Origin of the sequence: Flavobacterium sp. (genome assembly GCF_025352015.1) — a bacterium.
GTDB lineage: Bacteria > Bacteroidota > Bacteroidia > Flavobacteriales > Flavobacteriaceae > Flavobacterium.
Genome location: NZ_JANXUG010000038.1, coordinates 1 through 43,764 on the forward strand (window position 1 = coordinate 1; position 43,764 = coordinate 43,764).

Annotated in this window: 43 protein-coding genes; 14 read left to right on the forward strand and 29 right to left on the reverse strand. The window is 33.0% G+C overall.

Annotated features, from left to right (window positions below):
- Positions 1–252: 252 nt before the first annotated feature.
- Positions 253–1,200: a TerC/Alx family metal homeostasis membrane protein gene (locus tag Q0Q96_RS03815; RefSeq protein ID WP_293871903.1), complete on the reverse strand. Its 948-nt coding sequence runs from the start codon at positions 1,198–1,200 to the stop codon at positions 253–255.
- Between the two features lie 197 nt (positions 1,201–1,397).
- Here Q0Q96_RS03815 and Q0Q96_RS03820 point away from each other — a divergent pair, with 197 nt between their 5' ends.
- Positions 1,398–3,587 (forward strand): glutamine synthetase III, encoded by a 2,190-nt coding sequence (locus tag Q0Q96_RS03820; protein WP_293871904.1) that lies wholly within the window; start codon positions 1,398–1,400, stop codon positions 3,585–3,587.
- Positions 3,588–3,656: 69 nt separating this feature from the next.
- Here the strand turns inward: Q0Q96_RS03820 and Q0Q96_RS03825 are convergent, their stop codons facing one another.
- The 5 genes from Q0Q96_RS03825 to Q0Q96_RS03840 form a co-directional block, all read right to left on the reverse strand.
- A complete protein-coding gene (locus Q0Q96_RS03825) occupies positions 3,657–3,992 on the reverse strand; it encodes a hypothetical protein (protein ID WP_293871905.1) in 336 nt (111 codons plus the stop codon).
- A gap of 157 nt (positions 3,993–4,149) precedes the next feature.
- Positions 4,150–4,614 (reverse strand): hypothetical protein, encoded by a 465-nt coding sequence (locus Q0Q96_RS03830; RefSeq protein WP_293871906.1) that lies wholly within the window; start codon positions 4,612–4,614, stop codon positions 4,150–4,152.
- Entirely contained in the window at positions 4,580–4,765 is a 186-nt protein-coding gene (locus Q0Q96_RS03835) for a hypothetical protein (RefSeq protein ID WP_293871907.1), read from the reverse strand. Before Q0Q96_RS03835 ends, Q0Q96_RS03830 begins: the two co-directional genes overlap by 35 nt.
- Before the next feature lie 2 nt (positions 4,766–4,767).
- The gene (locus Q0Q96_RS12220; RefSeq protein WP_366068919.1) at positions 4,768–4,854 is read right to left on the reverse strand and encodes a hypothetical protein; all 87 of its coding nucleotides are present in this window, start codon (positions 4,852–4,854) and stop codon (positions 4,768–4,770) included.
- Positions 4,855–4,886: 32 nt separating this feature from the next.
- On the reverse strand, positions 4,887–5,138 hold the full coding sequence (locus tag Q0Q96_RS03840) for a hypothetical protein (protein ID WP_293871908.1): 252 nt from the start codon (positions 5,136–5,138) through the stop codon (positions 4,887–4,889).
- 186 nt (positions 5,139–5,324) lie between these two features.
- On the opposite strand from Q0Q96_RS03840, the gene Q0Q96_RS03845 reads away from it, so the two are divergent.
- From Q0Q96_RS03845 to Q0Q96_RS03860, 4 genes are all read left to right on the forward strand, one after another.
- Entirely contained in the window at positions 5,325–6,212 is an 888-nt protein-coding gene (locus tag Q0Q96_RS03845) for an OmpA family protein (RefSeq protein WP_293871909.1), read from the forward strand.
- 2 nt (positions 6,213–6,214) lie between these two features.
- Entirely contained in the window at positions 6,215–7,108 is an 894-nt protein-coding gene (locus tag Q0Q96_RS03850) for an OmpA family protein (protein ID WP_293871910.1), read from the forward strand.
- Positions 7,105–7,875, forward strand: coding sequence for an OmpA family protein (locus tag Q0Q96_RS03855; RefSeq protein WP_293871911.1), 771 nt, complete (start codon positions 7,105–7,107; stop codon positions 7,873–7,875). Before Q0Q96_RS03850 ends, Q0Q96_RS03855 begins: the two co-directional genes overlap by 4 nt.
- A 78-nt stretch (positions 7,876–7,953) precedes the next feature.
- The gene (locus Q0Q96_RS03860; RefSeq protein WP_293871912.1) at positions 7,954–9,132 is read left to right on the forward strand and encodes an AIR synthase related protein; all 1,179 of its coding nucleotides are present in this window, start codon (positions 7,954–7,956) and stop codon (positions 9,130–9,132) included.
- 30 nt (positions 9,133–9,162) lie between these two features.
- Here the strand turns inward: Q0Q96_RS03860 and Q0Q96_RS03865 are convergent, their stop codons facing one another.
- Positions 9,163–9,756, reverse strand: a complete 594-nt coding sequence (locus Q0Q96_RS03865; protein ID WP_293871913.1) for a hypothetical protein — start codon at positions 9,754–9,756, stop codon at positions 9,163–9,165.
- Positions 9,757–10,003: 247 nt separating this feature from the next.
- On the opposite strand from Q0Q96_RS03865, the gene Q0Q96_RS03870 reads away from it, so the two are divergent.
- Positions 10,004–10,426, forward strand: coding sequence for a hypothetical protein (locus tag Q0Q96_RS03870; protein WP_293871914.1), 423 nt, complete (start codon positions 10,004–10,006; stop codon positions 10,424–10,426).
- Between the two features lie 84 nt (positions 10,427–10,510).
- Here Q0Q96_RS03870 and Q0Q96_RS03875 read toward each other — a convergent pair whose 3' ends face one another.
- From Q0Q96_RS03875 to Q0Q96_RS03905, 7 genes are all read right to left on the reverse strand, one after another.
- Complete coding sequence (locus Q0Q96_RS03875) at positions 10,511–10,786, reverse strand: ATP-dependent Clp protease adaptor ClpS (RefSeq protein ID WP_293871915.1); 276 nt, start codon at positions 10,784–10,786, stop codon at positions 10,511–10,513.
- A gap of 36 nt (positions 10,787–10,822) precedes the next feature.
- The gene (prmA, locus tag Q0Q96_RS03880; RefSeq protein WP_293871916.1) at positions 10,823–11,656 is read right to left on the reverse strand and encodes a 50S ribosomal protein L11 methyltransferase; all 834 of its coding nucleotides are present in this window, start codon (positions 11,654–11,656) and stop codon (positions 10,823–10,825) included.
- A 64-nt stretch (positions 11,657–11,720) separates the two neighbouring features.
- A complete protein-coding gene (locus Q0Q96_RS03885) occupies positions 11,721–12,191 on the reverse strand; it encodes a hypothetical protein (protein ID WP_293871917.1) in 471 nt (156 codons plus the stop codon).
- Between the two features lie 142 nt (positions 12,192–12,333).
- Positions 12,334–13,086, reverse strand: a complete 753-nt coding sequence (gene tpiA / locus Q0Q96_RS03890; RefSeq protein ID WP_293871918.1) for a triose-phosphate isomerase — start codon at positions 13,084–13,086, stop codon at positions 12,334–12,336.
- Positions 13,086–13,583: a TlpA disulfide reductase family protein gene (locus Q0Q96_RS03895; RefSeq protein ID WP_293871919.1), complete on the reverse strand. Its 498-nt coding sequence runs from the start codon at positions 13,581–13,583 to the stop codon at positions 13,086–13,088. Before Q0Q96_RS03895 ends, tpiA begins: the two co-directional genes overlap by 1 nt.
- 399 nt (positions 13,584–13,982) lie before the next feature.
- Positions 13,983–15,092 carry a MauE/DoxX family redox-associated membrane protein gene (locus tag Q0Q96_RS03900; RefSeq protein WP_293871920.1) on the reverse strand — a complete coding sequence of 370 codons (1,110 nt, stop codon included), beginning with the start codon at positions 15,090–15,092 and terminating at the stop codon, positions 13,983–13,985.
- 13 nt (positions 15,093–15,105) lie between these two features.
- Positions 15,106–15,651 carry a DUF1599 domain-containing protein gene (locus tag Q0Q96_RS03905; RefSeq protein WP_293871921.1) on the reverse strand — a complete coding sequence of 182 codons (546 nt, stop codon included), beginning with the start codon at positions 15,649–15,651 and terminating at the stop codon, positions 15,106–15,108.
- Positions 15,652–15,789: 138 nt separating this feature from the next.
- On the opposite strand from Q0Q96_RS03905, the gene folP reads away from it, so the two are divergent.
- Entirely contained in the window at positions 15,790–16,608 is an 819-nt protein-coding gene (gene folP, locus Q0Q96_RS03910) for a dihydropteroate synthase (RefSeq protein ID WP_293871922.1), read from the forward strand.
- A 3-nt stretch (positions 16,609–16,611) separates the two neighbouring features.
- On the opposite strand, the gene rlmH is transcribed toward folP, so the two are convergent.
- The 9 genes from rlmH to Q0Q96_RS03955 form a co-directional block, all read right to left on the reverse strand.
- On the reverse strand, positions 16,612–17,085 hold the full coding sequence (rlmH, locus tag Q0Q96_RS03915; protein WP_293871923.1) for a 23S rRNA (pseudouridine(1915)-N(3))-methyltransferase RlmH: 474 nt from the start codon (positions 17,083–17,085) through the stop codon (positions 16,612–16,614).
- Between the two features lie 6 nt (positions 17,086–17,091).
- Positions 17,092–17,286: a hypothetical protein gene (locus Q0Q96_RS03920; RefSeq protein ID WP_293871924.1), complete on the reverse strand. Its 195-nt coding sequence runs from the start codon at positions 17,284–17,286 to the stop codon at positions 17,092–17,094.
- 16 nt (positions 17,287–17,302) lie between these two features.
- Positions 17,303–18,043: a shikimate dehydrogenase gene (locus Q0Q96_RS03925; RefSeq protein ID WP_293871925.1), complete on the reverse strand. Its 741-nt coding sequence runs from the start codon at positions 18,041–18,043 to the stop codon at positions 17,303–17,305.
- The gene (locus tag Q0Q96_RS03930; RefSeq protein WP_293871926.1) at positions 18,044–19,444 is read right to left on the reverse strand and encodes a tetratricopeptide repeat protein; all 1,401 of its coding nucleotides are present in this window, start codon (positions 19,442–19,444) and stop codon (positions 18,044–18,046) included.
- 166 nt (positions 19,445–19,610) lie between these two features.
- The gene (locus tag Q0Q96_RS03935; RefSeq protein ID WP_293871927.1) at positions 19,611–20,798 is read right to left on the reverse strand and encodes an aspartate aminotransferase family protein; all 1,188 of its coding nucleotides are present in this window, start codon (positions 20,796–20,798) and stop codon (positions 19,611–19,613) included.
- Between the two features lie 7 nt (positions 20,799–20,805).
- Positions 20,806–22,434, reverse strand: coding sequence for an OstA-like protein (locus Q0Q96_RS03940; protein ID WP_293871943.1), 1,629 nt, complete (start codon positions 22,432–22,434; stop codon positions 20,806–20,808).
- A 178-nt stretch (positions 22,435–22,612) separates the two neighbouring features.
- Positions 22,613–26,212 carry a T9SS type A sorting domain-containing protein gene (locus tag Q0Q96_RS03945; RefSeq protein ID WP_293871928.1) on the reverse strand — a complete coding sequence of 1,200 codons (3,600 nt, stop codon included), beginning with the start codon at positions 26,210–26,212 and terminating at the stop codon, positions 22,613–22,615.
- A gap of 12 nt (positions 26,213–26,224) precedes the next feature.
- A complete protein-coding gene (locus tag Q0Q96_RS03950; RefSeq protein ID WP_293871929.1) occupies positions 26,225–26,986 on the reverse strand; it encodes a LytTR family DNA-binding domain-containing protein in 762 nt (253 codons plus the stop codon).
- Between the two features lie 3 nt (positions 26,987–26,989).
- Entirely contained in the window at positions 26,990–28,924 is a 1,935-nt protein-coding gene (locus tag Q0Q96_RS03955; protein WP_293871930.1) for a DUF2225 domain-containing protein, read from the reverse strand.
- 292 nt (positions 28,925–29,216) lie between these two features.
- Between Q0Q96_RS03955 and Q0Q96_RS03960 the strand changes: the two genes are divergently transcribed.
- The 3 genes from Q0Q96_RS03960 (at position 29,217) to Q0Q96_RS03970 (ending at position 32,245) form a co-directional block, all read left to right on the forward strand.
- A complete protein-coding gene (locus Q0Q96_RS03960; protein WP_293871944.1) occupies positions 29,217–31,013 on the forward strand; it encodes an alpha-amylase family glycosyl hydrolase in 1,797 nt (598 codons plus the stop codon).
- 1 nt (position 31,014) lies between these two features.
- Complete coding sequence (locus Q0Q96_RS03965) at positions 31,015–31,596, forward strand: hypothetical protein (protein WP_293871931.1); 582 nt, start codon at positions 31,015–31,017, stop codon at positions 31,594–31,596.
- A 427-nt stretch (positions 31,597–32,023) separates the two neighbouring features.
- A complete protein-coding gene (locus Q0Q96_RS03970; RefSeq protein WP_293871932.1) occupies positions 32,024–32,245 on the forward strand; it encodes a hypothetical protein in 222 nt (73 codons plus the stop codon).
- 62 nt (positions 32,246–32,307) lie between these two features.
- On the opposite strand, the gene Q0Q96_RS03975 is transcribed toward Q0Q96_RS03970, so the two are convergent.
- From Q0Q96_RS03975 to Q0Q96_RS04000, 6 genes are all read right to left on the reverse strand, one after another.
- The gene (locus tag Q0Q96_RS03975) at positions 32,308–33,579 is read right to left on the reverse strand and encodes an adenylosuccinate synthase (protein ID WP_293871933.1); all 1,272 of its coding nucleotides are present in this window, start codon (positions 33,577–33,579) and stop codon (positions 32,308–32,310) included.
- Positions 33,580–33,647: 68 nt separating this feature from the next.
- A complete protein-coding gene (locus tag Q0Q96_RS03980; protein WP_293871934.1) occupies positions 33,648–33,821 on the reverse strand; it encodes a hypothetical protein in 174 nt (57 codons plus the stop codon).
- Positions 33,818–34,276 (reverse strand): transcriptional repressor, encoded by a 459-nt coding sequence (locus Q0Q96_RS03985; RefSeq protein ID WP_293871935.1) that lies wholly within the window; start codon positions 34,274–34,276, stop codon positions 33,818–33,820. Before Q0Q96_RS03985 ends, Q0Q96_RS03980 begins: the two co-directional genes overlap by 4 nt.
- A gap of 65 nt (positions 34,277–34,341) precedes the next feature.
- Positions 34,342–36,561 carry a RelA/SpoT family protein gene (locus Q0Q96_RS03990; RefSeq protein WP_293871936.1) on the reverse strand — a complete coding sequence of 740 codons (2,220 nt, stop codon included), beginning with the start codon at positions 36,559–36,561 and terminating at the stop codon, positions 34,342–34,344.
- 159 nt (positions 36,562–36,720) lie between these two features.
- Positions 36,721–37,518 carry an RNA methyltransferase gene (locus Q0Q96_RS03995; RefSeq protein ID WP_293871937.1) on the reverse strand — a complete coding sequence of 266 codons (798 nt, stop codon included), beginning with the start codon at positions 37,516–37,518 and terminating at the stop codon, positions 36,721–36,723.
- 36 nt (positions 37,519–37,554) lie between these two features.
- Positions 37,555–39,351, reverse strand: coding sequence for a gliding motility-associated C-terminal domain-containing protein (locus Q0Q96_RS04000; RefSeq protein ID WP_293871938.1), 1,797 nt, complete (start codon positions 39,349–39,351; stop codon positions 37,555–37,557).
- A 111-nt stretch (positions 39,352–39,462) separates the two neighbouring features.
- On the opposite strand from Q0Q96_RS04000, the gene Q0Q96_RS04005 reads away from it, so the two are divergent.
- From Q0Q96_RS04005 to Q0Q96_RS04020, 4 genes are read left to right on the forward strand one after another with little or no spacing between them, the layout of a single operon-like run.
- Positions 39,463–40,440 (forward strand): GNAT family N-acetyltransferase, encoded by a 978-nt coding sequence (locus Q0Q96_RS04005; protein WP_293871939.1) that lies wholly within the window; start codon positions 39,463–39,465, stop codon positions 40,438–40,440.
- Positions 40,441–40,451: 11 nt separating this feature from the next.
- Complete coding sequence (locus Q0Q96_RS04010; RefSeq protein WP_293871940.1) at positions 40,452–41,027, forward strand: acyltransferase; 576 nt, start codon at positions 40,452–40,454, stop codon at positions 41,025–41,027.
- Complete coding sequence (locus tag Q0Q96_RS04015; RefSeq protein WP_293871941.1) at positions 41,027–42,046, forward strand: hypothetical protein; 1,020 nt, start codon at positions 41,027–41,029, stop codon at positions 42,044–42,046. Before Q0Q96_RS04010 ends, Q0Q96_RS04015 begins: the two co-directional genes overlap by 1 nt.
- A 7-nt stretch (positions 42,047–42,053) precedes the next feature.
- Positions 42,054–43,544: an oligosaccharide flippase family protein gene (locus Q0Q96_RS04020; protein WP_293871942.1), complete on the forward strand. Its 1,491-nt coding sequence runs from the start codon at positions 42,054–42,056 to the stop codon at positions 43,542–43,544.
- Positions 43,545–43,764: the final 220 nt, after the last annotated feature.

The window sequence follows — 43,764 nt, forward strand, 5'->3', positions numbered from 1 at the left end:
CTAATTAACAGATGAAAAAAAGTAGTTTTTAATGAAAAATGGAGGTGGTCATTTTGCTCCGGAATTAGGTGGTCATTTTGAATTGGAATCAGGTGGTCACTTTAAATTGGAATTGGGTGGTCAATATGACTGGAATTTGCAATAGCGTTGCACAAAAAGTATTATTGTTTTTAAAAATCAAATGGTTAATGAAATTGTATTGAATTAAGCAAACTCAATTGCGGATTAGATTTTTATCTTAACAGTAATCGTTTATTTAATATCACTATTTTTTCTTACGATAGAAACGATTATTCCAATTATAAGTGTAAAAGCAATGAAACTTAACGAAAGCCATTCTGGAAATTTATAATAATCAACGATTAGCATTTTGACACCTACAAAGGTTAAAATAGCAATCAAGCTATATTCAAGATGACTAAATTTCCCCAACATATTAGCCAAAAAGAAATACATCGAACGTAAACCTAAGATTGCAAAAATATTAGAACTAAAAACTAAAAAAGGATCAGAAGTTATTGCCAAAATGGCTGGAACACTATCTAAAGCAAAAAGCATATCCATCACTTCTATAACAAGTAAAGCCACAAAAAGCGGTGTTGCGTGTGTGATATTATTAATTTTAATAAAAAAATGCTTTTTTTCTGTATGACTTGAAATCGGGATAACTTTACCAATAATTCTATAAACTAGTGATTCTTTTGGCTCAAAATCTGATTCCTCTTTTTTGAATAACATTTTAAATGCAGTTAAAAGTAAAAACCCCCCAAATAAATACGTCATCCAACTAAATTTATTTATCAATATAACCCCAAAAAAAATCATCAATCCCCTGAAAATAATAGCACCTAATATTCCCCAAAATAAAACACGGTGCTGGTATTTTTGCGATATTTTGAAAGCAGCAAAAATTACAGCAATAATAAAAATATTATCAATACTTAATGATAGTTCTATAAGATAACCAGTAATGTATTTTAAGGTTGCTACTGATGGCTGTATACCCGTAGGATTTGCAATGTAATGATTACTGTACAGCCAATTTACAACACCAGAAAAAGCAAAAGAAAGTGTTACCCAAACTGCTGTCCAAATCCCAGCTTCTTTTGAAGTAATAATATGAGGGGTTTTATTAAAAATACCCAAATCCAAAGCTAAAAAAAGTATAATGGTGGCTAAAAATATAATCCAAACTATCATAAGCTCTTTTTTACAAAGATAATCGTTTCAAAAAGTAAATTACATCAGCAAAATTTAAAATTCATTTTCAAAAAATTATTTTTTATAGTGCTTTTTATAACTATACCCTAAAAAAATTAGGGTATAGTTATTTTTAAGCTAAAATATTTTTATATTTGTACCAAATTTACAGGGTATAATATTAAAAAATAAAATATATGTCAACTTTACGTTTCCAAGCATTAAAAGATGCATCAGGCAGAAAGCCAGTAAAATTTGAAGAATCTGGACGAAAATCAGATCTCTTCGGTTCAAATGTGTTTAATGATAAAGCAATGAAGCAGTTCTTAACTTCGGATGCTCACAAAGGTGTAAAAGACGCTGTCCAACACGGAACTAAAATTGACAGAAAGCTTGCAGATTACATAGCGATGGGAATGAAAGAATGGGCTTTGTCAAAAGGGGTAACTCATTATACACATTGGTTTCAGCCCTTAACTGGATCAACTGCTGAAAAGCATGATGCTTTTTTTGAAACATCTTATGATGGATCTGATCCTGTTGAGAAATTTGGTGGAGGACAATTAGTACAACAAGAACCTGATGCATCCTCTTTCCCTAACGGTGGAATTAGAAATACATTCGAAGCGCGTGGATATACAGCTTGGGATCCAACTTCACCGGCATTTATCTTCGGAACTACTTTATGTATTCCAACGGTTTTCATCTCTTATACAGGCGAAGCATTAGATTATAAAACACCACTTTTACGAGCATTAAATGCTGTTGATGAAGCAGCAACGGATGTCTGTAAATACTTTGATAAAAATGTAAAAAAAGTAACCGCCACTTTAGGCTGGGAGCAGGAATACTTTTTGGTTGATGCTTCTTTAGCCAATTCTCGACCAGATATCGTTATGACCGGAAGAACCTTGTTGGGACATACCTCTGCAAAAGGCCAACAATTAGACGATCATTATTTTGGTTCCATTCCGTCAAGAGCGCTGAATTATATGCGTGAATTGGAGGAAGAATGTATGCTGCTTGGTATCCCAGTAAAAACACGTCATAATGAAGTAGCGCCAAACCAATTTGAATTGGCTCCAATTTTTGAAGAAACCAATTTAGCAGTTGACCATAATTCATTATTAATGGATGTCATGTCAAAAGTTGGAGAACGCCACGACTTCAAAGTACTTTTCCACGAAAAACCTTTTCAAGGTGTAAATGGTTCAGGAAAACATAATAACTGGTCAATGGCTACAGATACCGGAGTAAACTTATTATCTCCCGGGAAAACACCAATGAGCAATTTACAGTTCTTATCATTTTTTATCAATACAATTAAAGCAGTTCAAGAATATGAGGAATTACTTCGTGCAGCCATTGCAACTGCAAGTAACGATCACAGATTAGGCGCAAACGAAGCGCCACCGGCAATTATATCCGTTTTTATTGGACAGCAACTCACGAAAGTTTTAGCTGAATTAGAAGGCGTTACCAAAGGGAAATTGTCTCCAGAAGAAAAAACAGATTTAAAATTGAATGTTGTTGGAAAGATTCCTGAAGTAATTTTGGATAATACCGACAGAAATAGAACATCACCATTTGCTTTCACCGGAAATAAATTTGAATTCCGTGCTGTAGGTTCTTCTGCTAATTGTGCCAATGCCATGACAACCTTGAATTCTATTGTTGCCAAACAATTAAAAGCGTTTAAAAAAGAAGTCGATGCCTTAATCGAGAAAAAAGATTTAAAGAAAGACGAAGCGATTTTTAATGTATTAAGAGAATATATTAAGGAAACAAAAAATATTCTTTTTGAAGGTGATGGTTATAGCGATGCTTGGGAAAAAGAAGCAAAAAAACGTGGGTTGAGTAATCATAAAACTACACCAACTGCTCTGAAAGCTAAAGTTTCTAAAAAAGCATTAGACTTATTCAAAGATTTGAATGTAATGAATCATGTTGAAGTGGAAGCTCGTTACGAAATTGAACTGGAAGAATACACAAAGAAAATCCAGATTGAAGGAAGGGTTCTTGGGGATATTGCCCGTAACCATGTTATTCCAACTGCAATTCGGTATCAAAACACCTTAATTGAAAACGTACGTGGTTTGAAAGATATCTTCGGAAAAGATTTTGAGAAAGTAGCTAAAGAACAAATTTCAATTATCAAAGAAATTTCCGCTCATATCGAAGGAATCAATACCAATGTTGAGGCCATGACGGAAGCTCGTAAAACCGCTAATGCTTTAACGGATGCTCAAAAAATGGCAGAAATGTATTGTGACAAAGTAAAACCCTATTTTGATGTAATCAGAGAACATTGCGATAAATTAGAACTTGTGGTTGATGACGAAATATGGACTTTAACTAAATACAGAGAGTTGTTGTTTACACGTTAACTAATATAACAACATGCAATAAAAAATCCCGCACATTGTGCGGGATTTTTTTGTTTTTAATAAAGATAATTAAACAAGCTGCGTAATGGTATAAGTCCCGAAACCGTTAAAGTTTATAACCAAATCAACTCTGAAATTTTTTGGTGTTGTTGTAGTGCCGGGAAAAGTTATTGCAGTTCCTCCGAAATCAATAGACCCATCTCTAAGAAAATCACCAACATTTCCAATGCCAACACCACTACCATTTGGATTTGTTATGGAAAATTGAAAGGTATTGTTAGTATTGGTAATTCCATTTACAGTAAAAGAGAACGTATTTGTTGAGGAATTGTAGGTTGGGGCAAAAGGTGCTCCTGTCGTTTGAATGTATAAGGTTAGCGAAAATTTGCCTATATCCGATAACATCGGGTTTCCAGTAGAATGGTAAACGTTTACATAATAAAAACCATTTGATGTGATATTATAAGCACTACCGCTGATAACTAATTGTTGTGATGCATTTAAACCTACACAACCGAGCTAGCGTAGTTATCAGCTAAAAATTTCAACGGACTACCGGCAGTTAAATATTTGTCTCCGAAAAATGTTTGATTGATATTATTAAATTATTAAGCAGTCGCTGCATTGAAACTATTAAATGTTCCATACAAATACAATTGGTTTGGTATAGTACCGTTGAACCAGAAGTGGGTAACGATAAATTTCCACTATTGCCAACCGTCAATTGGTATGGCGTTCCATTTGGTGAACCCAAGGTAATTCCCTCTCTGGGACAGGTTACTAAACTATCGGTTGCTAAAGAATAAGGAACAGAAAGTAATTGGGTAGTACCAACAGTCGCATAAGTTGTTCCGCCTGTAGCATCCATTTCTACTTTTAAAAATTTAGAGTTTGTTCCCCAGTTGATAGTATTGAATGCTCCCGAAACTAATGTTCTTTGCCCAATAGCCAAATTGAATAACCCTTGTGCATTGGTTGTTTTTAATTGCGTTTCAGAATATAAAACAGTTCCTGATGCTGAAACCATCCAATATAGAAAGTTTCACTCTGACATTAGAACTCACAATCGGAGTTCCAGAACTGTTTAATGCAATTGCCTGATTCGATATTCCTTGAGGAACTTGGGCAAATGTCAAGAACGAAATAAAAAGTGCTGATAATAGTAATAGTTTCTTCACAATTAATGTTTAATAATTTTAAATGTATAGATGTTTTTGTGTGTAAATTGAATTAAGTAAACGCCAGTTGAAAGCTCTGATAAATCCAAGGCATTATCGGCTGTATTTTTCTTTTCAGAGATTAATTGCCCCTATAAATTAAAAAGCGAAACTTTCTCATCAACAAGATTGGTTTCTGTTTTAAAATAAACCGTTGCTGTGTAGGATTTGGGAAAACCGTAATAGTGCTGCTTAGTTCCAATTGCGGAACTTCGAGCGTTTGCACTAAAACACCAATAATTCCTGAACTAGATTGCGATTGGTTTTGAGGTACAATCACAATTTCGCCAATAGAAACAGACGAACGTGAAGTAATCAAACTGCCTAAATTCACTTATTGTATCAAAGATTGTGAACTTGATGAAATGGTTGTAATTAGAAAACAGAATAGTAAAAAGTGTTTCATTTGCTAAAGTTTTTATTTATAAAAATAAATAAATCATTGATTTGAACGTACTATTTTTTTGCAAATTATATATATACTATTTTTGTTTAACTTTCATTATTATTAAAACAACTCATGAAAACTATTTTTGTTTTTCTTTTTTTACTTCTTTTTACAACTTTTTTTTATGCTCAAGAAAAGTTTATTCTTCATTTTGACAGCAATAAACATGAATTAATTACCGCAGAAAAAGAGAAGCTAACTAACTGGATTGCAGAAAATAAAAACAATAAAATAGTAGCCATCGATGGTTATACAGATGAAGATGGCACAACAGGTTTCAACGATACATTAGCTCAAAAACGTGTAGATTATGTCTTTCAGATTGTAAAAAATAATGTCAAAATTAGAGAAGATTTTAAAACAAGAAGTTTTGGCGAAAGTTTTAATCAATCAAAAAATAAAGCAGAAAATAGAAAAGTAACTATTTATTATATTCTCGAAAAAGATATCATTCGTGAAGAGGAAATTCTTGGTATTAAAATGCAAATCGTAGCCGAAAAACCAAAAATAGAAATAGAATATCCTGAAAAATTAGCTTTTGAAAATCCAAACGGAACAAAATCTGAATTCAAATTGGATAGACAATTCATGAAAAAAATTGAACATGCCAAAATTGGCGAAAAACTAAAAATTGATAATCTTAATTTTATCATTAATACCTATGCCGTTGTACCTGAATCACGCGGAAAATTATATGAACTGCTTTTGGTACTGCAAAGAAATCCAGCTTTAAAAATCGAAATTCAAGGGCATTTGTGTTGTATGAATGTAGATCGAACCGATTTATCTACGCAACGTGCCAAAGCGATTTACAATTTTTTAATTGCCAATGATGTGTACAGAGCACGATTATCCTACAAAGGTTTTGGTAGTTCAGCGCCAATTTATCCTTTGCCCGAAAAAGATGAAAGAGAACGTGCCGCTAATCGAAGAGTAGAAATTTTAATTTTAGAAAATTAATAATGCAAAAGCGTTTTTTACTCTGTTATTTATTGTTTTCAATAACTGGTTTTTGCCAAAATAAACTTGATGTTTTTTTTGATTTTAATAAAGATATTCCCAACAATGAATCTCAAATAAAGATAAATCAATGGGTTATAGACAACAAAAATATAGAAATTGTTAGTATTTTAGGGTTTTGCGATAGTGTAGATGATAGCAAATACAACAAAGATTTAGCCTTGCGAAGAGTCAATACGATGCTTGCTTTTTTTAATAAAAATAAGGTTAAGATTGCGGATAAAGTGGAACTAAAATCATTTGGAAAGGATTTCAACTATTCTAAAAATCAAAGTGAGAACAGAAAAGTGGAAGTGCATTTTAATAGGATAAATAATTCTACAACAATACCTGAAGGAGTTTTTGGCAGAAAGCCAAATAGAGAACTTTCTGGAGAGGAGACAACGCTCATTCATGAAGATTATGTATCAGACATTGCAAATTTAGAAGCCCTTGTAGAAAAGGAACGGTCTACATTAGAATCAAAATTTCAAAAAGCAAAAATGGGCGATTTAATTAGAATTAGCAACATCAACTTTTATTTTAATTCAGAAAGAGTGATGGATCAATCTATTTCTTTGCTGGATGAATTGCTTGATATTATGCTGAATAATCCCAAACTTATAATTGAAATACACGGGCATATTTGCTGCAATCAAAATCCAAACGACACTAAATTATCCTACAGAAGAGCTCTAGTCATTCTTAAATATTTAACAAAAAACGGAGTCGAAGTAAAAAGATTGGCATTCAGAGGATACGGAAGCAATGATCCAATTTATAAGTTACCCGAAAAAAATGAAAAAGAACGCGCCGCTAATCGCCGTGTTGAAATATTAATTGTAGCGAAACCATGAAGTTAAAATTTATATTATTTTTTCTCCTAATTTCCATCAAATTATTGGGACAAAAGCAAGTAGAAGTATTCTTCGATTTTAATAAAGATTTCCCAAACACAAATTCAATTTTACAAATCAACGAATGGATTGCCAAAAATAAAAATTTAGAAATCACAAAATTATTAGGGTATTGCGATAGTATTGACAGTAAAAACTATAACAAAAAGTTAGCGGAAAGACGCATTGAAAACACCCAAATGTTGTTGGAAAAAAGTGGATTGAAGTTCACTAAAAATATAGAAAAAATTGCTTTTGGAAAGGATTTTAAACAATCTAAAGTACAATCAGAAAATAGAAAAGTAACCGTTTTTTATGTAGAACTTGAAATAGCACCTTTAGAAAGTGAACTGACTAGAAAAATAAAAAATTCCAAAGTTGGCGAGCATATTACCTTACCTAATATTTATTTCTTCAACAATTCGGCGCGAATTGTTCCTAAATCAGAGCCCACTTTAATAGAGCTGCGGTGTGCCATGGAAGAAAATCCCAAGTTGAAAATTGAAATTCAAGGTCACATATGTTGTCAGTTGGTCAACGATGTAAATAATGTTTCTACGGCTCGTGCCAGAGCGATTTATAATTTTTTACTTCGTAATAGAATTGATAGAAAACGAATGACTTTCAAAGGATTTGGAATTTCAAAACCCATTCATCCTATCCCTGAAAAAAACACCGAAGAAGAAGATGAAAACCGGAGAGTTGAAATTTTAATTATAGCAAAATAATTTGAAAATAATATCATCTTCAAATCTTCAAATTGACACATTTTCAAATTATATTTGCTACATAACTAACCACAACGCATGAGCTCTGATAACAGTCAACGATACAATCTTCGCGGCGTTTCGGCTTCTAAAGAAGAAGTACACAGCGCCATAAAAAACATTGACAAAGGATTATTCCCTAAAGCCTTCTGTAAAATTGTCCCTGATTATCTAACTAATGATGAAGAATATTGCCTTATTATGCATGCAGATGGAGCTGGCACAAAATCCTCATTGGCGTATTTGTATTGGAAAGAAACAGGCGATATTTCGGTTTGGAAAGGTATTGCGCAAGATGCGTTGATTATGAATATTGACGATTTGCTTTGTGTAGGTGTTACTGACACTATTATGCTTTCGTCCACTATTGGGAGAAACAAAAATCGTATTCCTGCCGAAGTTATTTCAGCCATTATTAACGGAACCGAAGAATTGATTGCTGAATTAAAAACCTTTGGAGTTACCATTCATTCAACTGGTGGAGAAACTGCCGATGTTGGAGATTTGGTTCAAACAATTATTGTAGATTCAACCGTAACAGCCCGAATGAAACGCAGCGATGTAATTGACAACGCAAATATTGAACCTGGAGATGTGATTGTAGGTTTGGCTTCTTTTGGTCAATCCAAATATGAAAAAAGTTATAATGGCGGCATGGGAAGCAACGGATTAACATCAGCGCGGCACGATGTTTTTGCTAATTATTTAGCTACCAAATATCCTGAAAGTTATGACAGTTTACTGCCGACAGATTTAGTCTACTCGGGGAAAAAGAAGCTGACGGATGTTATTGCAAATTCACCATTAGATGCCGGAAAATTAGTGTTGTCACCCACTAGAACTTATGCCCCGATAATAAAAACCATTTTAAACAAATACACTCCAAAAGACATACACGGAATGATACATTGCTCTGGAGGAGCACAAACTAAAGTGTTGCATTTTGTGGATAAAGTACATGTGATAAAAGATAATTTATTTGAGGTGCCACCACTTTTTAGATTGATACAAGAACAATCAAAAACAAATTGGAAAGAAATGTATCAGGTTTTTAATTGTGGTCACCGAATGGAACTTTACGTTTCACAAAATATCGCCAAAGACATTATAGAAATCTCTGAATCATTTGGGGTTGATGCTCAAATTGTTGGAAGGGTAGAATCAAGTGACAATAAAAAACTCACTATTATAAATAAGTTCGGGAAATTTGAGTATTAGAATTTTATAATTTTAAAATAAAAAGTTTCTTTATTTAAATATTTTAAAGTTCAGTTTAAATTCTTTTTTTTCTAATAGTGATAGCCAATCGATAAATAATAAGGAACAAATTAGCAATAAACCAAATACCAAACTAGCGATAGATTTCCAAGATAAAGCGGCACTCATCATATCGTGAACATTATCGGAAGCAAATTTACCCAAATTAACAGCAAGGGCATCACTTATAAATTTCCCTATAAAGAAGGCAGGAATAATTTGAATTGGTTTGATCCGTGCCATTCCCCCAGCTAAAAAAAGTGGCGTAGTGGGCAACGGCAACAATGAATAAGCCACTATAATCAACTGACTTTTCCAACCTTTTTCACTTATTTTTTTTCCGAGAAACTGAACTTCCTTATTTTTTTCAGGTTTAAATATTTTATCGGCTAAAAAAGGAATATATAAAGTAAGTACATATCTTCCCAATATTGAACCAGCAACCCCAACGATAGTTACCATCCACGTATTCAACTTGAACATGATTTGTAAGGGAATCATAATGGAAAAAGCTGGAGGAAAAGGAATAGGAACTACATCAAACAAAAAGGCTCCCGCAAAAACTAATAAATACTGCCACCACATAATTAATTTGATTATTATTGCAATTTTTATATCACTTTACAAATTTGCAATATTTTTTAATGTAAATTTTATACAAATTTAAAAATATGTTGCACAATATTACAATTGTTTTGATTTTAATACTTTATTAATGTCTGTAATAAATGTTGACAATTAAGTAGTAAACTGATAATATAAAAATTCGATTACTAACTTTTTAAAAAACTTCCCGACCTTTAACCTTTATAATTCACAATTAATACTTCTTATGATAATCAATCTAAAAAATGGTATTGACCAATTGCTTTTTGGCATGAAACAAAACGATGTTGAGGCATTGTACGGTAAACCAAATAAACAATATAAAGACGAAGATGGTAATGTAATTTGCTTGTATAATAGTCATAAATTGAGCCTCATTTTTTATGAGGAAGAAGATTTTCGATTAGGTTACATCATTTGTTCAAATCATGAAACTACGATTTTAGATAAAAAAATTATTGGTAGAAATATAGATGAAATTAAATCAGTATTACCATTTAAGTCTTGGACTAAAGAAGATTTTGATACCCTAGAAAATCATTTCAACGAAAGCAATTGGCTCATTCTTCAATCGGAATTTAATGAGGTAATTAGGGTTGAAATGGGAGCTATTATAAATGACAAGGATGAGTTTGATTGGAAGTTTTAAATTTTATAATAACGATTTAGGATTGCAGATTCCTTTTTGGGAATTTATTTTCATTTCAAAAAATCAAAAATCGTTAAACAAAAATCAAATGATTTCTGCACTCAAACCAGCTTCTAAAAGTTTTGTGCATTGTGGTTTTAATTCATCAAATGACCCTGTTTTTACTGTACATTTTCCTTTGTAGTGTACTAAAATAGCGCATTGTTCTGCTTGTTCAGCTGCATGTTGGCAAACACGTATCAATGTTTCAATCACATGGTCAAAAGTGTTAACATCGTCATTAAACAATACAATTTCGTTGTTAACTTCAACCTGGTCTTGAACTAAAACTTCTTCTTGAATTTTTTCTATAGTGCTCATTTTCATTTCGGTTTACTTTCGTAAAATTTTCAATTGCTAATTTACATATTTAAGTGCAGTCCAATTGTTTCTTTCTAATTTTTTAATAAGTGTTAATCCTTTTTCAATGCATGATGCATCAATAAAAGGAATGTCTTCTGTATAAAATCCGCTCAACAATAGAATACCTTTTTGATTCAAACTATCTACATATTGTTGCATATCGTTCAACAAAATATTACGATTTATGTTAGCAATAATCAAGTCGTATTTTTTGTTTTTCAACAAAGCTACATCACCTTCATAAACAGCAATATGACTGCAGTTATTACGCTCTGCATTTTCTATAGAGTTTAGGTAACACCAATTGTCAATGTCAATAGCATCTATAGGTTTTGCTCCTTTCATCTCGGCAAGAATAGCCAAAATAGCAGTTCCACAACCCATATCGAGCGTTTTGAAATTAGTAATATCGGTTTCTAACAAGTGTTGAATCATCATGTGTGTGGTTTCGTGATGACCCGTACCAAAGCTCATTTTTGGTTCGATAATAATATCAAAATTAGCATTTGATTTTGGATGAAATGGCGCACGAACATGACATTTGCCATCTACATCTATAGGTTCAAAGTTTTTTTCCCATTCTACGTTCCAATTGACCTGTTCAATTTCTTCGATAGAGTGAGAAATAACGAATTCTGGGGATTGTAACAAATAAATATCATCTAACAAATTTGTAGTCCAGAGGTCTTTTTGGATAAAAGCGCTAAATCCATTTTCAGTTTCTATAAAACTTTCAAAGGGTTTTTCTCCTAATTCTGCAATTAAAATTTCAGAACCTAATTCTTTTGGTTCAACCGAAAAATGATAAGCTAAATAAATAGATGACATTGATTTTTTGTTGCAAAGGTAACAATAGATGCTAGGATTTAAAAATCATTTCTGTTTGAAATTGTTAGTCATCAGTTCTGACAACTGTTTTTAAACTTGCATTAGGAAGTTCATCTGGTCTTACAGCAAAAATCATGAGTTTATTATACCTTTTTTTTTCAGCATCATAAAGATAGGTAATGGTATTTTCTTTGGGGTTGTAAACCAATTTTGCTCGCATAAACTTTGAGCGAATTTGCCAAGTGCCTTCGGTTTCACTCGTTTGTGCAAATTCTATTATAGAACCATGATGTAATCTTACTTGACCATTATCCAACATAGTAATGACAATATAGCCATTGGTTTTTGATCCAATTTCACGAATATCGATGACCGAATTTTCATATTCGGTTTCTTTTAATTCGTATTTTTCAAATTCTGAATTCCAAATATAATATTTTCTAGAATCTGACTGAAAGCGTTTTTGACTGTCAATTTGAGCATAGCTATTCAAAGAAAAAAGCATCAAAAGGAAAAAGACCATTTTTGTTTTCATATTATTTTGACTTAATGACGACGTAAAAATAGCTATATATTCGATTAAATGCTAAAATATTCGACGAAATGCAAAATAAAGTTAAAAATGAGGATAAAAACTTTCAAAAAAATAAAAAACTTTGAAAAAAATATTTATTTCCTTAAATTGACTTCACTATTGTAGCAAAATCTGAAGCATTTAGTGCAGCACCACCAATTAAACCACCATCGACGTCTGGTTTTGAGAAAATTTCTTTGGCATTTTCTGGTTTTACGCTGCCTCCGTATAGTATTGAAACTTCTTCAGCAATAGTACTTTGATAACGATTTCGTACTGTTTCTCTAATAAATCGATGCATTTCTTGCGCTTGTTCTGGAGTTGCTGTTTCTCCCGTACCAATGGCCCAAACGGGTTCGTAAGCTAATATAATCTGTTCCCAATCGTTATCTTTTATATGAAATAAACCATCACGTAATTGATTTTCTACGATATTAAAATGTTGATTTTTTTGTCGATCTTTTAGTTCTTCACCAAAACAAAAAATAACTAACATGTTGTGTTGTAATGCTGTGCTCACTTTATCGGCTAAGACAAAATCGGTTTCATTAAAATATGCTCGACGTTCAGAATGACCAATTATTACCATTTTTACGCCAATGCTTGTGAGCATACTCGCCGAAATTTCTCCCGTATAGGCACCACTTTCAAACTGACTCATGTTTTGGGCTGCTATACCAATATTTGTAAATTCTAAATGATTTACAGCCGATGCGAGATTCGTAAATGTAGGGGCTACAATAATTTTTGTTTTGGTATCGTGAGGTAATTTATCAATCAGTTCATTTAATAAGTCTTCGGTTTCCTTGACATTTTTATTCATTTTCCAATTGCCAGCAACTATATTTTGTCTCATTATTGTAATTTTTTTAATGTCTCGTTTATTTTTTCAAAATCGGTTTCTATGGCTCTATAAATTACAACAGTTCCTTTTTTATCTATAATTATATATCTTGGAATCCAATCTAAATCAATCGATTTTCCAAATTCGCCTTTCATACCATCGGTTGCCCAAAAATGGTCGCCTTTAAGTTCATGTTTTTCAATACCTGACTGCCATTTGTCAAAAGTTTTATCCATTGATATAAAAACATAATTTACATTTGGATTGTCGACCTGCATTTCTTTAAGTTTTGGCATTGCTTTTACGCAATCGCCGCACCATGATGCCCAAACTTCAATAACGGTAACTTTACCTAAATGACTTTTTAAAATTTTCTCAAAAGTGATTTCGATATTGCTGGTTGTGAATAATTTTTTGGACAAACTTTCTTTTGAAAATCCCTTCTTTTGACTATTACAAGATGTAAAAGCGACCGTAATAGTTAAAATTATTACTAATATTTTTTTCATATTTTTTTGATAATGGGTATTACTTTTTTATTTATTTAGTGAATCACTATTTCCCTTTTTTTTAACATCTCTCAAATAAAATAGTTTGTGACTTTTTCTTTTTCGATGCTGTTTTTCTTTTTTCTTTTTATAATAATATAGATATCTTAGAATTAAAACAAAAACTACAATGGAGGTAAACATAAAAGTGCTGCCTATAAGTATGTAAATAGTGTCTCCAAATGGCGGATTTGCTTCAGTAGAAATATATCCTAGAATATAGTAACCAACCAAAAAAATTAAGAAACAAAAACCAATACCAATAAGACTTCTTAAGTGTACTTTTTGTGACAATATGTATTTAATCATAATATAAATTTTGAGTATCTAAATATAATAAAAAGTTAAACAAAAATTGAATTATTTTTTTAACTCGGAAAAAGGTTTGTTAATTAATTTTTCAAAATCTGTTGGGTTAAATTTATTATTGGTGATACCCCAATAGTATTTGATTTCATTGCCATTCCAAAGGTATTTTACACCAGGAGTATCTTTCCCATTGCCCAAAACTTTCCAAAAAGGAATGATTTCGATTATTTTATAAGGATATTCAGCGCCTGCTTCTTTAAAAAAATCAGGAATTAAATCTACTTCCTCATTCATAAATACTATAAAAATTTCAGGAAAATCTTTATTGGTTTTTCTCATTTCGGTGAGTTCCTTGGCTGCCTGACGACAATGGTCACAACCTGGAACAAAGAAACAAAGTGTTTTTCTGCCTTTGTCAATTGTCGAAAAATACTGTGCATAACCTGATTTGTGTTTTTCGGGCTCATTGATCACTTTTTTATCTATCCTGGTAGGTTCAACTTCATTTAACGTATCTTTTGAAATTTTAGGGAGTTTTTTTGTTGTTTCAATCGGTGTGATTTGATTTGAATCACTTGGTTTTTCGACGGTATTTGAAACAGAAAAATTATTAGCTGGAGGTTGAATTGGTGCAATCATAAAAATTCCTAAAATTGTCGCAAAAAGAACGGTGGTCAAAATCCAAAAATTCCCGTTTTTAGCTCTATTGGGCAACAAATAATATAAATATCCCAAAAGTCCTATTGCGACTATATTTTTAGCAATTGCTTGGATAGGAGTCATTGGTAAAAGCTCACCAAAACAACCACAATTCCCTGTATTACCACCGTTGATGAAAGTTGTATAACTCAAATGTCCGATAAAAACTAATACTAAAAGAGTAGTAATCGGGACAATGAATTTGCGCAACCAATTTTTTTGCAATAGTAATAATCCCAATGCCAGTTCAATACCTATAAGTGTTCTCGAAAAATACGGAGCTAAAGTTTCAGAAAATCCCAAAGGATACAATTGTTTAACTTCAAAAGTTGAAATCGCAAAGTAAGGAGAGTCTAATAAATGTGATTTAGATAGTTTTGCTAAAGCAGAAACGATGAACAAAGCGGCCACAATTATTCTTAATGTCCATACAATGTATGATTTTTGGTTGATAGTTGCCATAAATTTAGAATGTTTATTGTTGTCCGAATTTCATCAAAATTAATGCAAAAACCGAGTAATTAATCATGTCTTGATAATTGGCATCGATACCTTCAGAAACCAAAGTTTTTCCTTGATTATCTTCAATTTGTTTAACACGATGTAACTTTTGCAAAATCAAATCGGTTAACGAACTTACCCGCATTTCGCGCCATGCTTCACCATAATCATGATTTTTATCTTCCATCAAAGATTTTGTTAATGCTACTTTTTCATCATACAGTTGAATAGCTTTAGCGGAATCTAAATCGGGTTGGTCGACAAAGCCTAAATCCAATTGGATTAATGCCATAACAGAATAGTTGATAATTCCAATAAATTCACCTGTTTCATCCTCGTTTACTTTCCTAATGTCATTTACTTGTAAACTTCTAATACGTTGTGCTTTAATATATATTTGATCAGTTACCGAAGGCAATCTTAAGATGCGCCAAGCAGGTCCATAATCTTTCATTTTATTGATATAAAGCTGTCGGCAAATAACGATAACCTTGTCATATTCTTGAGAAGTTATACTCATTTCAATGTATCTTTGTATTAAATTTCACCAAAAGTAAAGAATTTTTTTCATTGCTGATTACAGAATTAAGATTAGTAATTTAACATTTAAGAATATCTTAACTGAACACAATAAACGTAACATTGATTACAAAAAAACATGACTATTAATTGCCGCTCGCAACTTGTTGATTTAACTGTTCCCAAAGTCATGGGCATAGTAAATATTACACCAAATTCGTTCTTTGACGGCGCAAAATATTCTGACAACACAAGCATTCTCAATCTAGTTGAAAAAATGTGCGTGGAAGGTGCAACATTTATCGATATTGGTGCTTATTCAAGTAAGCCAAGTGCTGAATTTGTCTCCGAAGAAGAAGAATTAAAACGTTTGATTGCGATAATAAAATTGGTTTTAAAACATTTCCCAGAAATATTAATTTCTGTTGATACTTTTCGCTCAAGTGTGGCTAGAGCCGGAATTGAAAATGGTGCTTGTATCATCAATGATATTTCAGCAGGAAGTTTGGATGAGTGCATGATGCAAACCGTTGCTCAATTGCAAGTTCCCTACGTGATGATGCATATGAAAGGGACTTCTCAAACAATGCAAAGTTTAGCGCTCTATGAAAATATCACTAAAGAAATGCTATTTTATTTTTCTCAAAAAGTGGCTCAAGCCAAAAGTATAGGTATCAATGATTTAATTATTGATCCAGGATTTGGGTTTGCGAAAACTTTGCATCATAATTTTGAAGTTATGAATAACCTTGAGTTGTTTAAAATGTTAGAATTACCAATATTAATAGGGGTTTCCAGAAAATCGATGATTTATAAAACACTTGATACCACTGCCGAATTTGCACTTAATGGCACTTCGGTTTTAAATACAATTGCGTTACAAAAAGGTGCTAATATTCTCCGCGTGCATGATGTAAAAGAAGCTGTTGAAACTATAAAGTTAATTTCTCAATTGTAGTTCCTACTGATGATGATAAGGTTCATTTTTTAAAATCGTAAAGCCTCGATATAATTGTTCTATAAAAAATAAACGCACCATTTGATGCGAGAACGTCATCGAGGAAAGTGAGATTTTGTCAATTGCTTTTTGATGCACATTTTCGTAAAAACCATAAGGTCCACCAATAACAAAAACCAAAGTTTTTGCTCCAGAATTCATTTTTTTTTGTAAATATTCAGCAAAACCATTGCTTGAAAAAGCAGTCCCTTTTTCATCCAATAAAATTAATTGGTCAGTAGGTGCAAGTTTCGCCAATATAATTTCGCCTTCTTTTTCTTTTTGTTGATTTTCAGAAAGGTTTTTTACGTTTTTGATGTCAGGAATAATTTCTAAATCAAACTTGATGTAAAAAGACAAACGTTTCGTGTAATCATCAACGAGTATTTGCAACGCTTTATTATCGGTTTTGCCAATGGCTAAAAGTTTGATATTCATTGGTATCTATTGCTGCTGCCTATCTCTTATAGATTCGGCTATTTCTTTAATCAATAAACCAAATAACATTCCCATTGTAAAAATGGATAAAAACTGTACGGTTCTAATGTTGTCATTACCCTGAATTCTACTAAAATTTCCTATGGAAAGTACTAGCAATACTGCGAAAATTATTCTTCTTCTGTTTCTGTTTGATTTCATTATTTTATAGTTTTAATTATTTATTCCAAATTTTCCAAGCTTTTTCAGCTTGAAGGACTAACATTTCGTAACCATTTTTAGTAACAGCACCTTTCTTCTTGGCTTTTTTCAAAAATTGGGTTTCTTGAGGATTGTAGATTAAATCAAAAGCGATGTGATTTGAAGTAAAAAAATTATAGGGAATAGGAGGAAATTCAGCGATATTGGGACTTGTTCCCAATGGTGTACAATTGATAATAATTTGATAATTATCAAAAGTCGTGGCATTCACGAGGTCATAATCAATGCTATTTTCTTTAGCTCCTCGCGAAACAAAGGTGTAAATTATTCCAAGTTTTTCTAACGCAAATGCAACTGCTTTTGCTGCGCCGCCCGTACCAAGTATCAAAGCTTTCTTATGATGTGACTTTAATAAGGGTTGCAAAGATTTCATAAATCCATAATAATCAGAATTGTAACCTTTGAGTTTTCTGTTTTTAGTAAAACGTACAACATTTACAGTGCCAATTAGTGTAGAATTTTTAGAGAGTTTGTGCAAAAAAGGAATAACTGTTTCTTTGTAAGGAATTGTAATATTTAAACCTTTCAAATCGAGATTATTGCTAATAATGGATGGAAATTCTTGGATGGTTTGAATATCGAAATTCTCATAAGAGCAATCCTCTAAAGTACCCACAGAAAATTTATCTATGAAATACTTCTTCGAAAATGAATAGGAAATATTTTTTCCGACTAGGCCAAATTGTCTGCAAGACATTTATTCTGGTTTTCTATGTTTTGCGATATATTTTCGTACCGATGCTTTATTCCATACTGTTGGAAATTGTTCTTTGAGTAGGGTTTGGTGTTTCAAATTTATTCGTAAACCATTGCTCAAATGATAATTTGCTTTTTCTTCTTCATTGAGTAAAAAGTGAAAACCAGCCAAACGATATTCTATTTTATAATTATCTGGAAAATATTCAATTGCTTTAATTAACGTTAAAATAGCGTTGTTATATTCGCCCATTATTTGCATAATGTCAACCCAAAACAGCCAAGTGTCTAACTGAAAGTCTCCAAATTCAATAGCTTTGCGATAGCCAAATTCAGCTTCTTCAAAATAATCCATTGCTTTATTAATCGTAGCATAACGTTTCCAGTACAAACGGTTTTGATCATCAATAGCCAATGCTTTGTTTACAAAATACAATGCTTTTTGATAATTTTTTTGACGTACATAAAAATCTGTAATGGCAATCCAACCTTTGTCTAATAATGGATCTTCGTGAACCGTTTTGTTGAAATATTTTAATGCCTGAACTTTGTTTCCTATTTTTTCATAACATTTACCTATACGAAGTAAAGCGTAGGAAGTTGGATCGTCTAATTCGATTGTTCTGTTATAACTTTCAATGGCTTCTGGGTATCTTTTTAAACGTTCCAATGCTTTGCCTCGTTCCATGTAAGCACCAATAAACTTATCATCAATGTAGGTGGCTAATTCGAAGGAAGTAGCTGCATTTTCATAATCTTTAACGCCATAATATAATCGTCCTGATTGATGCCAAGCGATTTCACTGTATGGATTTCTGTCTATATACGTTTTTAAATATTCGATTGCTTCAAGATTTTGATCTAAAAATTCAAAGCAATAAACTACATTATATAAGGCTGATTGGTCGTCTAAATCTTCCTCTAAACATTTGATAAAGTTTTCCTTTGCCAATTCTAAACTGTCCATAAAAAGATATTCCATCCCTATCAAATTATACACATCAGCATAATCTTCGGTATATTTTAGGGCTGTTTTTAAGAACTCTACCGCTTTTTCGTGGTCATCTCTTTTGGAATAAATATTGGCTTTTTGAATAAAAACTTCTTCGTTAGTAGGTTCGATAGCATACAATTCGTTAAGTAATTTTTCTGCTTGATCGAGTTTGTCATCATACACCAGCATTTCGACTTGGACTAGTTTTAATCCAGTCGACTTTGGGTGTTGTTCAAGTCCTAACTTTAGAGCTTTTTTTGCCAAAGTAGCTTTTCCCATATCAAGGTAGTGCAGAATAATTTCCTCAAATTCTTCTGAATCGAAAAATAAAACTTTGTTGGTTTTCAACATCGATTCAAATTTCGATAAGGATAAGTTGTAATCTTCTTCGTCGTGATCTAGATGCATAACTGTAGGTGTTAAATTATCTTTATTAAAAATAAAGAAAACGGTGTTGTTTTTTACTGAATGGCTATTATTGTTGTAAACAATTTAATTAACATTTTTGAGTAAAAATTAGGTCGTAACTAATTGTGAATTTTTATTTTAGATCAAAATTATAATCCGTGAATGCTCAATCTTCAATCATAATTTCATTCAATGCCTCAATAATGAGAGCACAACCTTCCCTGATTTCATTTTCAGATATAGTCAAGGGTGGTGTAATTCTTATGGCGTTTGCCTCGAAAAGTAACCAAAATAAAATCAACCCTTTTTCTTGACATTTGAAAATTACTTTGTTTGTAATGGATGCATTTTTTGTCATAGCCGCTAGCATCAACCCTCTTCCTCGAACTACTTCTATCAAAGGATGTACCAAAAGTTCTCGAAACAGCTTTTCTTTTGATAATGAGTGTTTTGTGTAATCTTTTTCTAAAATTTCTTCCAATGTTGCTAAACACGCTGCCGCTATGACAGGATGACCGCCAAAAGTGGTGATGTGTCCCAATTTTGGATCATGAGTTAATAAATCCATGTGCTTCTCATTGGCAATGAAACCACCTACTGGCATTCCTCCGGCCATTCCTTTCCCTATAATAACTACATCGGGAACCACATTATAGTTTTCAAAACCAAATAATTTTCCAGTTCTTCCAAAACCGGGTTGAATTTCATCGAGTATCATTAAAGCTCCAACTTCTTCACAACGGCTTTTTATTTTAGCAAAAAAATCATCTTTAGGTTCAATAAAACCTGCCCCACCTTGAATGCTCTCTAAAATTATTCCTGCTGTTTTGGTGGTTATTTTTTGGATGTCCTCTTCATTATTAAAAGTAATAAAATCAACATCGGGAATTAGCGGGCGAAAAATTTGTTTGCGTTCTTCAAAACCCATAACACTCATCGAACCCATAGTATTCCCGTGATAGGCATTGTGGCAGGAAATTAACTGACTTCTTCCAGTAACTCTTCGTACGAGTTTTAAAGCTCCTTCACAGGCTTCTGTACCCGAATTTACAAGATAGACTTTGTTCAAACTTGGCGGTAAATTTTGCACCAATAATTTGCAATACGCCACGGCAGGATGCTGGGCATACTCGCCATATACCATCACGTGTGAATATTTATCTAATTGGTCTTTAATGGCTTGGTTCACTCTTGGAGGCTGGTGTCCTAAAGAACAAGCGGAAACACCCGCAACAAAATCTAAATATTTTTTATTATTGGTATCGTAAATATAGGAGCCAATGGCATGCGAAACTTCCATACCCAAAGGATAAGGAGAGGTTTGCGCTTGGTATTTTAAGAAATCTTTATTCATTATAAACTTACTTCACCATCGGTTTTGTAGTAACGTCTGTTTTTTCAGGCTTTGGTTTTGGATTATTTTTGTCGTAATCCAGAGTTTCTTTACTAGGTTTTATCGGGTTATTGTCTTTTGCCATTTCAATTTTTTTTTCGGCCTGAATTTTGGCATCCATTATATTTTCTTCTTCGGGAAAAATATCGTCTTTCGATTTTATTCGTTCGTCGGCACGCCAAATAAAGCCTCGAAGTTTACGAGCATTTTCGGGCAAATCTTTTTCGGGATAAATATCGCCGTCTACTTGGTCGAAAAAAGTAATGGTATCAATGGTTTTTTTATCCAATGCCATATTTATTTTGCTACTTACGTTTTTATTGATGCCAATCAGTTCGTGTTGATCGTTTCGCATATAAAAAATGACTTCAGCATTTTTAACCACATCTACGTCATAGAGTTTATTGTCTTTGAATTTACCATAAAGATTTTGCCCTTTCACCTGATTATAACCTGTGCCAATAGAATCTTTGGAAATGATAAAGGCATTATTTAAAACTTTTAGCGAGTCCAATTTTTCAGTATCATTGTTACCAATCAGATGCATCACATCTCCCGTCATTTGGTTTTCATAATTCCACAAAATAGGTCTGCCAATAAGTTTTGTGAGAGCAGCTTTTTGACTCGAATGAATAGAATCGCATTTGCCACTCATGTCGGTTTTGTAGAAACGCACGTTATTAAATCCGCGAACGATTCGTTCCCCTTTCTTGCCCGTAACAAGCATTTTTTTGCCGTGTATGTACATCGAATCTTTTTCGACCAAAGTAATCGCAACCGCTCTTTTGGTAATAATCATGGAATCTTTTTCGGTTTTCAGGTTACGATAAATCTCGGCATAATGACCTTTGATAATTCCTTTATTGATAGAATCTGTGATTTTTACATTATTGGTTCCCGATGCATATTCTCGGTTTCGATCATAATACAAACTATCGGCTTCAATCAAACGGTCTTTGTATTTGATATAGGATTTTCGTTTGAAATAAGCATAATTCTTTTTGGTATCATAAAAGCCTTTTTCGGTATAAATAAAATTTTCCTTGCTAGTGATCGTTGATGGACCGAATAAATAGGAGTGACCCGAGTTGGTATAATAATCCAGATGATTGGATTTGATAGTATATTTTGGATTGATAATCGTTACAGAAGTTAGAAAACGAAATTTTTTTTCATTGGCAAAATACCTGCCTGATTTGCTTTTCAACGTATTTTCTTTGTTGGTAATTGTGCCATAAGAATTATAAAAAGCTTCCTGTGTTTTTCTGTCAAAATTTATGGTATCTGTTACCAATGTTGCATCTGTAGAGCGCATAACAACATTTCCTGTTGCGTAAGCTTGTTTTACTTCGCCATTATATTCGGCATATTTACTATTAAGAAAAAGCGTATCGCCTTGCACCATTTGAACCTCACCAAAAGCTTTTAAATAATTTTCTTTTTCAAAGATATAGGCTTTATTGCAGGTAAATACGACTCCTTCCTGCCTAACCCTCACATTTCCCTGCAATAAAACGGCATCCGGAATTTTTTCGTCATCTTTATTAAAAAAATCTGCGTGTTCAACGATTATTTTGGATGATTTTTGCGCTTGCATGGTGGTTAATGTTAAGAACAATAATCCGATGTAAAAAAGTAACTTTTTCAATGAAAATATTTTTTACCAAATTTATGAAATTAGGAGCAATGAAAAGGCTTATTAAGAATTATTTATCAAAATGAAAGGCGCGAATCATTTTCAGATTCACGCCTCTTCATTCAATTAACTTTTATTTTTACTCTTTCACAATTTTTTCTACTTTACTTCCTTTGTCTGAAGTTATTTTGATGAAATATACACCGTTTGATTTACCTGAAATATCGAAAGAAACTTCATTATTATTAGCTAAATCTGTTTCCAGTAATCTTCCCTGAATGTCATATAAGGCTACCGATTGAATGGTAGAATTACAACTGATGTTGATTGTTGTATGAGCAGGGTTTGGATATACTTTCACACTATAATCAAATTCATGAATCGGATTATTTAAGGTGGCAAAAGTAGTCTCGGCATTGTTTGTATTGACAGGGGAATTATAATCAAAATAAATACCCGCTCTCTGTAAAACAGTGTCATTAGATACTAAATCGGCCTTTGTTCTTATTTTAAACAATACATCTCCGTGTCCACCAACTGGCGGAGTTCCTGATGCGGCAGTGAGGTTGATATTTTGCATAATAAACTCAACGGTGTTACCAGTAATTCTGGTAGAGGATGGATATGTTGAATTGAGTACTTGTAATGAATTTATATCATATTTAGTTGCATCAATTTCAATACGAACTACTACATTTTCTGCATAAAAAGTTCCTAGATTTTCAAAACGGGTAACATAATGTAAATAGTTTCCAATTTCAGACGGCGCAACAGTTTCGCCCTCAAGACAAGTAATATCGTTTGGATCATAAGAGCCTACAACTCTTTGATAATAGGTAAATGAATTATCTGATGGCAAATCGTCGGTAATAATTGGAGTAATTGATGTAGAGAAAATGAGTAAATCACCATTATTTACAGCTGGTATTTCAGTAGGGGAGTTTACATTAAGAGTTATTTGAATATTTCTGCTTTCAAAAGGTAATAAATTTGCATAACTCCAATTGGCAACTCCTGTGCTTTGTGAATTTGGCACAGCCGTTGCCGAAACATAATCTAAAACGTTATCATTATAAGTAAAATTGATATTGCCAGAAAGTGTTTGGTTTCCTTTGTTCTTGAAAACAATATTATATTCTGCATCAAAACCTGGTCGCGCTGGTGTAATTGGCGCAACAACTACTTCTACATCATTGTGAACGCCATTTGCTGTTATACAAAAATCTTGGTTAGCATTGTTGTTATTATTATCTACGAAAGGAATTGCAACAGTTGGTGGAGAAAAGTTAAACCAAGATTGATTTTCTACATTTGGAGCAATTGTAAAATCTCCTTCATTAGTAAAATAACTGTATATACCATTTATATTTGTTACTGTTGCACCACTTTCTACCCCATCATTAATGTCGAATCTGACAAACGGTTTCACGCCATCTAAAACATCACAGCCATTATTGTTGCCATCAAATATTGCAGTTCCTGTAATTGTGTTGAAGTTTCCTCCTGGAGTAAAAGAACAATAAGAGTTACAAACGGTATTGGTGAAGCTTAAACCATTTAATTGACCTTGAATCGTTGCAACTTGGCTTGTGTCTGCACATATATAAGTTAAATTAGGATTGTTATCAAGAATCATAGTTTCGTTGCTGCCATTTTTGGCAAATAGCGTTGTTAATTGATTATTATTAACAAGCATTTCTCCAAGATAACCAAGAGTTCCCAAATCAAGGGTTGTCAATAAGTTATTACTAGCATTTAAGCGATATAAAAATTTCGAATTAAACAAGTTCAAACTTGAAAGCTGATTATTATTACAAAGAATACTATCAAGAAAAATATTATTGCTCACATTTAAATTTGAAATCTGATTCAATGAACAATCTAAAGATATTAGGTTTGTTAAATCATTTAAATTAAGATTGGTTATTTGATTGTTGCTACAATAAAGACTAACCAATTTATTCAATCCTGTTAGATTTAAAGAAGTTAGTTGATTACTATTACATACTAAGGCTCCCAATGAATTTAATCCACTTAAATTTAATGCTGAAAGATTATTATTTGAGCATTGAACATAATTCAAATTACTCAATCCGGTTAAATTTAGTGTAGTTAAGTTGTTATTGTAACAATCTAAATTTTTAAGATTATTAAAACCCGTCAAATCAAGCGAAGTGAGTTGATTGCTATTGCAATTAAAATCGGTAAGATTAGTAAGAACACCAGTTATTGATGCTTGGGTAAGTTGATTACTATTACAATTTAAATTAGTCAGATTGGGTAGATTGTTTAAATTTAAGGAAGTTAATAGATTGCCGCCACAAGCTATAGATTTTAGCGAAGTTAAATTACTAACATCCAAATTTGTAATTTGATTAGACGAACAATCCAAAGCAACTAAATTGGGTAAATTATTTAAAGTTAAACTTGAAATCAAGTTGTTGTTATAAACAAGATTTTTTAGATTTGTAAGTCCATTCAAATTTAATGTTGTCAACTGATTGAATTGACAATCTAAAAATTCTAAACTTGTTAAGCCGTTAACGTTCAAAGTAGTTAGAGTTCCTGTTGTACCACTTCCATTCACACCACCATTACAGCTTAAACTTTTAAGATTAGGCAAATTACTCAAACTTAAATTCGTAAGTTGTAAATTGTAAGCACAATTTAATGTATCTAAATTTAGTAAATTAGAAATTGTGAGTGAGGTTAAATCATTTTTACCACAATTTAATTTTTTTAAGTTTGGCAAATTATTAACATCTAAACTAGTTAGTTGCGAATTAAACAAATTTAAAATTTCTAGATTGGTTAAGCCGCTTATTATAACACTTTGAGCTTGAGAATTATTATAGCTAAAACTTTTTAAGTTTGTCAAACCATTCAGATTTAAATTCGTAAACTGATTTTGACCACAATCCAGCGTTTCTAAATTTAATAATTGATTCACATTTAAAGTAGTAAGTAAATTATTATTGCAATTAAGTGTTTTTAGATTAGGATTGCTACTCGTGTCAATTGTAGTTAATAGGTTAAATCCACACCCCAAAATTTCAAGGTTAGGTAATCCAGATAAATCTAGTAATGATATTGAATTGTTAAAACAGTATAAAGTCGTAAGATTAGGCAATCCTGTTAGGTTAAGATTGCTTAATTCACTTCCGGCACAACCCAAAAACTTAAGATTTGTTAAACCGCTGAAATTTGGTATGTTAATTTTAGTGAAACTATAATTTAAACTTTCAAGGTTTGTCAATCCTGTCATATTCAAAGTTTGTAAATTATTACAAGAATAACACGACAAAGTTTTCAGGTTAGACAATCCACTCAAATTTAATGTTTTGAGGTAATAATTAAACCACAAGTCTATTTCTTTTAGATTCACTAAACCATTTAGAGTAATCGAAGTAAATTTATTTTGACGACATCTCAAAACCTCCAAATTTACGAAACTGATAAGCCCATTAGAATATCGAATGTTACTATTGCTAATGTCTAAATATTTTACTAAATCAGCCTCGCTTTGCTGAATTTCTCCATCATTATTAGCATCTATCTTTATCCATTGATCATTAATGCCTTTTGCAATTTCAACAGTTGGACTTGCCAGCAGAAGTTTTGCTTTAAAATTTGCATCGGGAATATTTACAATTTGTGCTTTTGCAGTTACAGCAAATAGCAACACGAATAATGGGATTAATTTTTTCAAAGCGAATAATGATTTATGTTGTGTTTTCATGTGTTCTATTTTTTATAAATTTTTAATAAGTTCCTGCAATTTTTCCTTCTTGCTTTGCGCGATGGTAATTTTAGTGTTGTCAGACATTACCACATAGCCACCATCCGATTTGATATATGATTTCAAATAGGAAAGATTAATTAAATGCGATTGATGTATGCGTTCAAATCCGTGTTCGGTCAGTAATTCTTCATATTCTTTTAATGTTTTCGATATTAAAACGGGTTTATGGTTTTTGATAAAAAATTCTGTGTAATTCGCTTTCGCCTCGCAACGGATAATATCCGAAACTTCAAATAAATGAATACCATCACTCGTAGAAAGTGCTATTCGTTTAAAATTATCCACCTTTTTGCGAATGTTCTCCAAAAGCAAATCGATGTGATCAAAGGAGTTTTCCTTGCTTGCCACTTGCTTTATTTTGTTAATGGTGTGTTGCAGTTCTTCAGGATTGACAGGCTTCAGGATAAAATCCAAAGCTGAAAATTTAAACGCTTTTACCGCATATTGCTCATGGGCAGTAATGAAAACTATATGGGCATTGGTCTTATTATTATTTGATGCAATCCGCTCCAAAATATCAAAACCGGTTCCATCCGATAGATGAATATCAAGGAAGATGACTTGTGGTTTCAATTTCTCAATTGTAACGATTCCGGTTTTTACACTTTCGGCTTCACCAATAATGGAAATGTCTTCGGTATAGCGTTCCAACAGTGCTTTTAGTCCCTTACGAAGGTGCTTGTCGTCGTCTATTAAAATGGCTGATATCATAGCTTATGAAATATATTGTATAGGCAAAAGCAATTGTACTTGAGTACCGCTGATTTCGTTATTGGTTGTTAGTTCCTTAATTTCTATTTTTGCCGATTTGGAAATGGTTGCTTCCATGATTTCCAAACGCTTTTTGGTAATTTCCAATGCCATGGATTTGTGAGCCTGCATAGAGTTTTCCTTCATTTGTTTTGATTTGGAAAGCCCAATGCCGTTGTCGGTAATCGTACAGACCAATTGTCCGTTATGTACATCAAAAGTCACTTCAATTTTTCCTTTGTTTTCTTTTGGAACCAAACCGTGCAAGATAGCATTTTCAACAAAAGGCTGAATCAACAACGGTGGAATTCCCATATTGAATTCTACTTTTTCACTCGATTGTATGGAAAAGTCAAACTTGTTGTGAAAACGAAGTTGTTCCAGCTCTAAATAATTCTGCAGACTCTCAATTTCTTTATCAATCGGAATCAACGAACCTTTGGAATATTCCAATGTTAACCGCATAAGTTTTGAAAATTTAGACAAATATTTCAATGCCGAATCAGTTCCGTTTTGTACAATAAAACTCGAAATCGAACCTAAACAATTAAATACAAAATGTGGATTCATCTGCAAATGCAACGCTTTTTGCTCGTACTCGGCAACTTCTTTTTGTAATGTTAAACGGCGCTTTACTTGTCTTCGGTTATAGATTAGGAATATTAATCCGATTACTAATAAGGCAGCGAGTATAGAAAAAATGGCAAACTGTGTTTGTCTTTTGTTTTGCTCTTCGAGCAGAGCTTTTTTCTTTTGGTATTCAAAATTCATCTCTGCCTGAACAAACTTTTTATTGTTTTCCTCATTGGTAATGCTGTCGCGGGCAACGATGTAATTTTTGTAATGAACTAATGATTCGGTTGGATTGTTCAAAAATCCATACAACTCACTTACTAATTTTTCGGAATGAAACGTTTGATCTGACACGCCTATTTCTTTGGCATACGCCAATGATTTTTCAGCATAAATCATAGCTTCCGGATACTTTTTTTGATCGGCATATAACTGGCCAAGATTATACAATGCCAACGAAGCACCAAATTTATTCTGAATCGATTCATATTGGTTCAAAGCCAGATTATAATATGTAATCGCTTTAGTAGAATCGTTTTGTTTTTGATAATAATCCCCTAGATAATTATTCAGCAAGGCATAGCCACGAGTGTTATCCGATTTTTTAAACAGCTTTTCGGCTTTGTTATAGTATTGCAAAGCGGAAGTTGAATTGTTTTGTTCAAAATAAATAACGCCAATATTGGTAAGTGTTACAGGCACGGTTTGTTCACCAGTTTGCTCCTGAATTTTTAAGGCTTTCTGAAAATACTCTAATGCTTTTTTATTGTCTCCCTGCGATTTGTATACCACACCAATATTATTATAGGCTTTTGAAATGCTATTTTTCTGGTCAATCTCCTGATATAATTGCAATGCTTTCTGATAATTTTCCAAAGCAACATAATAATTGCTTTCCTGCGAATAAATAACACCTAAACTCGCATAAGTTCTGGCAAGTCCATTCTTAAGACTTTTATTTCCAGAATCATCATTCACTAGTTTTTGATAGATAGTCTGGGCTTTAATAAATGACAATTTTGCCTCTTTATATTTGCCAATAATTATATTGACATTACCCTGATTAATGGTTGAAGCAGCAAGACCATCTTTATAGTTGATTTTTCGGGCCAGTCCTTCCGCTTTTAGCGCATAGTAAAAAGAAGAATCGGTAGAGCTTTCCTTGAATTCAAAAGCAAGATGGTTATAAATATTAACTTTGGCCGTATCTGTTTTGGCAACGCGAATGACTCTTTTCAAACTATCTACCGTTGCGTTTTGCGACACGCTTTCAGTACTGTAACCAATACAAAATATAAAGACGAATAGGTGTAAAATTGTTTTCAAAAGAAGGTTGTTTTAATTTCTTAAACAAAGATAGCCTAACTTTTTACGATAAATCCAATGATTTTTTATTCAGGCGGTTTCGATTATTATTAGCGTATTTTGGTTTATTATTCTGATTTGATGCTAAAAGAAATTGTTCCGATATATTATAGATTGTGCTATTTCTTTATATTTGTAGCTATGACTTATGGAACCAATTATAAGTTTTATGTATATGAAAAAAAGTTTAACATTTGCTGTAGTATTGAGTTGTGTCATTGCAAACACAACCGTTGCTCAAAAAAAGACCACTATGAGTGCCAAACCCAAAGCTGTAACCACGCCAAAAAAAGAGGTAATCTATCAGGTTTTTACCCGTTTGTTCGGAAACAAAAACACCACCAACAAGCCATGGGGAACCATTGAAGAAAATGGCGTTGGCAAGTTCAATGATTTTACCGATAAAGCATTGCAGGAAATCAAGAAACTGGGCGTAACCTATATTTGGTACACCGGCGTTCCGCATCATGATGTGATTCGGGATTACACTAAATACGGGATTTCCAACGACGACCCCGATGTGGTTAAAGGACGTGCTGGTTCACCCTACGCCGTCAAAGATTATTATAATGTCAATCCCGATTTGGCAGTCAATCCAGCTAAAAGATTGGAAGAATTTGAAGCCTTGATTGCTCGCTCACACAAAAACGGGTTGAAAGTTATTATCGATATTGTGCCCAATCACATTGCCCGAAATTATCATAGTTTGAGCAATCCGACAGGTGTTCGCGATTTTGGTGCCGACGATAATACAGCGGTAGAATATGACAAAAATAATAACTTCTATTACATTCCGGGCAAAGCGTTTGAAGTGCCTACCTCGGATTCATACAAACCTTTAAACGGTGAAAAAAATTCGTTAATTGATGGTAAATTTTCTGAATTTCCTGCAAAATGGACGGGCAATGGTTCGCGATTGGCAAAACCAGACATCAATGATTGGTATGAAACCGTAAAAGTAAATTACGGTATTAAACCAGATGGCTCAAAAGATTTCCCAGAATTGCCTGCAGGATATGATACCAAAGATTATAAAGCTCATTTTGTTTATTGGCAAGACAAAGAGGTACCGAGTTCTTGGAAAAAATTCCTTGATATTACTTTGTATTGGACAGCAAAAGGTGTTGATGGTTTTCGTTACGATATGGCAGAAATGGTGCCTTATGAATTTTGGAGTTATATGAATTCTTCCATCAAGATGAAAAATCCAAATGCTATGTTGATTGCCGAAGTGTATAATCCAAAAGAATATAGAAATTACATCAAGTTAGGGAAAATGGATTATCTGTATGACAAAGTAGAAACCTACGATCATTTAAAAGCGATAATACAAGGCAACGCCATGCCCGATCCCCTTTCGGATATTCAAATGGGTATGGCAGATATTGACCATCACATGCTTCATTTTTTAGACAATCATGATGAGCAACGATTAGCAAGCAAAGATTTTGCTGGATTGCCCGAAAAAGGAAAACCACTAATGGTGTATTCTGCCACTATGGGAACGTCACCAACGATGATTTATTTTGGACAAGAAGTAGGCGAAGCCGGAACTATAGACGGTGGTTTTGGAAAACCTACTCGCACTAGTATTTTTGATTATGTGGGTGTACCCAATCATCAACGATGGATGAACGAAGGAAAATTTGATGGAGGTCAATTAACCAAACCAGAAAAAGACCTACGATATTTTTATTCTCGCTTGCTCAATTTTACATTGACTAGTTCAGCATTGACAGGAAAATTTCAAGAAATACAAACCATCAACAGAAACAAAACTAAAGGATACAATTCAGGAATATACTCCTATGTGCGATGGTCTGCTTCTGAAAAACTAATTGTTGTCATCAATTTTTCATGGGTAACCAGCAGCAAATTTGAGCTGCATGTACCTACTGACATTCTTAAAACCTGGAATGTAAAAGATGGATTGTACACTATAAAAGAACAATTATATGGCAGTGTAGCACAACTCAAGGTTGAAAAGGGAGAAGGAACAATTCAGTTAACCGTTAGACCAAGCGAGTCATTGCTATTTAGAGTACCTTAAAATGAAAAAGTGCTATCTTCTCTTTAGTCTTGCTTTGCTATCTTTTACAAATACTACGGATCCTGTTGACCGAATAGGTGTAAAAGAACCACTAAAGTTTAACGAAATAAGCTATACGCTATCTTGGAGCGAACATCCCAAAGATTATTATTATATTCAGGAATATTTACCCCAAAACGAAACTTTTGAACATTTTAATCAAATGCTTACACTACACGTATTTGACAAAGATGTAACTGCCGAAGCGGCTATGCAGCAAAAAGTAAAAGAACTCGAAATCAGAAAAAAAACAGATAAACTTTGTAACTACCAAGTGACCGAAAGCCCCGATGGCACCGAATTTGTAGTCGATTTTTTATTGAGCCAAAACAGCGGCGATAAATTGGCAATTGTAGAGTTTAATACCTATCGCTACAAAAAAGTACCTATAGGCACTAACAAAAAAGGTATTTTAGTATACGCTTATACCAAGCGAAGTTACGGAGATGACATTACCGATTTTATGAAGAAACTAGGTGATGACCGGTCAAAAATGTTGTATGCCCTGCGAACGCTTGTTTTACCCCAAATTCTAATACAGTAATTTGTAAAAAATTCTTTCTTTACTAAAAGTTCAATCATGAATGCGTCTTTTAAGGTTGTAAAAGATGCCTGAAGTTACTGGTTACTTTCCACAGCACCTGACCAGAAAACCTTGACTAATTTCTTTATTTCAAACCTAAAACTGGGAATGATACAATTAAATACCACAATAGTATAACGTGGTAAATTACCAGAGTTTTAATTTTGAGTCTTACTAATTGAGGTTTAATTTAAACATTATAATTATGAAATTATCAAAATTTTTACTGGCTACACTATTGTATATAGCATTCAGTGGCGCTCATGCGCAAACTAAAACAACTCTAACGCTCCCAGATTGAGGTGTAGCGGGCAATGACAACGCTACGTACTATTACATTCCCCACATTCAATCGTACTACGATACCAGATCACCACAATATGTATACATGAATGATGGAAAATGGATGAAGACCAAAACACTTTCTACCGAGTATAAAGATTATGATTTATATAGTGGTTATAAAGTGGTACTCACTGACGACCAAGAACTTTACTCTGCTTATGATAACATGAGAGTAAAATATGCAAAAGGTTATAAAGGCGATCCTCAAAAAACCTATAAAGTAAAAACCAATAGAAGAGGCAAAGTAAAAATGAAAGAACAATAATAAATAGCACTCTATATTGATTAAACAACAAAACCCTTTCAGTGATGAAAGGGTTTTGATTTTTATCGCGTTATCGTCTGCTTTCTATCGGGTCCTACCGAAATTATTGTGATAGGCACTTCTACGGCTGCTTCTATAAATTTGATGTACTCTTTAAGTGTTGCCGGCAAGCTTTCAAATGTGGTTAAACCTGTTAAGTCTTGTTGCCAGCCCGGGAACTCGGTGTAAATCGGTGTAACATTTTTTTCCTCTATAGTATACGGCAAATGATGAATCACTTCGCCTTTGTAGTTATATCCTGTAGCTACTTTCAAGATTTCAAACCCCGAGAGTACATCGCCTTTCATCATCATCAGTTGGGTAACACCATTTATTTGTATGGCATATTTCAAGGCTACTAAATCTAACCAGCCACAACGGCGTTTTCTTCCTGTAACCGATCCGAATTCGTTGCCCACACTAGCCATAACATCGCCGGCTGCGCCAAAATCCTCCGTAGGAAATGGTCCCGAACCAACGCGCGTGGTGTAAGCTTTGAAAATGCCATAAACTTCTTTGATTTTATTAGGAGCAATACCCAAACCAGTGCAAGCGCCAGCAGCAGTAGTATTGGATGAGGTTACAAACGGATAGGTTCCAAAATCAACATCTAGTAAAGAGCCTTGAGCACCTTCACACAAGATTGATTTTCCCGCTTTTTGGGCTTGAGCCAAATATTCCTCGCTATCAATGAACGTGAGTTTTTGCAAATCTGCAATCGATTCAAAGAATTCTTTTTCCAACTCGGGCAAATTGTATTGAATTGCTACATCATAAAAATCAATCATCGCTTCATGTTTATCCGCCAAGGCTCTATAACGCTCTTTAAAATCTGCAAGTTCAATATCCCCCACACGGATACCGTTTCTACCCGTTTTGTCCATATAGGTTGGCCCAATGCCTTTTAAAGTAGAACCAATTTTGGCTTTGCCTTTTGACGCTTCAGAAGCGGCATCGAGCAAACGGTGCGTCGGTAAAATCAAGTGCGCTTTGCGCGAAATAAACAATTTTGATTTCAAATTGAGGTTGAATTTAGCCAAACCATCAATTTCACTTTTGAAAACCACTGGGTCAATCACGACTCCGTTTCCTATGATATTGATGTTGTTATCATGAAAAATCCCCGAAGGAATTGTTCTCAAAACGTGTTTGATACCGTCAAATTCTAATGTGTGTCCTGCGTTTGGTCCGCCCTGAAAACGAGCAATAATATCGTATTTTGAAGTTAGTACGTCGACAATTTTTCCTTTGCCTTCGTCTCCCCATTGTAATCCGAGTAGTAAATCTATGGTCATTGTTTTGTTAGTGTGTTTTGTAGTTAGTTGTTGTCTTTTGATTCTTGTTTAAAACCTGCTTTGGCAAATTAGTTCATACCTCTCATTACTAATGCTGTTATAAAAGCTGCGATGCTAATTTTTAAAACAAATTGTTTTGTAAATTTATCCATATCATCTATAAGTTGAAAAACTAACCTAGATAGAACAATAAAAACAAAAACGAAAACAAAAGTCTTTTTAAAATAGTCGAAGGGCTTCATTTATTGTTTTTTTTATTAGCGTAAAAGTAAAGTGAATGATTGTGAATTTCAATTCCGAAAATTTCTTCAATTGTTTGTTTGATGGTTTGAATGCGTGGGTCGCAAAACTCTATTACTTCGCCGCTATCGGTCATGATGATATGGTCGTGTTGCCTATCGAAAAAGGACTTTTCATAATGCGCTTGATTTTGTCCAAACTGGTGTTTGCGCACCAAACCGCAATCTAATAAAAGCTCGATGGTGTTGTATAATGTGGCGCGCGAAACGCGATAGTTTTTGTTTTTCATTTTGATATATAAATTCTCTATATCAAAATGTTCTTCGCTATCATATATTTCCTGAAGAATGGCATACCGTTCGGGAGTTTTGCGGTGTCCTTTGTTTTCTAGATAAAGCGTAAAAACATTTTTTACGGTATCTTGATTTTTTGTGTTATCAGTAGCTATTAATGTCATGGGATAAAGGTAATTTTTTTGTTTAATGTTTTAGCAACTAATAACTCATAATTTATAACTCATAACTAATTAGTGTAAACTCTGGTTACTTTATCTACGCCGTCAATCTTTTTGATGTTCTCAATTAGTTTTTTCAAAATGGTATTGTTTTGTACTACCACTGCTACTTGACCGTTAAAAATACCAGCATCACCGCTCAAGGAAATACTCTGTATATTCACATGCATATTGTTAGAAATTACCTTGGTCAGCTCATTTGTTAAACCCATACTATCCATACCTGTAATTTTCAAAATGGCTTTAAATTCTTGCTGCGACGAGTCAATCCATCGGGCCTGCATAATGCGATACGCGTAATTGGATTGCAAAGTGATTGCGTTGGGACAATCCTTTTTATGCACTTTTATACCTTCGTTAATCGTAATAAAACCAAAGACTTCATCACCAGGAATTGGGTTACAGCAAGAGGATAATTTGTAATCTAATTTGTCTTGTTCTGATCCAAAAACCAACATGTCATAGTTGCTATTGAGAACCTGTTTGTTGATTTCCTCTGGCAGTGAACTTGGTGAACGTTTCATCTTACTTTTGAAGAAATTCATCAAAGTATTGCTCTTTTGAGCGGCGAAATCCTTGAGTTGTTGGTTTTCAATAGAACCAATTCCAACACGATAAAATAAATCCAAACTGGTTTTTAAATGAAAGAAATTTACCAATTCGTTAATAACACTTTCATTTAAAATGATTTTTAAATGTTTCAATTTTCGAGTTAACAATTCTCGTCCATCTTCGGCAATTTTCTTGGTGTTTTCGTTAAGAACGTTTCTGATTTTATTTTTGGCTCTCGACGTAGTTACATAATCCAGCCAGTTTATGGTTGGTTTTTGATGAATAGAAGTAATGATTTCTATTTGATCACCACTTTTGAGTTCGTGATTGAGTGGTACTAATTTTCCATTGACACGAGTTCCACGGGTTTTTATTCCTATTTCGGAGTGAATGCTAAAGGCAAAGTCGAGCGAGGTAGCGCCTTTTGGCAGGGATTTGATTTCTCCCTTAGGTGTAAAAACAAAAATTTCTTTGGCATATAAATTCATTTTGAAATCTTCCACAAAATCTACAGCGTTTGTTTCTGAACTTTCTAATGCTTCCTTCAAAAGATTGAGCCATGTATCTAAACCACTTTCTTCGGTTGTGCCATTTTTGTATTTATAATGCGCAGCATATCCTTTTTCGGCAATCTCATTCATGCGTTCACTGCGCACCTGAATTTCTACCCAACGCCCTTTCGGTCCCATGACGGTAATGTGTAAGGCTTCGTAACCGGTAGATTTTGGTGAAGAGATCCAATCTCGCAACCTACTTGGGCTTGGGCGATAATGATCGGTTACTATGGAGTAAATTTTCCAAGCTAGAAATTTCTCATCATGCAGATTGGATTTGTAAATAATCCTTAGCGCAAATTTATCATACACTTCATCAAAAGTGACATTTTGAGCTGCCATTTTTCTACGAATAGAATAAATAGATTTTGGTCTTCCTTTTAAGTTGTATTCGACACCTTCTTCATCCAACGTTTTTTTCAAAACATCCGAAATTGTTTTGATGTATTCGTCTTGTTCTTCTTTGGTTTCTTTTATTTTACCAACAATATCTTTGTACACATCGGGTTCAGTATATTTCAAACCCAAATCTTCGAGTTTGGTTTTGATATTATACAACCCCAATCGATGCGCCAACGGAGCATAAATATACAAAGTCTCGGAAGCGATTTTGACTTGTTTATGATTGGGCATAGCATCCATAGTTTGCATATTGTGCAAACGGTCGGCAATTTTTATCAGAATTACACGAACATCATCATTCAGAGTCAATAGCATTTTGCGAAAATTTTCTGCTTGCATCGAGATGTTCATGTCTTTTTTTACCTGCGAAATTTTGGTCAACCCTTCAACCAGATGAGCAATTTTTGGATTGAACATTTTTTCGATATCGTGAATGGTCACATCAGTATCTTCTACCACATCGTGCATCAAAGCAGCGGCAATGCTCGTTGCTCCAAGACCTATCTCGGAGGCAACAATTTTGGCAACGCCAATAGGATGAAAAATATAAGCCTCGCCTGATTTGCGGCGTTGGTCTTTGTGGGCTTCTACAGCAACATCAAAGGCTTTTCGAATGAGTTTTTTATCAGAATCGGTGAGGGTTTGATAACTTATGCGAAGCAATTCTTTGTATTCTCGGGCAATGGCTTTTTTTTCTTCTTCTAAATCTGTTTCAATCATAACATGTTTCAATCAATTCCTAAAATTAGCAATAACAAATGAACTGTGCAAATGGAAATAATAAAGGATTTTTGGAATTATTGTAAAACACAGATTCCACAAATTAGCACAGAAAAATCAGTGATAATTTTTGGAATCTGTGTTAAAAATCAAATCAAGCTAGAGCCTTCTTTGTCTTTTAGCTTCAAATATCAAAATAGCGGCAGCAACAGATACATTCATACTGTCTATTTCGCCTTGCATCGGAATAATGATATTTTGTGTCGCTTTTTCACGCCAAAGTTCTGTTAATCCTGTAGCTTCTGTTCCAACAACCAAAGCCGTTGGTGTGGTGTAATCTTGAGTATGATAGGAAATAGAATTTTGCAAAGTAGCACTAAAGAAATTGATGCTGTTTTTTATTAGAAAATCAATCACTTCCTCGGTAGTTCCCGTTGCAATTTGGTTGGTGAACAAGCATCCCACGCTGGATCGAACTGTATTGGGATTGTATAAATCGGTTTTTGGATTGGCAATAAGCACGGCATCAACGTTGGCGGCGTCGCAGGTACGAAGAATTGCTCCAATATTTCCAGGTTTTTCTATGGCTTCCATGACTAAAATCAATGGATTTGTAGGAAGTTTTAATTCAGATAGTTGTAACGATTTGGTTTTGGCTACAGCCAAAATGCCTTCGGTGGTATCGCGATACGCTAGTTTTTGATAAACTTCTTTTGAGATTTCTATGCTCTCGCTTATCGACTGCGCTCGAAGAGACAAAATGGTAGGGCTGTTTTCCGAAATTAATTCATTACAAATTAAAATTGTTTCGATTTCATAATTTCCTTTGATGGCGAGTTCTATTTCGCGCTTGCCCTCAATGATAAAAGTTCCCGATTGTTTGCGGGCTTTGGCTTTTTCTTGCAATTGCATCAACGATTTTATAAACGGATTTTGAGAAGACGTAATTTGTTTCATAGTGGCAATTGAAAATTGAAAGTCACCTCGTTTTTGTTAATGATTTAAATATAAAAAGCCTTTTAGAGGTTCAGGATAATCGGCATCGTTTAAAAATAATAAATAAAAATAAGTCCCATCAGGAGCATTTTTAGAGCCCACACCTTCTTTTATATAACCATCCCAATCTAAGGTATTTTGATTCCCTGTCCAAATCAATCTTCCCCATCTGTTGTATATTTCTAGTTTAAAACTCATGAAAATATTTCGTAAACCAGCAATAAAAAAAACATCATTTATGGTATCATTATTGGCAGAAACATAGTTGTAAACCGTTGGTGGACAATTTCTAGTGGTTAGTAAAAAAGAGGTGGTTGCGAAACAAGTAGCATTTTCCACTCTAACAAAAATTTCTTTAGGAGTAGTTATGGCAACATAATTTGTTGTGTTCAAAATTGGACTTACAGCTGCAATTGCATTTTCAAGTGTTTCATAAAAATGCACCTCATCCAGTGGATTGGTTTTTACCAATTCTTCATAACTTGAAAAATCAAAAGTACCCCGAGTAAAACCTTCGTTACAAGCAATAACATTTGGCAAAGCCGTAAAAGTAGGCTTTAGTAAGAGCGCATCGTTGAGGAGGAATGTATTGTTATTCTCATTGAGTTCGGTTACTATTCCTGTTCCGTTTCCTATATCATCAACTACAAATTTTAGCTCAAAAGTAGAGTTAATAGTATTGGGCAAAACTATTGTGATTTGACTGCTAATGGAACCACCAATAGGAATCGCGGCAGTAGTTACTACTGTTTGAAAAAGCACTCCGTCGATGTATATAGAAACAGGTGTTAAAGCAGGAAGCGGGTTGGAACCATTAAGATTTGAAACCGTATAATGTGCTACAATTGTTTTAGAATCGCATTGTTTGTCTACAGAGTTTACAGTAACGGTAGCATCGGGCAACTGACTATTGAGTTTTGTAACCACAGCATTTATTAAAATAACATCTTGAGTAGAAGTAAGCTTGATTTGTGCCGCAGTATCACCAACATGAATATATCCTTGAATGTCATAAATATCTAAATCCATGTTGTAAAGGATATTGCTACCCGTGATAGAATTGGTTCCGTTAAAAACATTATTGGCAGGATTTAAAGGAGCATTACTTAAAAGTAAATTATTAAAATAAAAACTTTCGGTAGGCAAAGCTGCATCACCTTCCCATGCTATAAAACCTACTTTTGAATTACTGGTATCTAAAACATTTAAACTGCTTAAATTAATAATCAAATCATCGGGAACTGATTGCAAACCCTGATAAATATTGATTTGGGTTAATGGCAGTGAAGCCGCTTCATAAATAATTAACATTGCCCATCCAGCAAAATTAGTTCTGCTATCACAATATCCTGAATTATTGATGAGGGTTTGTGAAATATCTAAATCAGACAAAGTATAAGTTCCATTTCCTGTAGTTATTAATTGTTGCGTCACATCGGCAAAAGCACTAAAAAAAACTAATTCATTATAAGTTCTTTGATAGGTTATTTGAGAAGTAATAGCAATAGTGTTAAGGGAAACATTTAAATCTCCTGTCCCTGAACCAGCCCAATACAAATAGGCTTTCTCTATTTGCTGACCTGCGTTTAAATTAAGAACAGCACTAGAAGAAGTAACTAGCAGGTCTTCGCAGCCCGGTGTGATATTATTTTCCCCAAGATTCATAGTATTGCCAATGAAAGTGAAATCATAACGCCCATTGAACTGCTGGTAAAAGCCAACATTTTGCCCATTAGTTTTAAAAATGAAGCAAATGAGAGTAATAAAAAAGAAAAAATGTTGTTTTGATTTCAAAGCAAAACGGTTAAGAAGATAAAATTAAACAATATTTTTGAAAATTGAATTTTTAATATGAATGACTTTTTTAAAATAAATGTTTAATTTTCCAATGTTTAAAAGCTACTTGTGAAAAATTATTCTATTCGACGATATACTTTAGATGATTATGCTATTTGGAACAACTTTGTGAGTAGTGCCAAAAATGCAACGTTTCTTTTTCATCGTGATTTTATAGAATACCATTCCGATAGATTTCAAGATTTTTCTTTGCTTGTTTTTGATGGAGATAAACTGATTTCTGTGCTTCCAGCGAATAGATTTGACAACACTCTTTTTTCTCATCAAGGATTGACTTATGGCGGTTTTGTTTTTGATGCCAAAATCAAATTAGGTGAAGTTTTAGACATTGCAAAATCGGTTTTACAGTTTTTACATTCAATAGATATTGCTACTTTTCAACTGAAATTAATTCCGTCGATTTATAATCAGTTTTTTTCAGAAGAAATTGAATATGCTTTGTTTTTGACAAATGCCAAATTGATTCGTAGAGATTGTCTTTCGGTTATTGATTTAACCAAACCTTTTTCTTTTTCAAAAACTAGGAAAGAAAGCATTCGTCGTGGCGAAAAGAATAATTTAGTAATTAAAGAAGAATTGAAATTCGAATTGTTTTGGAACGAAATTTTAATTCCAAATTTGACCAAAAAACACAATTCAAAACCAGTTCACACAGTAGAAGAAATAATCAAGTTGCAGAAAAAATTTCCTAAAAACATTCGTCATTTTAATGTGTATCACGGAGGAAAGATTGTAGGAGGAACAACGATTTTCATAACTGATAAAGTAGCACATCCACAGTATATTTCGGGAAATGAACAGAAGAATGAATTAGGAAGTTTAGATTTTCTCTACAATCATTTAATTACCGAGGTTTTTAAGGATAAAAATTTCTTTGATTTTGGTCCGTCACACGAAGAAAACGGAAAAAAAATCAATGAAGGAATTCTATTTTGGAAAGAAAGTTTTGGGGCAAAAACAACTGTTCAGGATTATTATGAAGTTAAAACATCTAATTTTGGACTATTAGACACTATTTTAATTTAAAAATCATATTTGTGAATATTACTCATAAAATAAAAACTTTCCTCTTTGTTACGTTGCGTATTTGGAAGTATAAATTGCTTTCTGATTGCAAAAACGTAACAGGGAAACCCAACTTATTTCATCCATTACTTTTGAAAGGGAAAGGCAAAATTTCATTTGGTAAAAATGTTCAGATTGGAGTAGTAGCTTCTCCGAATTTTTATTCACATTATACTTATTTGGAAGCCCGGAATTCAGATAGCGAAATTACTATTGGTGATAATGTTTCTATTAATAATGCCTTTTCGGCAGTGGCTTTTTCAAAAATAACCATCCAGAATAATGTTTTAATTGGAGTAAATTGTGCTATAATTGATAACGATGGGCATAATCTCGAAATAGACAAACGGAATTATGATGAGATAAAATCGGAAGCCGTTTTTATTGCAGAGAATGTCTTTTTAGGCGATGATGTTACCATTTTGAAAGGCGTAACTATTGGCAAAAATTCGGTTATTGGAAATGGTTCGATTGTTACTAAAAGTATACCTGAAAATGTAATTGCCGCCGGAAATCCGGTTAAAGTAATTAGATATTTACAACCTTAATGGATATCTTAATAAAATCGTATAATAGGCCTTACTATTTGGACAGATGTTTGTTTTCTATTAATAAACATGTGATTATTGGTAATGGAAAAATAATTGTTTTAGATGATGGAACGCCGCAAATTTATTTGGATAGAATAACAGAAAAATATCCCAATATTATAATAAAAAAATCAGAGTTCTACGAAAAGAAAGTTCAATTCACAACCAAAGGCAAAAGGCCAGAAAAGTATAGTATTCCGGTAAATTTATGGGTTGATTCAGCTAAAAGGGCTTCTGAAAATTTTATTTTAATAGAAGATGATACTTGGTTTATAGATATTGTCAATTTGGGTGAGGTTGATGCTGAAATCACACAAAATAATGTTGCCTTAACCAAGCTGTATTGGATTGGAAATTCTATAATCAATCAAAATAAAAAAGAAACATCACTAAAAAATATTGTATTGCTAAAACCCAAATTACTTACTACAATTCCGGCTTTGTATTATTTTATTTTTTACAAGTTTGACCGATTTAAAATCCGGAAGATACTGCGGTTTTTCAAAATCAATACTAACGAAAAGCAACTTGCCTACAGAACTATTTATGCGGTTGCCGGAATGATTTTTAATAAAAATTATTTTGTCAAATTGTGGGATAATCATCAAAATAATGTTGATGAAGGTTTACAGATTTATAATGCAGTGAAGGTTTTCAAAGAGCAAAAACACACCATAAAATTTGCTCGGTATCATCATGAAATCCTTCGAACGGGATTTATGTCGGCCGCAACCAATCAGCACAAGGAAAGCTATGTTGGCAATGTAGATATGTTTGCGTTTAACAAACTTATGAATGAATCATGGTTGCATAATCAGTTAGATGTTATAAGTTCGTTACCTAATGATATTAATGCAGAAGAAATAATCAGAATACTTGATAGCGATAAGCAAAAAACTATTTTATCAAAAGACTGGTTAAGTTGGGTAGGTAGTTTTAAGAGTTATTATTTAGAAATGGGATGCAAAATCGATTGATTTTATCATGAGTCAGGAAAACAGTAAATCGTATCGTTCTATTGTAAAAGCAACTGGAGTTTTCGGAACCATGCAGGTTTTCAGAACGCTAATAAGCATTGTCAGTTCCAAATTTATCGCTGTTTATCTTGGTCCGATTGGTTTCGGATTGTTATCTCTTTTAAATAATTCGGTTAATATTATAGTCGCCATCACCAATTTCGAATTTCTAACGGTCGCCACAAGAGAAGTCGCTTTGGTTTCTAATTCCGATGACGATTCACAGTTGTCAAAAACTATTGCATTATTGCAAAGAATGGCTGTCGTGATAGGTGTTTTAGGTGCCATTGTTTGCCTCTTATTTAGTAAACTATTGAGTACTCTAACTTTTGGCAATCCCTATAAGCAGCATTGGTTTATACTATTGGCTTTTTATATGCTAATTACCAGTTTTTCAAACGCCAGAATGGCTGTTCTTCAAGGAGTGAATAACATTAAGACTTTGGCGATATGCAATATCGTTGCTGCATTTATTACGGCTATTGGAACGATTATTATTTATTATTTCTTGAGAATTGAAGGTATAATTTGGGTAATGTTATATTCGAGTATGGTGCTGTTTTTGGTTACCTTTTATTTCACAAGACAATATAAATTTAGTGTTAATTCTCTGGGATTTAAAGAGTTTTATCATAATTCATCACCCATTTTTAAGTTTGGATTTTTTATGTCTGTTAATTTAATTCTGGGACAGATGTGCAATTTTGCAATCAAATTATATCTCAATGATAGTGGTGTTTCCTCACAAATTTTAGGATATTATGAAGTCAGTACCGTAATTTTAATAAATTATTTAGGATTGATTTTTATTGCGATGTCATTTGATTTTTATCCTAAATTAACTTCTGTCAGTGCCGATAATGAAAAAGTAAAACAATTAGTAAACAATCAAGTAGAAATTGCACTTATTTTGGTTACTCCTGCGATTGTTTTCTTGTATTTAGCAGCTCCGTTTTTAATCGAATTATTATACACCAAAGAATTCTCCAGCACGTTTTTAATATTAAAAACAGCATTGTTTTCGGTAATTCTAAAAGCGGTTATTTTTCCCTTAGGTTATATCGTTTTAGTAAAAGGAGATAAAAAACTCTTCTTTAAGCAAGCGTTATTTAGTGATTTTTTAAACTTAGTTTTATCTATTGTCTTGTATAAATATTTTGGTTTGTTAGGTTTAGGAATTGCATACTTTTTAAATTATGCTATTTATGCTATTTATGTTTATAAAATGGTAAACAAACATTATGAATTTTTATTTGTCCAATCTTGTAGAAAGTTAATAGCAATAAGTCTAATCATTGGAGTTTTGGCAATTGTAATTATATACAGTTTTGAACAGTTGTATATCTTCATTCTGATTTCAGCATTGTTTCTAATTTCAGTTCTTTATTCCTATAAAGAATTGAATAAAAGAATAAACTTGAAAAATTATATAATCGAGAAGCTATGTAGAAATAAATAAAACTTATTTCTAAAGTGAACATTTTTAAATTTCCTTCTCTTTTATAAAAGACATAATATTTCTATATAATTATTTTAATGTTATTTGTTGGTATTATTATTCTTTAACAAGAATTTAATAAGTTTTTTTCGTAATTTAAATGACTAACAATTAAAACATTTAAATGATGAAAAAAAGTATTTTATTATTCAGTTTGATTTTGTCAAGTATGATTGTGTAC

What these genes read in the sequence shown, in the direction of transcription:
- Q0Q96_RS03815 (WP_293871903.1), bottom strand. Translation starts at nt 1,200, where the DNA reads ATGATAGTTTGGATTATATTTTTAGCCACCATTATACTTTTTTTAGCT.
- Q0Q96_RS03820 (WP_293871904.1), top strand. Translation starts at nt 1,398, where the DNA reads ATGTCAACTTTACGTTTCCAAGCATTAAAAGATGCATCAGGCAGAAAG.
- Q0Q96_RS03825 (WP_293871905.1), bottom strand. Translation starts at nt 3,992, where the DNA reads ATGTTATCGGATATAGGCAAATTTTCGCTAACCTTATACATTCAAACG.
- Q0Q96_RS03830 (WP_293871906.1), bottom strand. Translation starts at nt 4,614, where the DNA reads ATGGTTTCAGCATCAGGAACTGTTTTATATTCTGAAACGCAATTAAAA.
- Q0Q96_RS03845 (WP_293871909.1), top strand. Translation starts at nt 5,325, where the DNA reads ATGAAAACTATTTTTGTTTTTCTTTTTTTACTTCTTTTTACAACTTTT.
- Q0Q96_RS03850 (WP_293871910.1), top strand. Translation starts at nt 6,215, where the DNA reads ATGCAAAAGCGTTTTTTACTCTGTTATTTATTGTTTTCAATAACTGGT.
- Q0Q96_RS03855 (WP_293871911.1), top strand. Translation starts at nt 7,105, where the DNA reads ATGAAGTTAAAATTTATATTATTTTTTCTCCTAATTTCCATCAAATTA.
- Q0Q96_RS03860 (WP_293871912.1), top strand. Translation starts at nt 7,954, where the DNA reads ATGAGCTCTGATAACAGTCAACGATACAATCTTCGCGGCGTTTCGGCT.
- Q0Q96_RS03865 (WP_293871913.1), bottom strand. Translation starts at nt 9,756, where the DNA reads ATGTGGTGGCAGTATTTATTAGTTTTTGCGGGAGCCTTTTTGTTTGAT.
- Q0Q96_RS03870 (WP_293871914.1), top strand. Translation starts at nt 10,004, where the DNA reads ATGATAATCAATCTAAAAAATGGTATTGACCAATTGCTTTTTGGCATG.
- Q0Q96_RS03875 (WP_293871915.1), bottom strand. Translation starts at nt 10,786, where the DNA reads ATGAGCACTATAGAAAAAATTCAAGAAGAAGTTTTAGTTCAAGACCAG.
- prmA (WP_293871916.1), bottom strand. Translation starts at nt 11,656, where the DNA reads ATGTCATCTATTTATTTAGCTTATCATTTTTCGGTTGAACCAAAAGAA.
- Q0Q96_RS03885 (WP_293871917.1), bottom strand. Translation starts at nt 12,191, where the DNA reads ATGAAAACAAAAATGGTCTTTTTCCTTTTGATGCTTTTTTCTTTGAAT.
- tpiA (WP_293871918.1), bottom strand. Translation starts at nt 13,086, where the DNA reads ATGAGACAAAATATAGTTGCTGGCAATTGGAAAATGAATAAAAATGTC.
- Q0Q96_RS03895 (WP_293871919.1), bottom strand. Translation starts at nt 13,583, where the DNA reads ATGAAAAAAATATTAGTAATAATTTTAACTATTACGGTCGCTTTTACA.
- Q0Q96_RS03900 (WP_293871920.1), bottom strand. Translation starts at nt 15,092, where the DNA reads ATGGCAACTATCAACCAAAAATCATACATTGTATGGACATTAAGAATA.
- Q0Q96_RS03905 (WP_293871921.1), bottom strand. Translation starts at nt 15,651, where the DNA reads ATGAGTATAACTTCTCAAGAATATGACAAGGTTATCGTTATTTGCCGA.
- folP (WP_293871922.1), top strand. Translation starts at nt 15,790, where the DNA reads ATGACTATTAATTGCCGCTCGCAACTTGTTGATTTAACTGTTCCCAAA.
- rlmH (WP_293871923.1), bottom strand. Translation starts at nt 17,085, where the DNA reads ATGAATATCAAACTTTTAGCCATTGGCAAAACCGATAATAAAGCGTTG.
- Q0Q96_RS03920 (WP_293871924.1), bottom strand. Translation starts at nt 17,286, where the DNA reads ATGAAATCAAACAGAAACAGAAGAAGAATAATTTTCGCAGTATTGCTA.
- Q0Q96_RS03925 (WP_293871925.1), bottom strand. Translation starts at nt 18,043, where the DNA reads ATGTCTTGCAGACAATTTGGCCTAGTCGGAAAAAATATTTCCTATTCA.
- Q0Q96_RS03930 (WP_293871926.1), bottom strand. Translation starts at nt 19,444, where the DNA reads ATGCATCTAGATCACGACGAAGAAGATTACAACTTATCCTTATCGAAA.
- Q0Q96_RS03935 (WP_293871927.1), bottom strand. Translation starts at nt 20,798, where the DNA reads ATGAATAAAGATTTCTTAAAATACCAAGCGCAAACCTCTCCTTATCCT.
- Q0Q96_RS03940 (WP_293871943.1), bottom strand. Translation starts at nt 22,434, where the DNA reads ATGCAAGCGCAAAAATCATCCAAAATAATCGTTGAACACGCAGATTTT.
- Q0Q96_RS03945 (WP_293871928.1), bottom strand. Translation starts at nt 26,212, where the DNA reads ATGAAAACACAACATAAATCATTATTCGCTTTGAAAAAATTAATCCCA.
- Q0Q96_RS03950 (WP_293871929.1), bottom strand. Translation starts at nt 26,986, where the DNA reads ATGATATCAGCCATTTTAATAGACGACGACAAGCACCTTCGTAAGGGA.
- Q0Q96_RS03960 (WP_293871944.1), top strand. Translation starts at nt 29,217, where the DNA reads ATGAGTGCCAAACCCAAAGCTGTAACCACGCCAAAAAAAGAGGTAATC.
- Q0Q96_RS03965 (WP_293871931.1), top strand. Translation starts at nt 31,015, where the DNA reads ATGAAAAAGTGCTATCTTCTCTTTAGTCTTGCTTTGCTATCTTTTACA.
- Q0Q96_RS03970 (WP_293871932.1), top strand. Translation starts at nt 32,024, where the DNA reads ATGAATGATGGAAAATGGATGAAGACCAAAACACTTTCTACCGAGTAT.
- Q0Q96_RS03975 (WP_293871933.1), bottom strand. Translation starts at nt 33,579, where the DNA reads ATGACCATAGATTTACTACTCGGATTACAATGGGGAGACGAAGGCAAA.
- Q0Q96_RS03980 (WP_293871934.1), bottom strand. Translation starts at nt 33,821, where the DNA reads ATGAAGCCCTTCGACTATTTTAAAAAGACTTTTGTTTTCGTTTTTGTT.
- Q0Q96_RS03985 (WP_293871935.1), bottom strand. Translation starts at nt 34,276, where the DNA reads ATGACATTAATAGCTACTGATAACACAAAAAATCAAGATACCGTAAAA.
- Q0Q96_RS03990 (WP_293871936.1), bottom strand. Translation starts at nt 36,561, where the DNA reads ATGATTGAAACAGATTTAGAAGAAGAAAAAAAAGCCATTGCCCGAGAA.
- Q0Q96_RS03995 (WP_293871937.1), bottom strand. Translation starts at nt 37,518, where the DNA reads ATGAAACAAATTACGTCTTCTCAAAATCCGTTTATAAAATCGTTGATG.
- Q0Q96_RS04015 (WP_293871941.1), top strand. Translation starts at nt 41,027, where the DNA reads ATGGATATCTTAATAAAATCGTATAATAGGCCTTACTATTTGGACAGA.
- Q0Q96_RS04020 (WP_293871942.1), top strand. Translation starts at nt 42,054, where the DNA reads ATGAGTCAGGAAAACAGTAAATCGTATCGTTCTATTGTAAAAGCAACT.